General features: G+C 54.4%; 42 protein-coding genes (1 of these 42 cut by a window edge). 20 read left to right on the top strand and 22 right to left on the bottom strand.

Going from position 1 to position 50,212, the window contains the following annotated elements; translation table 11 throughout:
- On the bottom strand, positions 1-727 hold a 727-nt coding region (locus KIH26_RS10100), incomplete at its 3' end, for a hypothetical protein (RefSeq protein WP_213444560.1).
- A 119-nt stretch (positions 728-846) separates the two neighbouring features.
- Here KIH26_RS10100 and KIH26_RS10095 point away from each other — a divergent pair.
- Positions 847-1,854, top strand: coding sequence for a hypothetical protein (locus KIH26_RS10095; RefSeq protein WP_213444559.1), 1,008 nt, complete (start codon positions 847-849; stop codon positions 1,852-1,854).
- A gap of 11 nt (positions 1,855-1,865) precedes the next feature.
- On the opposite strand, the gene KIH26_RS10090 is transcribed toward KIH26_RS10095, so the two are convergent.
- Positions 1,866-3,209 (bottom strand): tyrosine-type recombinase/integrase, encoded by a 1,344-nt coding sequence (locus tag KIH26_RS10090; protein ID WP_213444558.1) that lies wholly within the window; start codon positions 3,207-3,209, stop codon positions 1,866-1,868.
- Between the two features lie 296 nt (positions 3,210-3,505).
- Between KIH26_RS10090 and KIH26_RS10085 the strand changes: the two genes are divergently transcribed.
- Positions 3,506-4,954: a sensor histidine kinase gene (locus KIH26_RS10085; RefSeq protein WP_213444557.1), complete on the top strand. Its 1,449-nt coding sequence runs from the start codon at positions 3,506-3,508 to the stop codon at positions 4,952-4,954.
- A 14-nt stretch (positions 4,955-4,968) separates the two neighbouring features.
- On the opposite strand, the gene KIH26_RS10080 is transcribed toward KIH26_RS10085, so the two are convergent.
- The 7 genes from KIH26_RS10080 to pyrG form a co-directional block, all read right to left on the bottom strand.
- Entirely contained in the window at positions 4,969-5,565 is a 597-nt protein-coding gene (locus tag KIH26_RS10080) for a response regulator (RefSeq protein WP_213444555.1), read from the bottom strand.
- A 44-nt stretch (positions 5,566-5,609) separates the two neighbouring features.
- On the bottom strand, positions 5,610-6,812 hold the full coding sequence (locus tag KIH26_RS10075; RefSeq protein ID WP_213444553.1) for a tryptophan--tRNA ligase: 1,203 nt from the start codon (positions 6,810-6,812) through the stop codon (positions 5,610-5,612).
- A gap of 2 nt (positions 6,813-6,814) precedes the next feature.
- Positions 6,815-7,483, bottom strand: a complete 669-nt coding sequence (locus tag KIH26_RS10070) for a site-2 protease family protein (protein ID WP_213444551.1) — start codon at positions 7,481-7,483, stop codon at positions 6,815-6,817.
- 48 nt (positions 7,484-7,531) lie between these two features.
- On the bottom strand, positions 7,532-8,155 hold the full coding sequence (locus KIH26_RS10065) for an L-threonylcarbamoyladenylate synthase (RefSeq protein WP_213444549.1): 624 nt from the start codon (positions 8,153-8,155) through the stop codon (positions 7,532-7,534).
- 3 nt (positions 8,156-8,158) lie between these two features.
- Positions 8,159-9,067 (bottom strand): DMT family transporter, encoded by a 909-nt coding sequence (locus KIH26_RS10060; RefSeq protein WP_213444540.1) that lies wholly within the window; start codon positions 9,065-9,067, stop codon positions 8,159-8,161.
- Between the two features lie 89 nt (positions 9,068-9,156).
- Positions 9,157-10,023 (bottom strand): 3',5'-nucleoside bisphosphate phosphatase, encoded by an 867-nt coding sequence (locus KIH26_RS10055; protein WP_213444538.1) that lies wholly within the window; start codon positions 10,021-10,023, stop codon positions 9,157-9,159.
- Positions 10,020-11,687, bottom strand: coding sequence for a CTP synthase (gene pyrG / locus KIH26_RS10050; protein ID WP_213444536.1), 1,668 nt, complete (start codon positions 11,685-11,687; stop codon positions 10,020-10,022). Before pyrG ends, KIH26_RS10055 begins: the two co-directional genes overlap by 4 nt.
- Positions 11,688-11,745: 58 nt before the next feature.
- On the opposite strand from pyrG, the gene KIH26_RS10045 reads away from it, so the two are divergent.
- The 4 genes from KIH26_RS10045 to xdhB all read left to right on the top strand — a co-directional run bounded on the left by KIH26_RS10045 (position 11,746) and on the right by xdhB (position 18,262).
- Positions 11,746-11,925 (top strand): DUF2256 domain-containing protein, encoded by a 180-nt coding sequence (locus KIH26_RS10045; protein ID WP_213444534.1) that lies wholly within the window; start codon positions 11,746-11,748, stop codon positions 11,923-11,925.
- Between the two features lie 99 nt (positions 11,926-12,024).
- A complete protein-coding gene (locus KIH26_RS10040; RefSeq protein WP_213444532.1) occupies positions 12,025-14,238 on the top strand; it encodes a beta strand repeat-containing protein in 2,214 nt (737 codons plus the stop codon).
- Between the two features lie 131 nt (positions 14,239-14,369).
- Entirely contained in the window at positions 14,370-15,857 is a 1,488-nt protein-coding gene (gene xdhA / locus KIH26_RS10035; RefSeq protein ID WP_213444530.1) for a xanthine dehydrogenase small subunit, read from the top strand.
- Complete coding sequence (xdhB, locus tag KIH26_RS10030) at positions 15,857-18,262, top strand: xanthine dehydrogenase molybdopterin binding subunit (protein ID WP_213444527.1); 2,406 nt, start codon at positions 15,857-15,859, stop codon at positions 18,260-18,262. Before xdhA ends, xdhB begins: the two co-directional genes overlap by 1 nt.
- A gap of 1 nt (position 18,263) precedes the next feature.
- Here xdhB and KIH26_RS10025 read toward each other — a convergent pair whose 3' ends face one another.
- Positions 18,264-19,352: a hypothetical protein gene (locus KIH26_RS10025; protein ID WP_213444525.1), complete on the bottom strand. Its 1,089-nt coding sequence runs from the start codon at positions 19,350-19,352 to the stop codon at positions 18,264-18,266.
- Positions 19,353-19,462: 110 nt separating this feature from the next.
- On the opposite strand from KIH26_RS10025, the gene KIH26_RS10020 reads away from it, so the two are divergent.
- The 7 genes from KIH26_RS10020 (at position 19,463) to KIH26_RS09990 (ending at position 26,419) form a co-directional block, all read left to right on the top strand.
- Positions 19,463-21,334 carry a sensor histidine kinase gene (locus tag KIH26_RS10020; protein WP_213444523.1) on the top strand — a complete coding sequence of 624 codons (1,872 nt, stop codon included), beginning with the start codon at positions 19,463-19,465 and terminating at the stop codon, positions 21,332-21,334.
- Between the two features lie 4 nt (positions 21,335-21,338).
- On the top strand, positions 21,339-21,989 hold the full coding sequence (locus KIH26_RS10015) for a response regulator (protein ID WP_213444516.1): 651 nt from the start codon (positions 21,339-21,341) through the stop codon (positions 21,987-21,989).
- Positions 21,990-22,031: 42 nt separating this feature from the next.
- Positions 22,032-22,349, top strand: a complete 318-nt coding sequence (locus KIH26_RS10010) for a type II TA system antitoxin, ParD family (protein ID WP_213444514.1) — start codon at positions 22,032-22,034, stop codon at positions 22,347-22,349.
- A complete protein-coding gene (locus KIH26_RS10005; RefSeq protein ID WP_213444512.1) occupies positions 22,346-22,891 on the top strand; it encodes a PIN domain-containing protein in 546 nt (181 codons plus the stop codon). Before KIH26_RS10010 ends, KIH26_RS10005 begins: the two co-directional genes overlap by 4 nt.
- The gene (gene xdhC, locus KIH26_RS10000; protein WP_213444510.1) at positions 22,888-23,715 is read left to right on the top strand and encodes a xanthine dehydrogenase accessory protein XdhC; all 828 of its coding nucleotides are present in this window, start codon (positions 22,888-22,890) and stop codon (positions 23,713-23,715) included. The genes KIH26_RS10005 and xdhC overlap by 4 nt, the downstream gene beginning before the upstream one ends.
- Positions 23,716-23,738: 23 nt before the next feature.
- Positions 23,739-25,025 carry a DEAD/DEAH box helicase gene (locus tag KIH26_RS09995; protein WP_213444508.1) on the top strand — a complete coding sequence of 429 codons (1,287 nt, stop codon included), beginning with the start codon at positions 23,739-23,741 and terminating at the stop codon, positions 25,023-25,025.
- A gap of 140 nt (positions 25,026-25,165) precedes the next feature.
- Positions 25,166-26,419, top strand: a complete 1,254-nt coding sequence (locus KIH26_RS09990; protein WP_213444506.1) for a urate hydroxylase PuuD — start codon at positions 25,166-25,168, stop codon at positions 26,417-26,419.
- Between the two features lie 512 nt (positions 26,420-26,931).
- On the opposite strand, the gene KIH26_RS09985 is transcribed toward KIH26_RS09990, so the two are convergent.
- Both KIH26_RS09985 and KIH26_RS09980 read right to left on the bottom strand, forming a co-directional pair.
- On the bottom strand, positions 26,932-28,323 hold the full coding sequence (locus KIH26_RS09985; protein ID WP_249661030.1) for an FAD-binding oxidoreductase: 1,392 nt from the start codon (positions 28,321-28,323) through the stop codon (positions 26,932-26,934).
- Positions 28,324-28,459: 136 nt separating this feature from the next.
- Positions 28,460-29,260 carry an outer membrane protein assembly factor BamD gene (locus KIH26_RS09980; RefSeq protein ID WP_213444502.1) on the bottom strand — a complete coding sequence of 267 codons (801 nt, stop codon included), beginning with the start codon at positions 29,258-29,260 and terminating at the stop codon, positions 28,460-28,462.
- Positions 29,261-29,283: 23 nt separating this feature from the next.
- On the opposite strand from KIH26_RS09980, the gene KIH26_RS09975 reads away from it, so the two are divergent.
- The 3 genes from KIH26_RS09975 (at position 29,284) to KIH26_RS09965 (ending at position 33,246) form a co-directional block, all read left to right on the top strand.
- On the top strand, positions 29,284-30,417 hold the full coding sequence (locus tag KIH26_RS09975) for an RluA family pseudouridine synthase (RefSeq protein ID WP_213444500.1): 1,134 nt from the start codon (positions 29,284-29,286) through the stop codon (positions 30,415-30,417).
- A 160-nt stretch (positions 30,418-30,577) separates the two neighbouring features.
- Positions 30,578-31,294 carry an SMC-Scp complex subunit ScpB gene (gene scpB / locus KIH26_RS09970; protein WP_213444498.1) on the top strand — a complete coding sequence of 239 codons (717 nt, stop codon included), beginning with the start codon at positions 30,578-30,580 and terminating at the stop codon, positions 31,292-31,294.
- The gene (locus KIH26_RS09965; protein ID WP_213444496.1) at positions 31,291-33,246 is read left to right on the top strand and encodes a pseudouridine synthase; all 1,956 of its coding nucleotides are present in this window, start codon (positions 31,291-31,293) and stop codon (positions 33,244-33,246) included. Before scpB ends, KIH26_RS09965 begins: the two co-directional genes overlap by 4 nt.
- A 154-nt stretch (positions 33,247-33,400) precedes the next feature.
- On the opposite strand, the gene KIH26_RS09960 is transcribed toward KIH26_RS09965, so the two are convergent.
- The gene (locus KIH26_RS09960; RefSeq protein WP_213444494.1) at positions 33,401-34,171 is read right to left on the bottom strand and encodes a class I SAM-dependent methyltransferase; all 771 of its coding nucleotides are present in this window, start codon (positions 34,169-34,171) and stop codon (positions 33,401-33,403) included.
- Between the two features lie 242 nt (positions 34,172-34,413).
- Between KIH26_RS09960 and KIH26_RS09955 the strand changes: the two genes are divergently transcribed.
- From KIH26_RS09955 to KIH26_RS09945, 3 genes are all read left to right on the top strand, one after another.
- Positions 34,414-35,805 (top strand): NAD(P)/FAD-dependent oxidoreductase, encoded by a 1,392-nt coding sequence (locus KIH26_RS09955; protein ID WP_213444492.1) that lies wholly within the window; start codon positions 34,414-34,416, stop codon positions 35,803-35,805.
- A 155-nt stretch (positions 35,806-35,960) separates the two neighbouring features.
- Positions 35,961-37,178, top strand: a complete 1,218-nt coding sequence (locus KIH26_RS09950) for an efflux RND transporter periplasmic adaptor subunit (RefSeq protein WP_213444490.1) — start codon at positions 35,961-35,963, stop codon at positions 37,176-37,178.
- Positions 37,179-37,185: 7 nt separating this feature from the next.
- Positions 37,186-40,419: an efflux RND transporter permease subunit gene (locus KIH26_RS09945; RefSeq protein ID WP_213444488.1), complete on the top strand. Its 3,234-nt coding sequence runs from the start codon at positions 37,186-37,188 to the stop codon at positions 40,417-40,419.
- A gap of 128 nt (positions 40,420-40,547) precedes the next feature.
- Here KIH26_RS09945 and ilvD read toward each other — a convergent pair whose 3' ends face one another.
- Genes ilvD through KIH26_RS09910 form a run of 7 tightly spaced genes read right to left on the bottom strand, consistent with a single transcriptional unit; the run spans position 40,548 to position 47,506 of the window.
- Positions 40,548-42,245 (bottom strand): dihydroxy-acid dehydratase, encoded by a 1,698-nt coding sequence (gene ilvD, locus KIH26_RS09940; protein WP_213444486.1) that lies wholly within the window; start codon positions 42,243-42,245, stop codon positions 40,548-40,550.
- 35 nt (positions 42,246-42,280) lie between these two features.
- Complete coding sequence (locus KIH26_RS09935) at positions 42,281-43,969, bottom strand: phosphoethanolamine transferase (RefSeq protein WP_213444484.1); 1,689 nt, start codon at positions 43,967-43,969, stop codon at positions 42,281-42,283.
- A gap of 9 nt (positions 43,970-43,978) precedes the next feature.
- The gene (mobA, locus tag KIH26_RS09930; protein ID WP_213444482.1) at positions 43,979-44,602 is read right to left on the bottom strand and encodes a molybdenum cofactor guanylyltransferase MobA; all 624 of its coding nucleotides are present in this window, start codon (positions 44,600-44,602) and stop codon (positions 43,979-43,981) included.
- Entirely contained in the window at positions 44,599-45,426 is an 828-nt protein-coding gene (locus KIH26_RS09925) for a hypothetical protein (protein WP_213444480.1), read from the bottom strand. The genes mobA and KIH26_RS09925 overlap by 4 nt, the downstream gene beginning before the upstream one ends.
- Positions 45,426-45,779, bottom strand: a complete 354-nt coding sequence (locus KIH26_RS09920; RefSeq protein ID WP_213444478.1) for a 2OG-Fe(II) oxygenase family protein — start codon at positions 45,777-45,779, stop codon at positions 45,426-45,428. Before KIH26_RS09920 ends, KIH26_RS09925 begins: the two co-directional genes overlap by 1 nt.
- Before the next feature lie 3 nt (positions 45,780-45,782).
- On the bottom strand, positions 45,783-46,919 hold the full coding sequence (moaA, locus tag KIH26_RS09915) for a GTP 3',8-cyclase MoaA (protein ID WP_213444476.1): 1,137 nt from the start codon (positions 46,917-46,919) through the stop codon (positions 45,783-45,785).
- A 35-nt stretch (positions 46,920-46,954) separates the two neighbouring features.
- The gene (locus tag KIH26_RS09910; RefSeq protein ID WP_213444474.1) at positions 46,955-47,506 is read right to left on the bottom strand and encodes a glutathione peroxidase; all 552 of its coding nucleotides are present in this window, start codon (positions 47,504-47,506) and stop codon (positions 46,955-46,957) included.
- Positions 47,507-47,659: 153 nt separating this feature from the next.
- Here KIH26_RS09910 and KIH26_RS09905 point away from each other — a divergent pair, with 153 nt between their 5' ends.
- Complete coding sequence (locus KIH26_RS09905; protein WP_249661027.1) at positions 47,660-48,574, top strand: DUF4394 domain-containing protein; 915 nt, start codon at positions 47,660-47,662, stop codon at positions 48,572-48,574.
- Positions 48,575-48,640: 66 nt separating this feature from the next.
- On the opposite strand, the gene KIH26_RS09900 is transcribed toward KIH26_RS09905, so the two are convergent.
- Together KIH26_RS09900 and KIH26_RS09895 are read right to left on the bottom strand one after the other, a co-directional pair.
- On the bottom strand, positions 48,641-49,831 hold the full coding sequence (locus KIH26_RS09900; protein WP_213444472.1) for an acyl-CoA dehydrogenase: 1,191 nt from the start codon (positions 49,829-49,831) through the stop codon (positions 48,641-48,643).
- 47 nt (positions 49,832-49,878) lie between these two features.
- On the bottom strand, positions 49,879-50,212 hold the 3' portion of the coding sequence (locus KIH26_RS09895) for a gluconokinase (RefSeq protein ID WP_249661025.1). Its footprint extends 167 nt past the window's final position; only the last 334 of its 501 coding nucleotides appear in the window; its start codon lies off the right edge, out of view; the stop codon is at positions 49,879-49,881.

Here is a 50,212-nt window from a genome sequence, read left to right as displayed (position 1 = left end):
TGAAGGGTTCAATTTTGAATTTGAACTTGCCTTGAAAACGCGCCAACGATGCCATAACCGCACCCTTGCCAAATTGATGGCTGTGGTGCAGGCTGGGAATTGCGATCTTGAAAGCGCTATGCGTTTCAGGATCAGCTTCGCATGCTTCGATGGTGATGACCTCATCGCACATTGGGAACAATTTTTCAGCGGCATCTTGGAGCTTGTTGACACCGCCAATGATGACCATGACGTGATTGCCTGCGGTCTTTGCCACTTGGCGCAGTTTGAACAAGGCGTGCATCGTGCCGGGATCGTCAAGCGTCACGCCATTTTGCAGAATGACGTTCCAATCGCCTTGTGCGCTTTGCTTTTCGGTTCCCCTGATGGTTTTGCCAATCACCATGAAGGCGGCATCCGACAACCAATTAAAGCGGTGATCCACTTCAAGGCTACGGACAAAGCGTTTAACACCAACGGGTGGTTCGGGGTAGATGTTGTTAGCAGCTTCGACGTGGGCTTTGTTGCGTTCACCACCTGTGTGCCATGTGCGGATGACTTTGGGCTTGGGAAACTGAATGCCTAAATCTGCACCGCCGTTCATAACCTGCTGTGCCATTACTTGACGTGCTACTTCACTATCGCCTGCGCCATCGACGAGAACCACTGTCAAGCCAGTGGAAAGGCTGATGGGGTTATGCATTACCGCCAAAGTTGGCAGCGATTTTGTTTTCAAGATTTTTTTCATGAAAATCTCCTTGAGAGAAGCTAGATCGCGTAGCGCGAATTGCGCCACTATCCCCTAGCGCAACCTATTTACAGATGCTATAGTGGACTGCATGAAAATAGGTATGAAATTAGGTAATGATGAATAAAATAGTACAATCTGATCTGTGGGAAACCATGTGGTCAGCACGGCAAGCTGTGCAGTATTTGCTGTGTGACGGCAAGCAGATGCGAGAAGATGGTTTTCTCGCAAGACGTATCAATTCAAGGCTTGAGTCTTGGTTTGATGGCGCAAAAGGTGCGTTGCTGCAAGATGAGGTTTTGCGAGAAGCAACACCACATCTCTCGCATATTCTTTCGCGCTTAGACGAGCACATGCGCGAACGTAATTTGTCACCAGACCTTTTGTGGCCTCCACCGCTTTGGATACGCTCTTTCAAAGCTTTGCAGTTCTCTATCCAAGCGCATGCAATGGATGAATTGAATTTGTGGCAGTCCGCAAACGAGGCAGAAGGTAAGTACTTTTTGTACAAGTGCTGGAGTACAAAGAAGCAGGATTACTTCGGCCCGAAGCATGAGCCTACTGGTAAGCTTGGCTGCACAGCACTTGACCTTGCAGTTGGTGATCTTCCTGAGAGGATTGTCCAACGGGCACACGCCTTAGAGTGGATTGTTGAAACTCATTCAATCATCAAAGCTAAGACCAAGGTAAAACCTGTTCCTGATGACAAGGTAGCGCAACGTAAGTCAAAACGCAATTTGGAAGAATCCATAGAGATTCACAAAGTAGCGCCATCAAAGCCAAGCAAGCCCGGTAAGCGCCGCAACATCTATGTTCTACGAACGCGATACGGACCTGGATGCGTTGATGCTGTTCAATCAGCGCTGGAGCATTATGTTGAGAGTCGGCAATCAAATGTCATTAAAGGCAGTAGTGACAATCGCCCTTACTCAACGTCATTGAGCCCGCCTGCTTTGATCGAGTTTCTTCAGGGCAAATACAAAGCTGTCGGAAGGTATGCGGTCAGCACGTTAAAGCCTGTACTCGGCCATTTTGTTCAAACACCGCGCGGACGACCGCCCACACTTACTGAACTCTCTGAGCGTGAATTTCAGGCAATGAAAAAATCTCAACGCAAAAGCAGGTAGCACTTAATTCTTCAGGTTTTTTTAGTCGTCGCTTTCTTCGGGCTTGGAATCAAAGTCAACGGCTCATCTCGCTTGCTGTGAATGTAGTCCGCCCAGTCTTGCATAAGTTGCCTGCGTCGTTCAACCATATCAGATCGTTGATATGCTCGCTCTGTCTTATCGCCTACGATGTGTGCCAATGAGAATTCCAAAAGCTCGTGCTCGTATTTTGTTTCCGCTGCTCCCCAAGTACGGAACGAAGCGCGAAATCCATGTGTCGTATGTGAAAGGTGCATTCGACGGAGAAACTGGGTGAACGTCATGTCGCTAAGGGCGGTCTTCTTGGTGTTGGGGAAAATCAGACCTGTGAGCTTTTTACCGTCCAACAGATTCTGTGGTTGAAGCAACTTGGCTTGCTCAAGCACCGACCATGCCTCGTTCGACAACGGTACGCTGTGTTCTCGGTTGGCCTTCATGCGTTCTGGAGGGATTTTCCAGATTCGTTTAGCCAAGTCGATTTCTTCCCATACTGCGCCGCGCACTTCACCTGAGCGTGAGGCATTCAAGACAATGAACTGGAAAGCCAACTTGACGGTGTCCGATGATGTGCTGTTCATCACTGCTTTCATAACCGCGCCCACTTGTTCATAAGGACACGAGGCGAAGTTGGTGGCCTCTTTCTGTTTGCCAAGTGTCATCTTGATTTGCGCCCATGCTTCGCTGTCTAGCCCAGCGCAGTAGCCCATTGCCGCAGCATAGTTGATGACAGTACGAATCCGCTGTAGGACACGGCTCAAAGTTTCGGATTTCTTTTTCCACTCGGTTTTGAGTGCATCGCGGATGTGGTCGCTGGTGATGTCGCTAACAGGCTTTTGGCCAAAATGGGGGAAGGCATAGGTCGTAAGGGTGTTGATCCATTGGGCACTATGCTTTTTGTTCTTCCAATCATCTTTGTGTAGCGCGTGGTACTCCTCTGCGCATTGCTTGAATGTTCGAGCCAGTTTTTTGGCGTTGGCCTCAGCGATTTCTCGCGCATGCCGCTCTTCGTTGCGCTGGGTTATGGGGTCAATACCGTCGTCTAGCAGTTGACGGCAACGGCGTGCCCGGTCACGAGCCTCTGCCAGTGACCAGTCTGGATATGAGCCTAGCCCCATGAAATGGATTTGTTTGTTGAGCGTATATCGGAACGCCCACGACTTGCTACCGCTTTTACTGACTTGAAGATAAAGTCCAGCGCCATCATGGTGAAAGCCGGGGGTACTCAGATTCCGGACAGCAACTGCCGTAAAACGTTCCCGTGCGCGGCTGTGTGCAGCAGGTTCAGTTTTCTGTTCGACGGATGGACTTGTATTTTTTTCAGAGGCGGTGCTTTTCATATACACTATTCTATATACATTTATTCTCGCATTGCAAAGAGAATCCTTGCCATGAGTTGCGAGAACATGAAAGAAGCAAGAGTTCTGAAAAGCGAGTCGAATCAACTACTTGGCGAGATGTTGATAGGATATGATTGTGCATAGGGGAGGCATTGATGGAGACGCCCTCTCCGCCAGTTAAAAAGCACTCTCATAGGGTGCTTTTTTTATGGCTGAGAGGGAGGCGTTCGCACTCAATTGTTCGGAGAATCCAGCAATCTCTTTGCCGGCATTGATCTTCCTGCTACAGTGATTGAATGCAGCAACCTGACCTCGAATTTGTTGACAGCTATGTTGCCTCCGTGCAAGACGAACAGCCTGCGGATTCTTTGGATCGTTGGGTAAACGAGCGTTTGGCGCAAGATTTCATGCGCAATGCCGCTGCCACACTGCGTGCAGGCACCCTGGTGATGGTACTCACGATTTTTTTGCTCTATGGCCATGTCAATACTGTGGGCCTGGCGGTTTGGGCGCTGGCCTACACACTCACCATGGCCTATCGACGCCATACGATACGCGCCTTCAAAGCCATGATGGATTTACGGCTGATCACCGGAGCAGATGCTGACATCTCTGGGTTTTTTCGTAAGCACGGCTGGAGCTGGCCAGCCAGTGCATGCATCTTTGCCCTGCCAATCGTTCTCTTTCACGAGATGGCGTCTCACGCCAACGAATACTTGTACTTGATGATCCTGGTAGGCATGGGTGCGACGGGTGCTGCATTGATGGCGGCTAATCTGAAGTGTCAGCGTGATTTCTCTCATGCGCTGTCTTTCACATCTGCTGCAGGCTTTGTGGTCAACTGGCTGAAGCAATGGCCGGCTTTTCCCAGCCGTGAGTCGATGATCTTCATACTCCTGATCGTGCTTTTCTGGGTGCTGATTTTGTATTTGGGAAAGCACTTGAATTATTTGCAGCGCAGCAGCTACAGCGCGCAATTCGGTAACGAGCAGCTGATTCGCTCGCTTCGCCAGCAAACTCAAGCTGCCACAGAAGCAGTGCAGACGAAAAACAACTTGCTGGCCAGTGCCGCACATGATCTGCGGCAGCCTGTGCACGCTTTGGCTTTCTACGCCGATTGGTTGCGTAATGAGCCGCAATTGGCAGACAGTGTGATTCCTAAGATTCTTGCTGCCACAGATTCAGTCAATACCTTGTTCAATAGCCTGTTTGATTTCGCGCGAATTGAAGCGGGCGCGATTCCAGTGAATTTGGATGAGGTCGATATTGCGGCGTTGATCGAAGAAATGGCAGTGCAGTTCGCTCCAGCCGCGCATGCCAAAGGCCTGGTACTGCGCACCTACCCCGTCCAAGCGACTGTGTACAGCGATGGTGTTTTGCTTCGACGAATTACCTCTAACCTGTTAGCCAATGCGATCCGCTACACAGAGAAAGGTGGTGTGACGCTTTCTGCCCAAGTCGAAGGCGGCAAGCTCATGCTCGAGATCATCGACAGCGGGTTGGGGATCTCTCCAGAGCATTTACCGCATGTGTTCAAAGAATTCTATCGTGCGCCGACGCATGAGGGTACGGCTGATAGCTTCGGTTTAGGGCTGGCAATCGTGCAACGCCTGTGCCGCGCATTGGGTCACGTTGTGACATTACATTCTGTGTTGGGTCAAGGCACACGCTGCAGGTTGGAAATACAACTTTCACGCCATAGCAAGCAGTCATCAACCAGTGCACCTATGCCACTGCTGGCATAGGCCATAACCTAGAGTCAAATGATGCCGCGTGTACGTGCCCAGTGAACGGCCTGCGAGCGATTTTTAACCGACAAGCGGCGAAATAAACGCCATAAGTGAACTTTGACCGTGTGCTCACTGATCTCCATCAACTCGGCCAATTCGCGGTTGCTTAAACCTCGATCCAAGTGCTTGAGCAGCTCGCGCTGGCGGCGAGATAACTTTTCTGGAGAGGCAAGGCGGTTAGAGGTATCTGTGCTCTCGCTATCGGTACTTACCAAGACTCGAAGAGCTTGCGTCAAATGCATCGCGCCAGAGGATTTCTCGAGATACAGATCTGCACCTGCGTCAATGCTCAGGTCTTCAAAATCACTGGCTGGTGAGGCAGAAAGCACAACGATAGGCACGTGTGGGAATTTCGCACGCATCTCGCGAACGCCCGACACGCCATGAGTGTCGGGAAGCTTCAAATCTAAGCAGAGCAAATCCGGCATGCCCATTTCTGCCGCCTTGCTGATCACCGGCGTCAAGCGGTCGAGTTCTACGATTGTTGCGTCTGGTGCAATCCGTCGAAACAACATCACCACAGCTTCACGCATCAAGGGGTGATCATCAACAACAAAAATCCTCATAACTACTTTCCGCTGCCAGATGAACTGAGCAGCTGTACGGCAACCTAATAATTTAAACCCATAGCCTTACGAACATCTGTCATGGTGCTTTTCGCCACAGCTTGTGCTCTGCTACAGCCATTGTCCACAATTTCGCGCACCCGTGCTGGGTTTGCAATGTAGGGTTTGGCACGATCCAACATCGGCTGTTGCTCCAGAAGGATCGCGTCACTGACTGTTTTTTTACATTCTATACAACCAATGCCCGCCGTCGTGCAGCCTTCGGTCACCCATTTTTTGCGATTTTCATCAGAGTAGACGAGATGGAACTGCCAAACCGGGCATTTCTCGGGGTTGCCAGCATCGGTGCGTTTGACGCGTGCCGGATCGGTGGGCATTTCGCGCACTTTTTTCTCGATGCTGGCTGCTTCCTCGCGAATTCCGATTGCATTGCCATAGCTCTTGCTCATTTTTCTGCCGTCTAAGCCCGGCAGCTTGGATGCGTTTGTGAGCAAGACGTCGGGCTCAACGAGCACCACCTTGCCTTTGCCAGAAACAAAGGAGGTCAGCAGGGCTTTGTCGTCTGAGCCCATTGTTTCAAATTTGCTCAGGAAGCCGGGCAGCTTGGCGAGCACGGTGTCATCGCCTTGTTCGGTGCGTTTCTTGGCCATACTCTTGATATAGCGTGCATCTTCTTTGGGCAAGCTCTCCAGTAAAGCGGCGGTTTTTGCGTCATCCGTCTTGCGACGGCCGTAAAGATCGTTGAAACGGCGCGCAGCTTCTCGTGTCAGCTCAACGTGGCTGGCTTGGTCTTCACCCACAGGAACGTAATGCGCCTTGTAGATCAGGATGTCAGCAGCTTGCAGAAGCGGATAGCCCAAAAAGCCGTAGGTGGAAAGATCTTTGTCTTTGAGTTGTTGTTGCTGGTCTTTGTAGGTGGGGACGCGCTCTAGCCATGACAGAGGTGTACCCATGGCCAGCAAAGTAAACAGCTCGGCATGCTCAGGCAAGCGGCTTTGCAAGAAAAGCGTGCATTGCTCGGGATCAATGCCCGTGGCTAACCAGTCAATCACCATTTCATAGACAGATGCCTCAATCACATCTGGATTTTCATAATGCGTGGTGAGTGCATGCCAATCGGCCACGAAATAAAAGCATTCCATTTCGCTTTGCAAGCGAACCCAGTTTTTCAGAGCGCCATGGTAGTGGCCAAGATGCAATGCACCGGTGGGGCGCATACCGGAGAGGACGCGTTTTTTGTCTGTCATATTCAAGAAGCCAGCAAGCGAATCGGGGTCAAAACGATGTCTAAGAGGCCATAAGTCAGGTTCATCAACGGGCGCATCCAAATGGTGCTGGCAATCCCGCTAATCACCAAGGCCATCACAATGAAAAAGCCGTAGGGCTCTACACGAGACAGAGGTTGGGAGAAGCGATAAGGCAGCAGCGCGACAGCAATGCGCCCACCATCCAGCGGCGGCACCGGGAACAGGTTGAACACAAACATCACCACATTCACCAGCATGCCGGCCTTGCACATCGAGAGGAAAAATTTCTCATCAATTCCCACGATTTGAAGCGCGTAAAACAGAATACCCCAGAGCAAAGCTTGAATCAAATTCGAACCCGGGCCTGCGAAAACGACCCAAACCGTGTCGCGGCGCGGGTTACGCAGTGCGCTGAAGTGCACAGGTACGGGTTTGGCGTAGCCAAAGAGGAAGCTGCCGTTGGTGGCGAAATAAAGCAGCAGTGGCATCGCAATCGTACCAATCGGATCAATATGCTTGATGGGATTGAGCGTGACGCGGCCTAGGCTGTAGGCAGTTTTGTCGCCAAAGTACAGCGCTGCGTAAGCGTGTGCAGCCTCATGAATCGTGATCGCAAAGATCACGGGCAGAGCGTAGACCAAGGCGGTCTGGATGATGTTGTTGATGTCCACGATAGATTGTCTCAGACTTCTCTGAGGAAACGCTTCATATACCAGCAGTTAAATCCCTAAATTCGCGGGATCACCTCGTCCTAAACGCACTATTTCAGGTGCATCGCTAGTCAAATCCACCACGGTCGTCGGCTCGCTGGGGCATGCGCCTGCGTCGATCACGCAGGCAATCAGCTTTTCATAATTGGAGCGAATTTCTTGCGGGTCGTTCAAGGGCTCGCTTTCACCTGGCGGGATGAGCGTGGTGGCCAGCAATGGCTCGCCATGAATTTCGAGCAAAGCCTGCAAAGCAGGATGCTCAGGCACGCGCAGGCCAATGGTCAGGCGCTTGGGATGCGAGAGCCTGCGTGGCACTTCTTTGGTGGCTTCCAAAATGAAAGTGAAAGGCCCTGGTGTGCCGGCTTTGATGAGGCGAAATTGCGCGTTATCTACCCGCGCGTAGGTGGCGAGCTCTTTGAGATCGCGGCAGAGCAGGGTGAGGTGATGCTTATCGTCCACACCACGAATGCGGCGCAATTGATCAGCAGCGGTTTTATCGTCAAGGTGACAGACCAAGGCATAGCTGGAATCTGTGGGTACGGCGGCGATACCGCCCGCCTTGAGCAGGCTGGCCGCTTGCCGCAAAAGTCGCTCTTGCGGATTCTCCGGATGAATTTCAAAAAATTGCGCCATGGCTTAAAGGGATTGAAGAGCCCGATTTTCGCGCATCAGCGCCCAGGCATTGGCAATGCCGCATGCGGCCACCAGCGCCATGCCCAGCCAGCTCAAGGCATCGGGCACGCGGCCAAAGAGCAGCCAACCACCGATCACAGCAAAGCCCAGCTGTGAATAGAGATAAGGCGTGGCCACTGAGGCGTTCACGCGTTTGAGCGCCATATTGAAGAGTAAATGCCCTGTTGATGCGGCTAGGCCCACCACAACGATCAAAGCCCAAATGCGCAAAGGCAAGGCTTGCCAGAAGAAGGGCAGAGCACAGCTCATCACGATCAGGCCTGTGATTCCGCTGGAGAGATGTGTGTGGCTAGCGCTTTCGGTGCGCATCATGTAGGCCGTGAGGATTTGAAAAGCTGCGCCCATCAACACCAGCACCAGCACCAAAAAAACTGCCGGCTCAAATGCATGCGAAAAAGGCCGGATGATGATCAGCACCCCCACAAAGCCACCCAGAGCCAACAGCCAGCGCAGGGGCGGCACATGCTCGCCCAATAAGCGAGAGGAGGCAATGGTAACGACCAGCGGTGTGAGCATGACAATCGCTGTGAAATCAGCCACGGGCACATAACGCAGGCTTGTGAAGCCCAGCATGGTGGTGCAGACCATCATCAGGCCACGTGTGATGTGCAGCGCGGGCTTGGTGATGCGCAGGCCAGTGAATTCACCTGCTTGGCTGATCACGACAGCACTGGATAAGGTTTGAATCAGATAGCGCACCCATTGCACCATCACAATCGGTGCGGCCAGACCTATGAGTTGGCTGGTGGTGTCCAGCGTTGCAAAGCACAAACTTGCAGAGATGGCGAATGCAATGCCCCAGAGGGTGGTGGAGGAATGCGCAGGCGCTTGTGAACTGGGGACGACTGACAATCTATTTGCTACTTATTTAATAGCACTTCGCGCAGTTTGCATGCCGGCTAGATGCTGTTTTTGCTTGAAATTCGGTATGAAAATAATGGTCAAGGCGTTTGGATGCGTTCAGTCAGAAGCTCCCACACTGGGGTGAGTTTGCCGGGCAGATAGGGCAAGGATCCCAAATCGGTGTGGCTCTCCTGCGGGCAATGAAAATCCGAGCCGCGCGAAGCCGCCAGATCAAACTCTTGCGCCATATCGGCGTATTTCACATATTCGGCCACGGTATGGCTGCCGGTGACAACCTCGACTGCGCGGCCGCCATGTGTTTTGAATTCAGAAAATAGTGCGTATTCCTCGTTGGCCGTGAATTTGTAGCGCCCTGGATGCGCAATCACTGCAATACCTTTTGCTGAAGTGATCCAGCGCACCGCATCGCCCAAATTCGCCCAAAGGTGCGGCACAAAGCCTGGCTTGCCTTCCACCAAATAATTGCGAAACACCTCGTGTGTGCTGCTGCATACGCCAGACTCAACAAGAAAGCGGGCAAAGTGGGTGCGAGAAATCAGATCAGGATTACTGACGTATTTCAGAGCGCCTTCGTAGGCGTTCTTGATACCGACTTGAGCCAGGCCGTCACTGATTTGTTGGGCACGCTCGCCTCGACCACCTCGTGTTGCAGCCAAGCCAGCCACCATGGCGGGATCTTCAGCATCAAACCCAAGGCCAACAATGTGCACAGTCTCTTTGGCAAAAGTCACCGAGATTTCAGTCCCGGTAAGGTAGGCCATGCCGTTCGCATGCGCGGCATGCGCGGCTCTGGCTTGGCCACCAATTTCATCATGATCGGTGAGTGCCCAAAGCTCAACGCCGTTTTTGGCGGCGCGTTCAGCCAAATCTTCAGGCTGCATCGTGCCATCGGAGACGACGCTGTGGCAATGAAGATCGGCGTTGAGGTAAGTTTTGGTGTTCACTGTGCAGCTGCGCTAGGAACAGGCCTTAATGCTTTCCCCGAACCTTGGTGATCAAGCGCAGCTTTGATGTAGGCGTTAAACAGCGGATGCCCGTCCCATGGCGTGGATTTGAACTCTGGGTGGAACTGCACGCCCATGAACCAAGGGTGCACGGTCTGGGGCAACTCCACAATCTCCGTGAGTTGCTCGCGTTGAGTCAATGCAGAAATCACAAGACCCGCCTTGCGCAAAGTATCCAGGTAATTCACATTCGCCTCATAGCGATGGCGGTGGCGCTCTGTGACCACATCGCCATAGATGCTGTGAGCAAGAGACCCTTTGGAGACATCGGAGCTTTGTGCGCCTAGGCGCATCGTGCCGCCGAGATCGGATTTTTCGCTGCGCTTTTGAATGCTGCCGTCTTTGTCTTTCCACTCGGTGATGAGTGCGATCACAGGATGCGGTGTGTCGGCCACGAATTCTGTGCTGTTGGCGTCTTTCAGGCCAGCCATGTGGCGAGCGTACTCAATCGTTGCCACTTGCATGCCCAGGCAAATGCCGAGATAAGGAATCTTGTTCTCCCGCGCAAATTTTGCCGCTTGGATTTTGCCTTCCACACCACGCGCGCCAAAGCCACCGGGCACCAGCACAGCGTCGAATTTGGCGAGCTGGGCTACGTTGTCAGCAGAGATGGTTTCGGAATCGATATATTCGATGTTCACGCGGGCAGAGTTTTTCAAGCCAGCATGCTTCAAAGCTTCGTTGAGCGATTTGTAGCTGTCGGAGAGATCCACATACTTGCCGACCATCGCAATGCTCACATCGGCTTGCGGATGTGCGACTGCATGCACGAGGCCATCCCAGCGGGTGAGCTTGGCAGGCGGCGTGTTCAGTCTCAGCTTGTCGCAGATCAGACCATCCAGCCCTTGCTCATGCAGCATGCGGGGCACTTTATAGATCGTGTCCACATCCCACATGCTGATCACGCCCCAAGGCTGCACATTGGTGAAAAGCGAAATTTTCTCAGCTTCGTCTTTAGGAATTTCACGATCTGCGCGGCAGAGCAGGGCATCGGGCTGAATACCGATTTCGCGCAGCTTTTGCACGGTGTGTTGCGTGGGCTTGGTTTTGAGTTCGCCTGCGGCCTTGATGTAAGGTACATAGGTCAAATGCACGAAAGCTGTGTTGCCCGCGCCTGCGCGCAGCGAGAGTTGGCGCACGGCTTCCAAGAAAGGCAGTGATTCAATATCACCCACCGTACCGCCGATTTCCACAATCGCCACATCCACATCTTGCGCGCCGCGCTTGATGAATTCTTGGATTTCATTGGTCACATGCGGGATCACCTGCACCGTCTTGCCCAAATAATCGCCGCGCCGCTCTTTCTCCAGCACGGATTGATAAATCTTTCCGGTGGTGAAGTTGTTGGTTTTCTTCATCCGCGTGTCGATGAAGCGCTCGTAGTGGCCGAGATCGAGATCGGTCTCAGCGCCATCATCGGTGACGAAGACTTCGCCATGCTGGAAGGGCGACATCGTGCCCGGATCGACGTTGATGTACGGATCGAGTTTGATGAGGGTGACTTTGAGGCCGCGCGATTCAAGGATCGCAGCAAGAGATGCGGAAGCGATGCCTTTACCTAGGGAAGACACCACACCGCCGGTGACGAAGACGAATTTGGTCATGAGTCGCTCGGTGGAAATTCCGATTTTAACTGACAGCTTTGAACGTATGCTTTCAACCATGCCAGACAAAAAACAATCCAACGCCAATTTCAAAGGCAACAAATCCTACTTGCCCAGCAAGCCTTGCGTGGCTTGCGGCAAAGAAATGGCTTGGCGCAAGGCTTGGGAGAAGAATTGGGAGAGCGTGAAATACTGCTCCGAGGCTTGCCGGAGACAGGCGAAATCTCATCAGTTTTGAGGATTTTTTAACCGGATGGGCTCGATATCCCCTAAACGCGGGATACACAAATCATCAGCGCTTCAATACATTTGGCTACCTTTTTCGATAGGAACCCAAATGCTTTTTCAATTCACAAACACACGCCGCTTGATCCTGCGTCGCGGCTGTGCGGTTGCAGCTAGCGCCCTGCTGGCCATTGGTTTGGTCGCTTGTGGCGGCGGCGGTGGCGGCAGCAATCCACCCAACACGCAGATCAACGCTACTGGCCTGAGCGTCACGCCTTCTCTGGGCTTGGTGCGCAATGCAGATACCAGTGCGACTTGTTTGGCTAACAGCGCCGTGCTCGGCACAGGCACGACGGGCACGAGTGGCCGCGTTTCTTTATCGCTGAATGCAGGCTGCTCCGGGCCGGTGATGGTTTCGGTGGTGGCTAATGCAGGAACGACTTATTTCGATGAAGGCGTGAACGCCTTTGTGGCCATGGCACCTGTAGGAACAAGCATGCGCGCTTTGCTGCCTAGCTTGGCCGGTGCAAGCACGCTGAGCCTAGGCGTCACGCCGCTGACCGAAATCGCCACGCGCCAAGCGATTGCTAATGCGGGTGGCAACGCTGCCAACGTCGGCGTGAACCAAGTGCTTGCCGCCAACACCAATGTGGTCACGCAAGTGCTCGGCTCCACCGTCACACTGGACATCCTCGCCGAGCCCACGCTTATCAGTAGCCAACCTACCAGCGGCAACTTAGGCACAGGCATGGCAGATCGTTATGCCTTCTATCTTGCAGCCCTCGCTCGCGCAGCTGGGCACACGGGTACAACGCCTGCATTGGATGCCATGAATGCACTCGCTGCAGATTTGGCGGACGGTACGCTCAACGGTGGCTCCAGTGGGGGCTTCACCTACACGCAAAGCGGCTTGTCTAACCAAATCAATGGTGGCATCGCTTCGGCTGCCAACGTGTACGCCAGCGCTGCGCTGCAAACCAACCTAGGCTTAGGCGGCGGCAGCGGCACGCCCACCGTGGCTGCACTCAGCATCAGCAGCTTCACACCCGGCTCGGGCTCCGTCGGTGCGAATGTGACAGTAACAGGCACGGGTTTTGACTCCAACATCTCACATTTCCAAGTCAAATTCAACGGCGTGAACGCCACGATCAGCAATGCCACCAGCACGACCCTGCGCGTGCAAGTGCCCAATGGCGCAACGACGGGCTTGATCACTGTTGTGCGCGTTGTTCCTGACAACGCATCCATCACCAGCGCCACCAACTTCACTGTAACGGGTGGCGGTGGTAATTCAAGCACTTGGACGCAAAACGCTTCGCCCAGCGGCTTCGGGCTAGGTGCTTTGGCCGCTAATGGCTCGAGTACCTTTGTTGCACTGGGCGGCGGGTTGCCGAGCAACGGTGGCTGTAGCGCTTATTACTCCACCAATGGGGGTGTCAACTGGACTCAGATCTTCATCACCCCTACACGTCCATCGCCCTGTCTCAGCCTGTCGTCAATTGCTTGGACAGGTAGCCAGTTCGTTGCCGTTGGCTCCAGCGGAAGTAATACAGCAACTTACAGCCTGATCACCACCTCACCAGACGGCATCACTTGGACAGAGCGCAACTATCCGTCCTCAGAGGTGGCGGGCTTTGGCACAAACATCTTGCGCGCAGTGGCTGCATCCGGCAGCAAGATCATCGCTGCTGACTTCGATCTCGTACTCACGTCTACTGACAACGGTGCGACCTGGACGCGCGAAAGTGGTTCGATTGGATTTTTGACAGTGAATACGAATCGAATTGCAGGCATGGCTACCGATGGCATCACCACCGTAGTCGCGGGTTGCTGCAGACAGAATCAGGTTGGCAACCTGATCGTGACAGAAGCTGGATTTGCAACCCGCACGGGCAATGGCGCTTGGCAAACTGTGACCACCAGTGGTTTCTATCCCTATGCTGTTACCTACAACGGAAGTCACTTTGTTGCTGTGGGTAATGCCGGACCGAGCATCACTGATATTGCCAAGGCTGCCTATTCCACTGACGGCATCAACTGGACCGTGGTCAATATGGGCACCAACCCAGCTGCCTTGTACGTGTACACAGTCGCATCTGCGGGTAGCACTCTCTATGCAGTGGCCAATGGTCAAACTGGGAATTTCCCTAGCTTCACCAACTACTCCTACATCATGAAGTCCACTGACAATGGCGCGACATGGACGGTGGACTACACAGGCAATCCGCCACCCAATACGATCTTTACTCAATCAGCAATCGCCGCAACGCCCAACCGCATCGTGTCGGTTGGCAGCGGCATCAGCTATCGCCGTAATTTACCTTGATCGGTTTTTTTCAACTTAAAGCCCGGTTCGCCGGGCTTTTTTACGCCCATCGCCAATTCATATTGAAATTCGTATAAATACTATACGATTTAAAAAATAAAATACAAGCTTGCAAAACAGGTAATCAAACCATGAGCCAAGTCACCAATACCGTTCGCTTTGTCCTCGATGGGCAGATCGTTGAAGCCCAAGGCAAGCGCCGCACGACGACCGTGCTGGATTATTTGCGCGAGGGGCTGATGCGCACGGGCACGAAAGAGGGCTGTGCGGAAGGCGATTGCGGGGCTTGTGTGGTGCTCGTTGGACAGCTCAATGCCAAGGGCACGGGTGTGGATTACGTGCCTGTGAACTCTTGCATGCAGCTTTTGCCTTCGCTGGATGGCAAATCGCTTAAGACGGTGGAGAGCTTGAAAAAGGCCGATGGCACTTTGCATCCGATTCAAAAAGAAATGGTCGATTGCTTTGGCTCGCAATGCGGCTTTTGTACGCCAGGCATTGTGATGAGTTTGGCGGGCATGGTGCAGACCAATGCATGCCCGAGCCGCACGCAAGTGAACGATGCGCTTTCTGGCAACTTGTGCCGCTGCACGGGCTACAAACCAATTATTTATGCCACTCTGAAAGCTTGCCAACGGCCAGCGGCTGAATTGAAGATTGAAGATGCGCAGGATGTGGCGCTGCTCAAGGAAATTGAGCGCGATAAACAACCGACTCTTGGCCTCGAAGGCCAGATCGTGATTCAGCCTGTGGTGCGCACGAAAAAAGGCCATGAATTTGTTTCGCCCAGCACGGTAGATGAAGTGGCCAAGTATTTGACGGACTATCCGCAAGCCACGCTGCTCGCTGGCAGCACTGAGATCGGCTTGCAGGTGAACAAGCAGTTTGCGCGGCCTGAGAATATTTGCTATCTGGGCAATGTGGCAGAGCTGTTGGCTGTGAAAGAAACGCCGGCAGCTTGGATGATTGGCGCTGCTGTGCCGCTTGAGCAGGTGATGAATTTGGTGAGCAGTGCTTATCCAGATTTTGCCGAAGTACTGCGCCGCTTCGGCTCCCCGCCGATTCGCTCGACGGCTACGCTTGCAGGCAACATTGCCAACGGCTCGCCGATTGGCGACACCATGCCTTGCTTGATGGCGTTGGGTGCTACTTTGCATTTGCGCAAAGGTGATAAAAAGCGCGTGGTGGCCCTCGATGCTTTCTACACAGGCATGAAAGCCAGCGTGTTGCAAGCTGGTGAGTTCATCACCGCGATTGAGCTGGCTAAGCCCAAAGCTGGCAGCCAATTCAAAGCCCACAAAATCAGCAAACGCTTCGATCAAGACATCTCGGCCACTTGCGCTGCGATGAGTTTCGAGCTCGTTAGCGGCAAACTCAAAAACGTCAAACTCGCCTACAACGGCATGGCGCCTGCGCCTTGCCGCGCACCGAAGATTGAGGCTGTGCTTGAAGGTAAATCACCCTTCGATGTGAAAGCCAGCGAGATTGATGCTGCTATCACCGCGAGTTTCCCCGCGCGTGATGGCTTGCGCGCAACATGGGGTTATCGCTCGCTCGTGGCGCGCAATCTCGTACTCGAATTTGTGGAATCTGCATCACCATCTTTGAAGGAAGCAGCGTAATGAATGCACCGACGACTCTCAAAGAACTCTTGCCTGCTAACTTAGCGGAGCAGGGTGCCAACCTCGTTCACGAATCCGCGCATCTGCACGTCACAGGCGCTGCGGTTTACACCGACGATATCCCCGAGCTGCGCGGCACGCTTTATGCGGCAATCATCATGTCGCCTGTTGCTCATGGCGAATTGATTGGCGATGGCATTGATCGCGAAGCCATTCTTGCGCAGCATGGCGTGGTGGCTGTTTACACCGCCAAAGACATTCCCGGTGAAAACAATTGCGGCCCGATCATTCATGACGATCCGTTTCTCGCTGCTGGCAAAGTCGAGTTTCTAGGCCAAGCCGTTGCCGTGGTCGTCGCCAAAGACATGCTCTATGCCCGCGAAGCTGCGAAGAATGCAAAGGTCTTGGTGAAAGAGTTGCCAGCAATCTTGACGATTGAAGAAGCACTCGCTGCCAACTCCTACATCATGCCCGCCAAAGCAATAACGCGCGGCAAGCCGCAAGAGGCGATTGCCGCCGCGCCACACAAGCTCAGCGGCTCCACCTATTGCGGCCAACAAGAGCAGTTTTACCTCGAAGGCCAGATCACTTATGTCGTGCCGCGCGAAGACGGCCAGCTTACGCTTTATGTGAGCACGCAGCACCCAGATGGCAACCAGCGCGAAGCCGCTGCAGCGCTGAATTTGACGACCAAAGACGTTGAAGTGATCTGCCGCCGTATGGGCGGTGGCTTCGGCGGCAAAGAGGGCAATGCTTCGATCTTCTCGCAATCTGCCGCGCTCGCTGCACACAAATTGCAAAAGCCCATCAAGCTGCGCGTCAACCGCGATGACGACATGATGATCACCGGCAAACGCCATGATTTCCGTCATGATTACACCGTGGGCTTTGATGATGAAGGCCGCATCCTCGGCGTGGATTTCATGATCGCCTCGCGTTGCGGCTACAGCATGGATTACTCTGGCCCGGTGAACAACCGCGCTGTGCTCCACATCGACAATTGCTACTACCTGCCCAATCTGCACATCATTAGTCACCGCTGCAAAACCAACACTCAAAGTGCGACGGCCTTCCGTGGTTTCGGTGGCCCGCAGGGCATGTTTGGCATTGAAACGGTGATTGAAGAAATTGCGCAAAGCCTAGGTAAAGATGCCTTGGATGTTCGCAAGATCAATCTGTATCAAGAGCCATCAGTCTCTGGCAATGTGCAAACAATGACGACGCAATACGGCCAAGAGATCAAAGACTGGGTGGGTGATCGAGTCATCAACCAAGCCGAAGCTGAGAGCAAATACCGTGAGCGGCGTGCAGAGGTCACAGCCTTCAACGCAAAGAGTAAAACCCGCAAGCGTGGCGTAGCCCTCGTGCCTTTGAAATTCGGCATCAGCTTCACCGCCACCATGCTCAACCAAGGCGGAGCTCTGCTCAACATCTACATGGATGGCTCCGTGAGCGTGAACCACGGCGGCACGGAGATGGGGCAGGGCCTGAATACCAAGATGCAGCAGGTTTGCGCAGATGGTTTGGGCATTCCAGCCAGCTTGGTGCGCGTCACAGCCACTGACACCCAGAAAGTGCCCAACGCATCAGCCACTTCAGCATCGAGTGGCGCCGATATCAATGGCGCGGCGATCATGAATGCCTGCGAGCAAATGCGCGCACGCCTTGCACCCGTGGCTGCACGCATACTCGGCTGCGATGCATCTACTATCAAATTCATAGCTGGCCGCGCAGTATCCATCCCGGCTACTGGCCAAAAAAGCTCTGAAAATTCAGTGGAATGGCCTGCACTGATCAAAAAAGCTTGGCTGGATCGCGTCGGCCTCTCAGTGGCAGGCTTTTACATGACCCCCGAGATTGGCTACGACATCGACACCTTGATGGGCCACGCTTTCTATTACTTCTGCTATGGCGCAGCCGTCACAGAAGTGGAGATCGACACGCGCACCGGCGAATGGTGGCTCAAGGCGGTCGATATCGTTCACGACGCAGGCCAGAGCATCAACCCCGCTATTGACATCGGCCAAATTGAAGGTGCGTATATCCAAGGCATGGGCTGGCTCACGATGGAAGAATGCGTTTGGGATTTGAAAGGCAAGCCAACCAAAGACGGTTTCTCAGGCAAAGGTAAGTTGCTCACCCACGGCCCCAGCACCTACAAAATCCCGGTGGCCAGCGATGTGCCCGAGCATTTCAAAGTCAGCCTATTCGACAACCAAAACTTAAAGCCCACACCTTTCCGCAGCAAAGCCGTGGGCGAGCCACCGCTCATGCTCGCGCTCTCCAGCTACTTCGCCATTCGCGATGCCGTGAGCGCCAGCGCAGACCACAAAAAACGCGTCGCCTTCAAAGCGCCAGCTACACCCGAGCGGATTTTGATGACTTGTGAGGCACTGAAGGCGTAATTTATTTCGCCTTCGCCAGCTCCTGCGCAAACGCGGTGGCCAGCGCCTTGTGTTGTTTAGCGATGCCGTTGGCATACTGTGCAGCATCCACTGCATAGCTGCCGCCTACGCTGGCTGCGGAGCCGCCTCGGATATTCGCGCCGCCAAGAGCTGCCAAGCCGCGCATCAGCTCAAAGCCAGCATTGCCTTCGCTTTTTTTGGCGTCCACCAGCGTCATGGGCACTTCGATGCCGCTGGCTTCATTGATGTAGATGCGCTGGTGATTACCAAAGGCGCTGGGTGCTGAGTTGCGCAGAGACCAACGGGTGAAATAAGGTGCAAAGCGCAAGCCCACATCGGCGCGCGCATCTGCGGATGACAAAATGCCCGCGCTGGCCTGCACCTTGGCCAGTGAGACCGTTAAACGCACACGCAGCACATGACTGGCTTCGCCAGCTGCGATCATTGCGCCCTCGGCTTGATAAAGCCCCACTGTTTGCAGCCCCATCATGGATAGGGGCGTGACGAAGCGCTCGTGTTTTGGGGTGTCGTTGCCAATCGTGGTGAAGCTGTCTTCGCCTGTATGCATCTCTACGCGATAGCCGTGAGGAGCCACCACCAAGCCACCGCTTTTTTGCGTGAAGCCGCGCGTGGCTGCCCAAGGCGAGGGCTGACCAGCTTCGGAGATGGATTTCCAGATCGCGCTGCGTTTGAGATCAGCCAATTCCACCACGCCGATGCCTGCATTTTTAATCTCAGCCAAGGTATCGTCATACAAGGTCTGAGCAATCGCAGTTAAGGCTTCAGGGCTGGGGCGGTTCGCCAGCTTGATTTCCACGCTGGCGCTTTTGGAGCCTCCAAAACCACCCGAGCCCGCGCTGGCAGATTCGTCGTCTGCAAAATACACAATGAACTGCGTGATGGCTACTTTTTTGACATCTTTGAGGCCTTTGTCGGCCTCGATGATGATCGGGCCTGCTTTGGCCGCGTTGTCGCGTACAGCGGCATTGGAGTCCGCGTAGGAGAATTGAGTGGCGGCAGCTGATGCAAAAATAGTCCAAGCAAATGCCTTGCGTGATGCGCGGCAGAGTAATTTTCTTGTGATCTTCATGGCGATGAAATTCAAGGTGATGAAAACTCGTATTTGTACAGGCTGCATGGCGCTGTGCCAATCCCCTGAACAGGGGATGCTAGAAAACCAAATTCGCGCAAAATCACGGTATGAATTTCGCCAAGATCATGGTTGCGCTGGTATCGTGCATGCTGCTGGGATTTCCCTGCGCGCAGGCGCAATCCACGCATACCGAGTTACTCACTCAGGCGCAAATCTCTTGGGCTCAGCAAGATGATGCGCCTACAGTTTTTGAGGCAGGCAGTGTGAGCTTGCCGCATGAATGGGCAGGCACGCGGCCTGCGCATGCAGGTGTTGTGTGGTATCGCCTGAGTTTTGAGCGCCCAGAAACCGATTTGCCAGCGGTGTATCTCGAACGCGTTTGTACCAATGCGCAGGTGTGGGTCAATGGCACGCTGCTGGGCACGGGTGGGCGCATGCAAACGCCTTTGACGCGCAATTGCTACTTCCCTATGCTTTTCAATATTCCGGCCAGCTTGCTCAAGCCGGGTACGAATGTGCTGGTGATCAAAGTGGCGGGCTACGCCGCGCTGGAGACTGCCGCGCGCCAGCGGCAAGCCGGTCTGTCTGTGGTGCGAATTGGCTCTGAGGCTCAGTTGCGCACACTCTATGAGCAGCGCTATTTCCGCAACATCACGGTGGCGCAAATCATCAGCGGCTCCGTGGTGCTGTTTGGCTTGATCTCTTTGGCGATATTTGCAGTGCGTCGCCAAGATTTGCAGTATCTGTTTTTCGGGCTGGGGCAGATCAGCTGGGCGCTGATCACATCGCGTATTTTTATCCGCGATATTCCTCTTTCCGGCTTTCACAGCGAGGTGTTGATCACCAGCTTGTTCCCGCCAGCGGTATCATTTTTTGTGATGTTTATCTTGCACAATGTTGGCCGCCCCGTGCGATGGATGGGCTTTGCATCACTGGTTTTTTGCGTCGTTTGGCCTGTGTGCATGCTGCTGGCTGGTCCGGCGCATCTGTTCCGATTGGCTTCTATCTGCTTTGCATTAATCGCAGCATATTTTGTGGCGGTCTTTTTGTTCAGCACATGGTTTGCTTGGCGCAGTAAACGCGCTGAGTTTTACATGATGATCGGTGTGCTGCTATTGGTCAGCTTGATGGTGAGCGTTGAGATCAGCATCCAATTTGGGCTCTTGCCGCAGCCGCGTGTGCATCTTATTCACTTTACCTTGCCCTTGGTATTTTTTGCGATCTTTGTGCGCTTGGCGCTGCAATTCGCGCAGGCGCTCACGCGCAGCGAGCGCATGACGCACGAGCTAGAGCAGCGTGTGGTTGAGAAGACGCGCGAGATTGAGAGCAGCTATGAAAAGCTCAGCAGTTTGCGCACAGTGCAGGTGATTGAGCAGGAGCGCCAAAGGATTGCTGCTGATTTGCATGACGATCTGGGTGCTAAATTGCTCAGCATCACCAAAACACCGCAAGGCACGCACGCTGCACACACTGCGCATCTGGCGCGTGAAGCGCTGGATGATATGCGCCTGTCTGTGCGCGGGCTCACGGCGCAGCCCAGCCCGGCGCAAGACGTGTTGGCCGATTGGCGGCTTGAGACGATGCAGCGCTTGGAGCAGGCGGGTTTGCAGGGGCATTGGCAATGCAATGAGCCACCCGTCGATTTGGTGTTGCGCGCGCGGATGCAAGTGCAGCTCACCCGCGTACTGCGCGAGAGCGTCTCCAATGTGATCCGCCATGCGCAGGCTAAGCAATGTTGGATTCATATTGACATCAGCTCTTCAACGCTCAGCATGAGCATTGAAGACGATGGAAAAGGCATCGCCAAAGAAGAGCTGGGCACGCGCGGGCATGGCTTGATCAATATTGAGCGCCGTGCGCATCACCTGCATGGCGAATACGACATTGGCCGCAGCGAATGGGGCGGTGCGCGCATTTGGGTCAAGGTGCCTATTGAAGAGTCCTCCAGCACACCAGCGCCTTTAACTGAAAGTCTGTAACTCCATGCAAACCGCTCTCATTCTTGAGGATTTACCCGAAATTCGCGCTTGGCTGGCGCAACTGCTGCAAAGCGCGTTTCCGAGCATTCAAATTACTGCGACATCTCATGTGAAAGAAGCTTTAGCTGCTGTCAGCCAAGCGCGCTTTGATCTGGCGCTGATTGATCTGGGTTTGCCAGATGGCAGCGGTGTGGAGGTGGTCAAGCAGTTGCGCGATCAGCAGCCGCAAGCCGTCTCGGTGGTGGTGACGATTCATGACGATGATCAGCATCTCTTTCCTGCTCTGCAAGCGGGCGCTTTTGGCTATTTGCTCAAGGAGCAAGAGCACGATGTGTTGGTGAGCCAGCTTCTGCGCATCATGCAAGGCGAGCCGCCGCTATCGCCTTCCATTGCGCGGCGCGTGCTGGCACATTTTTCGCAGCAACGCGCTCAAAATGCTCCCATTCATTCTGAGCCTGAGATTAGCCTGACTGAGCGCGAGACCGATGTGTTGATGCGCTTGAGTAAGGGCTACACCTTGCAAGAAATCGCTGCGCAGATCGGTATCTCGCGCCATACTGTGGCCGATCATGTGAAAGCGGTTTATCGCAAACTGGGTATTTCTTCTCGTGCTGAGGCGACGCTAGTGGCTATTCGCCGTGGGTTAGTGGTTTAGCTTGGTTTTGACAGATCTGCATATTTGCATTAATATGCAAATATGCGTACCAGTATTGATTTTCCCGATCCTCTCTTTCGCACCCTGAAGGCCAGCGCGGCTATGCAGGGAAAGAGCTTGCGTGATCATGTGCTCCAACTCATTGAGCGGGGGATGCAGCAGCCTGCTCAAGCTGATGGCAAGCGTGTCGTGCGGGCTGTGTCTGCTCCTCCTATGCTGGGGCCTGAGTATGAGATGAGTATTGACCCAGAGCGCTTGCGCGGCGGTGGGGCGCAAGATTTGCTGGATGAGCTGGATCTGGAAAATTACATGAATGTGATGAAGTACGGCAGCTCGTCTGGTGAGCCTAAGAAATCATGAATGAGTTGAGAGAGGGCTCGGTTGGCTTGACACCCGCATGGAGCAGAGTGCGCGGGGATTTGCCAGATGTGAATATATGGCTGGCCTTGGTGCAGCCGTTTCATCTGCACCATGAATTAGCCAAGGCTTATTGGCAAACGACTTCCGCGCAGTTTGCTCAAGAGGCGAGCGAACTCACCAGAGATCAAATCGAACCGAAAATCCATTTTTGCCGCACCACGATGCTCGGCATGGTGCGCTTGCTGAGCCAAACGAGCAAACTTTATGGGCAAGCCGTGAGTTTGAAAGACAGTTTTGCAATCTACGAGCGCTATTTGCATTTGCCCGAAGTCGGCTTCATGGCTGAGACTGCCAGCACCGTGGATGCCATGCTGAGTTCAATGCACAACGCTTTGCCGCAACTACATCATCTACTGTCCACGGATGTTTATCTGGCTGCGCTGGCGAAAATATATCGCCTGAGATTGGTCACGTTTGATCGTGATTTCAAGCGCTTTGAATTACCGGATTGCTTGATCATTGAAACGGAAAAACCGCAATGACAGCATCGCCTGCCATCTGGGTCAGCATCGAGCGCTTTGAAGGAAGTAGCCCGCGCGAGGTGGGGGCTTGGATGCTTGTGACTTCTGATCGTGTGGAGGGCACAGTGGGCGGTGGGCATTTGGAGTTTGATGCCATCGCGCATGCGCGATCCTTGTTGGCTTCGCATGCTCGCTCGCTCTTATCTGATTCGCCATTTGTGGTTACGGAAGAAACACGCCGCTATGCGCTGGGGCCCTCGTTGGGGCAATGCTGCGGCGGTGTGGTGTGGCTGAAGTTCGTTGGTGTTGCTGCTGGCGATACTACTAAATCAGTAGCACTCCGCGCAGATTCCATCAAGGCTACTGGCTTAAAAAGCTTAAAAATTGCACTGTTTGGCGGCGGGCATGTGGGCAAGGCAATTGTGAATGCTCTCGCTCCATTGCCATGCTCTGTGCATTGGATTGACAGCCGCGATGAGATATTTCCTTCGGTTTTGCCAGCAAATGTGCAGGCTGAACACAGTGCACCCGTGCAAGCAGCAGTCAACGATCTCGCGCCACAAAGCCATGTGCTGATCATGAGCTTTTCGCATGCGGAGGATTTGGATGTGGTGGCTGAATGCTTGAAGCGCAAGAGAGAGCAAAACGATTTGCCTTTCATTGGCTTGATTGGCAGCAAAACCAAGTGGGCGACGTTTCGCCATCGGCTGGAAGAGCGCGGTTTCTCCGAAGATGAGTTGCGCCAGGTGACTTGCCCGATTGGCCTGACGAGCATTGCAGGCAAAGAGCCAGAAGTGATTGCGGCGAGTGTTGCAGCGCAGTTGATGCAGTTTCGCAAAGTCTGAGACTCAGGGCGTAAACTCGCCTCATGCCTTTCTCAAATCTCGGTTTCGCGCCCCCCGTCTTAGCTGCTTTCAATCGCGCCTTGCAAGCTGAAGACTTCACGCAAGCTACAGAGGTGCAGCGCGCGGTGATTCCGGCTATTTTGCAGGGTCGAGATGTCATTGCTTCTGCACAAACAGGCTCAGGAAAAACGGCCGCTTATGCCTTGCCAATCTTGCAGCAGATATCAGATGCTGAGCCCGCGCAAGCTGGCAAGCCGCGCTGCCTCGTGATCGTGCCCACGCGTGAGCTGGCGGTGCAAGTAGAGGAGATGGCCAGAAAGTTCGCCAAGTTTTTGCCGCGTAAAACCAAGCTGCTGGCCACCTATGGCGGCGTAGCGATTGAGCCGCAAATGCTGGCGATGCGAGAAGGTGTGGATATCTTGATCGCCACACCGGGGCGATTGCTCGATTTGGCGGATCAGCGGGCTTTGAGCTTTAAGAGCATCAAATATTTCGTGCTCGATGAGGCGGATCGCCTTCTTGATTTGGGCTTTAACGATGAGCTCAAACGTATTCTCACGCTGATGCCTGAGAAGCGGCAAAACTTGTTTTTCTCAGCGACTTTCAGTGCAGAGATCGAAATTCTTGCGGCGGCTTTACTGCGCGACCCACTTCGTATTCAAATCGTTTCAGAAGAACAAGAAAAGCCAAAAATCGAAGAGCGCGCCGTCGCGGTTGATGCTGCGCAGCGCACCCAGCTTTTCAAAAAACTTTTCACAGAAAACGATTGGGAGCGCGCGCTGATCTTCGTTGCGCGCCAATACGATGCTGAAAAAGTGGCCATGAAGCTGCGCAATGCTGGCCTCAAAGCTGAGCCACTGCATGGCCAACTCACGCAAGGCAAGCGCATGCAGGTGGTGCAAGATATCAAAGCAGGGCGGATTGAAATAGTCGTTGCTACAGATCTTGCTTCGCGCGGGCTCGATATCAAAGAGTTACCTGTCGTCGTCAATTACGATCTACCGCGCTCCGCCACTGACTACACCCACCGCATCGGCCGCACAGGCCGCGCTGGCATGCCCGGCTTGGCTGTGAGTTTTGTCACCGTCGACATGCAAGCCCACTGGGAGCTCATTTGTAAGCGCCAAAATTTGCAAACTGAGTTAGAAGAAATCGAAGGCTTCGAACCCACGGACCAACCGCCGCTACCTGATGCACCGCTGGTGCCCACTGGCTTGGATATCAACGGCGGCATCAAAGGCAAGCGCCCCAGCAAGAAGGACAAGCTGCGAGCCGCCGCGGCTTTGGCTGCCGCGAAAGATCTGGGCTAGCGGCCTGTCTGGCACGAGAAATGCTGCTTAAAGGCATGTTTCTGATCTGTATACAATCAAACCTTGTCGCAGCGGAGCTACCCCTAGTTCGCGGCTTATTCTGTTTACAGCGCCCGCAGTGGTAAACAGTAGGAGAACCCATGGAAGCATATTTGCTGGATTGGGCCAACCTGCTGTTGCGTTGGCTGCATGTCATCACCGCGATTGCCTGGATTGGCTCATCGTTTTATTTTGTTTTTCTGGATAACAACCTAGAAAAGCCTAAGTCGCCAGACTTGCTTGAGAAAGGCGTCGATGGCGCGATGTGGGCCGTGCACGGCGGGGGTTTTTACAACCCACAAAAATATCTCGTCGCGCCGAAAAAAATCCATACACGTTTGCATTGGTTTTATTGGGAAAGTTACTCCACGTGGCTTTCCGGCTTTGCGCTGTTCACTGTCCTCTATCTCTACAACGCGAGTACCTATCTGATCGATAAATCGCTGATGGATTGGCAGCCGGGAGCGGCCATCGGCGTTGCTCTGGCTTTTCTCGTTGTCTTTTGGATGGTGTACGACGGCGTTTGTCAGCTCTTTGGTTTCCGTAAAAACGGTGAAGCGATTGTCGGCGCGCTGATGTTGATCGTGATTGCCTTCATGAGTTGGCTGGCCTGCCAGTGGTTCGCGGGCAGGGCGGCTTTTCTGCTCGTAGGTGCAGCGATTGCCACGGCCATGAGCGCCAATGTGTTTTTCTGGATCATTCCGGGGCAGAAGAAAGTCGTCGCTGCCATGACGAGTGGCGAGAAGTACGATGCTTCCAAGCTGGCCATCCATGGCAAGCGTGGCAAGCAGCGAAGTGTGCACAACACCTATTTCACGCTGCCCGTGATCTTTGCGATGCTTTCCAACCATTACAGCTTCATGTACACGCATGCCTACAACTGGCTGATTCTCTTTGCCATGATGGTGGGCGGCGCGTTGATTCGGCAATACTTTGTGCAGCGCCATGCTTACCACTATGGCCGTGCCAGCCACCCTTGGCCATGGGCTGTCGTGGGATCATTGATCTTGGTGGCGGTGATTGTTGCGCTCAGGCCTGCTCCACACAATACTACGAAATCGATAGCACCCCGCGCAGATTCTACGCCGGCCAGTGGCCAAAAAGGCTCTGAAAATACGTCTTTCACCCAACTGCAAACGGTTTTACAAGCACGCTGCGTCCAATGTCATGGTGCGCAGGTGCAAATGAAAAATGTGCGGCTCGATTCTGCGGCGCAGATCAAATTGCATGCGCAAGCGATTTATCAGCAGACGGTGGTGACCAAGCAAATGCCGATGAACAACTCAACGCAGATCACGGATGCTGAACGAGCGTTGGTGGCTGAGTGGTTCAAGGCTGGTGCGAAGGTGGAGTGATCTTTTATTAGCCTCGCTTTGCAGAGTGCTTGATACCGAGATTTTTGCTGAGCCCGCCATTGCCGTGGCGTACCCACCTCCGCAAATGTCCCCCGTCGGCTTCGCCGTCTCCTCCTTTATTTTGCTGCGGTGGATACGCCACGCCAATGGCTATGAATGAACGGTTTGAATGTCATCCATTTGAGCGCCACTATGTTCGCAAGATCGCGCTGCCTGTGCGTTTTGCTGGGAATATCTGAATGAGTCGTCGGGATGAAGCAGGCTTGATTTCGGGATGGGATGCTAGGCGAAAAACGTAGCTTTAGCGGTGCTAAAGCGAGGCTTTTCAACGACGCAGACCGCCCGAAAGCGAGCCTGATTCGCCCGATTCGACTTGTTCAGATATTCCCCGCGGTAAAGGAGGAGGCGGAGAAACTTACCTGCCGGAGTGAAACTAAAAATTAACGCCGCCGGGGGACACGGAGCAAAACGCGCAGGTAGTGTGATCCCACCAATCACACCAAACGCTGAAGCTAAATAACACGCCCAGGATTCAGCAAACCTTGCGGATCAAGAGCCTGCTTGATACTCTTCATCATCGACAGCGCCACCGCAGATTTGTAATGCGGTAATTCATCACGCTTCAAACTACCCACGCCATGCTCAGCGCTGATGCTGCCGCCAAAGCTGAGCACGCTGTCGTAGACGATTTTGTTGATCTGCGACTCGTGATCGCGTAGGAACTCCTTCGCATTCGCGCCCTCAGGGCATTGCACGTTGTAATGCAAATTGCCATCGCCCAAATGCCCGAAATTTAAAAGTCGCACGCCAGGATGAGCTTCGCGCAACATGGCATCCGTCTTCTCGCAAAACGCTGCAATACGAGAAACAGGCAGAGAAATATCGTGTTTGATATTCAGCCCCTCCTGCGCCTGCGCGAGCGGAATGCTCTCGCGGATGTGCCACAGTGCCTTCGCTTGCGCAATATTTTCTGAAATCACAGCATCGCTGATGATCTCGCTTTCTAGCGCCTGCTCCATCAATGCTTCCAGCATCGCGCGAGCATGCTGTTCATTTTCTGCATCAGACACCTCCAGCACCACAGAATAGGGCGCATCTTGGCTGCTGCCCGGCCACAAAGGCATTTTCTGCTGGGGGAAATGTTTGACCACGAGAGACAAAGCAAATTGCCCCATCACCTCAAAGCCCGTCAAGCTACTGGCCAGCTTCTTCTGCGCCAAGCCTAAAAATTCTGAAGCTGCTTCAAGAGAAGGCAGCGCCGCCCAAGCCGTGAGGCTGGCAGCGGGCACAGGAACGAGCTTCATCGTCGCTGCTGTGATGATGCCCAAAGTGCCTTCACTGCCGATCATCAGGTGACGTAAGTCGTAGCCGGTATTGTCTTTGCGCAGGCCCGTCAGTCCCTCAAGAATCTCACCCTGGGCCGTCACCACTTCCAATCCCAAACACAGATCACGCGTGTTGCCAAAGCGCAGCACCTGCGTGCCGCCTGCATTCGTGCCCAAATTGCCGCCAATCGTGCAGCTGCCTTCAGCCGCCAGCGACAGCGGAAACCAAAAGCCCGCATCTCGCGCCGCCTGCTGCACGTTCTGCAAAATACAGCCTGCCTCCACGGTGATTGTCATATTCGCTGCATCCAAGCCACGCACGCGATTCATTCTTTGCAAGCTCAGCACCACTTGCAAGCCAGAATCATCCGGTGTTGAGCCCATCACCAGCCCGGTGTTGCCACCCTGCGGCACGATGCTGATATTGAGGCCTTGTGCGCGCGCCTGCGCACATGCGCGCACGACCGCCGCGACTTCTGCCGTAGAGCCAGGCCGCGCCACGCAAAGAGCCCGCCCACGAAAGCGGCCGCGCCAATCGTTTTCAAACGCAGCGAGTGCATCAGGGGTTTCCGCGGTCAATACATTCGCCAAGCCAAGATGTTGGCGTAGGCTGTGAAGCAAATCTTCGGTTTGCACAGTATGCGAGTTCACTATTAAAAAATGAGCACTCTACGCAGATTCTATGCCGGCTGCAGGCATAAAAGACTGATCAATATCACCAAAGCTTCCACCAAGGGGAATCTTTGGACTTGAAACCGCGAGCAAGAAACTCGCTCTTGGGAAAGTTTTTCTCCAGCACACGTTTGGTGTCGTCGCGCAGCTGAGGCATGTTGAGCGCATCGTAGCTGAGCATGATGATGTAGAGCGCTTCTTCTGAAGCGGGGACGTTTTGATAATCCGTCACCGCGGTTTGAGCGCGGTTGATCGCAGCAACATAAGCATTGCGTGTGTAGTAGTAGCGTGCGACGTGAACTTCGTATTGCGCCAGTGAATTGACGATATAGGTCATGCGTGCGCGAGAATCTGGCGCATATTTGGAATCTGGGAAGCGCGTGACGAGCTCCTTGAAGGCTTCGAAGGATTCTTTGGCGGCGTTTTGGTCACGCTCGGAGAGATCTTGTTTGGCCAAGAAGCCAAAGATGCCGAGGTTGTCGTTGAAATTGATCAGGCCTTGCAGATACAAGGCGTAGTCCATGCCCGCGCTGGCGGGGTGGAGTTTTTTGAATCGATCGATGGTGGCCAAGGCTTGGGCGGGCTCATTGGCTTTGTAATGTGCAAAGGCTTTTTCCAGCTGAGCCTGTTGAGCCAGCGGTGTGCCAGCAGCGCGGCCTTCGAGTTTTTCGAAGAGGGGAATGGCTTTGTCCCAAGCACCAGCTTTGGCTTCGTCTTTGCCCTCAGCGTAGATTTTATTGGGGCTCCAAGTGTCGGTGCGGTCCGCTGCAGGCTTGCTGGCACAGGCTGCGAGCACAAGAAGGCTGGCGCAGCTGATGACGCGTAGGGTTGATAATCCAAACATTGCGAAGATCCAAAAGTATTGAAATGATTATATCGAGCGGCACTGCCGCACCTATAGCGGCGCACGAGAGCGGCCACCTGTCTGCGGAAGACGAGTTGGATGACGGCCTTGAGCTTGCATCGCCCAGCCCAGATGCGGCACACCAAACCCAAGAACATCGCTTCACCACCGGCCATGCGCACCATGGCGAGCGATTAGACCGCGTGCTGGCGCAGCTCTTGCCAGATTCATCGCGCAGTTTTTTGCAGCAGCTGATCGACAGCGGCGATGTGCTGATTGGCGGGGTGAGTGCCAGCAAGGCTTCAGCCAAGCTCAAAGCGGGGCAAGAGCTGATCGTGCGCCAGCGCCCGCTGCCGCAGGACACGGCTTTTCATCCTGATGCAGCCGTGGCGAAAGCCTTGAACGTGGTGTTTGAAGACCCACATTTGATGATCATCAACAAAGCGCCTGGTCTCGTCGTCCACCCCGCTGCGGGCAATTGGAGCGGCACGCTGCTCAACGGCCTACTGGCGCATCACGAATGCCATACTTTGCTGCCGCGCGCAGGCATCGTGCATCGGCTGGATAAAGACACCTCTGGCCTGATGGTGGTGGCGCGCACACGCGAGGCGATGGATGCGCTGATTCGCATGATTGCTGCCCGAGAAGTGAAGCGCCAGTATCTGGCGATGGCGCATTACCCCTGGCAGGGCATGAGCCCCAGGCAGGTGGACGCGCCAATTGGGCGCGATCCGCGCAATCGCCAGCGCATGGCGGTGGTGGATTTGGCGCAATACCCTGGCAAAGAAGCCACCACAGACTTTGAATTGCTATCAAATTCTGAGCATTCTGCGCAGTATCTACGCCGGGAAGATGCTCATAAAGCATCTAAAACCAGCACCGACGAGATTTCTGCCGATGCGTTCTGCCTGCTGCGCTGCAATCTGCACACCGGGCGCACGCACCAGATTCGGGTGCATGCGGCTTATGTGCATCACCCGCTGATTGCGGATGCGATCTATGGCGGCCGCCCGGCGGGTGGCTTGGAGCGCCAAGGCCTGCATGCGGAGCGCCTGGCTTTTGAGCACCCGATCACTGGGGAAGAGATGGCTTTTGAGGCAGGTTTGCCGCCGGATATGCGCTCTGCCTGTGAGGTGCTGGGTTTGGGCTACAATTAGCTTTATTGATGGCGCTGCGGGAAGCAGTGCCAAAATCAACGAATGATTAGGCCGGAATGGCTAGCGAGTTGCTATTGTTGCCTCGCCCCCTTGTTTTGAAATTAAAACCTTGCGGCACAAAGCCGCACTATGACCACATCATTTTGGGAACATCCAAGCGATGAATACAACTGACGCAAAGCGTGTCTTGGAGACCGCTTTGATTTGCGCGAACCAGCCGCTCAAAGTGGCTGAGTTGCGCACCCTGTTTGCTGACGAACTCGGCGCAGACACCATCAAAACCCTGCTGGAAGACTTGCAGCTGGATTGGGCGCAGCGTGGCGTACAGCTCGTGAGCGTGGCCAGTGGCTGGCGCTTTCAAAGCCGGCCTGAGATGCGCTCGTATTTGGATCGTCTCAACCCTGAGAAACCGCCCAAATACACCCGCGCCACGCTGGAGACTTTGGCCATCATCGCCTACCGTCAGCCCTGCACGCGCGGCGACATGGAAGACATTCGCGGCGTGACGATCAACTCGCTGATCATCAAGCAGCTGGAAGATCGTGGCTGGGTCGAGACCATTGGCCATCGTGAAACCGTGGGTCGCCCCGCGCTTTTCGCGACGACGCGCCAGTTTCTCGATGACCTCGGTTTGGAATCTCTGGATCAGCTGCCTGCGCTGGATGATCCGCAGCTTCAAGCCAAGGCGCTGGAGAGCTTGGATATGCCCTTGCCTGGCATGGAAACGGGAGCGGAGCCGCAAGAGCCATCCAGCGAAGCCGATGCGCAAACCGAAGCTTTGCCTTTGGACGAGGCCATCGCCGCCACAGAAACTGAAACCACCACCCCTGACACTGAAACCTCTGCACCCGATGCAGACACTGAAAAAGCATCATGAACGAACAACACGACACGCCTGAAAATTTAGAAGAAAATCAGGCATCAGCCGGCACAGAATCTTCGCAAGCTGCTCCTAAAAAAAGAGCAACCCGTAAACCCAAAGAGACTTTAGAGGCCGCGCCTGCTGCTCCTGAGGAAACCAACGGCGATGTGCCTGAAGTGAAAAAACGCGTGCGCCGCACCAAAGCGCAAATGGAAGAAGCGCGTGCTGCTGAAGCGGCGGCCAAAGTGCAAGCTGCTGGTGGCGACACACCACTGCAAGCCGCACCACAAGCTGATGTCGATGGCGATGATCAAGACAGCCAGAACAGCGGCGATGAGCAACAAGCGACTCACAGCGACGACACACCTGAAGCCACGGCTGAAGCCTTCGTGCCCCGCGATTTTTCGGAAATCGTCTCGGGCCAGTTTGATGCTGAGCAAGAAGGCGAGCGTCGCCTTCCCCCTAAACGCGTGCTGCCACCGCTGCCTGATTCGCCGAAGCTGCACAAGGTCTTAGCGCAAGCCGGTCTGGGCTCACGCTTAGAGATGGAAGACATGATTGCCGATGGCCACATCACGGTGAATGGCCAAAACGCCCACGTGGGCCAGCGCGTGCAATGGGGCGATGAAGTGCGCATTCAGGGCAAGCTTTTGCAGTTGCGCATTCAGCAGCCACGCGCTCGCGTGATCGCGTATCACAAGCCTGCGGGCGAGATCGTCACGTATGACGATCCGCAAAATCGCCCGACAGTTTTCCGCCGTTTGCCACGTTTGCCTTTTGGCAAGTGGCTCAGCGTCGGTCGCCTCGATTTGAACACCGAAGGTTTGCTGCTGTTCACCAATTCTGGTGAGCTGGCGAACCGACTCATGCACCCCCGCTTTGGCCTGAAGCGTGAATACGCAGTGCGCATTTTGGGCGAACTCACCCCTGAGAATCGTCAGAAACTGCTCGATGGCGTGCAGCTCGAAGACGGCATGGCGCAATTCCTTTCCATTGAAGATGGTGGCGGCGATGGCGCGAACCGCTGGGTGCGCGTGACGATTGGCGAAGGCCGCAACCGCGAGGTGCGCCGTTTGTTTGAAGCCATGGGCCATGCGGTCAGTCGCTTGATCCGTATTCGCTATGGTTCCTATGGCTTGCCCAAAGGCTTGCGCCGCAGTGTGTACATGGAATTGAATGATTCTGAGATTCGTGATCTCACGCAAAGCTTGGTGGATGCCGAGGGCGCGGAAGAGCTGAAAGTAGGCGCGGAAGCGTTTGCTGTGGAGCCAGGTGAGCGACGCGAGCCGCGTGAACAACGTGAGCCGCGTGGTGGTCAACGAGAAGGCCAGCGCGATGAAGGCGGCCAGCGTGAGCGCCGTGGCAAATTTGTGCGCCGTGGAGGCCGCAACGACCGCGGTAATGGCTTTGAGCCACGTCAAGACGGTCAAGCACCCGCTGAGGGCGATGCCGTGCGAGGCGAGCAGCGTTCCGAGGGCAACAACAACCCTTATAACGGTCAGCAGCGCCAAAATGGCCGCAATAACCGCTTTGCTGATCGCTACAACCGCGGTCCGCAGGGTGAGGGCCAGCGTCAAGAAGCGCAAGGCCAAAGTCAACAAGGCCGTGGCGATGGCTACCCACGAGACGATGACGAAGACGATTTCAACCAAGCCGGTATCAGCCACGAAAGCGGCTACATGCAAGCCAAAAAACGTGGCCGTGGCGGTAACAGCTTTGGCGGCGGTGGCGGCGGTCGCAGTGGTGGCTACGGTGAAGACGGTCCACCACCGGGCGTCGATCCCACCAAAACATCCTTTGGCTACATCACACAAGACGGCTTCCGTAAACAAGGCAGTGGCGGTGGCGGTGGCTTTGGAGGCGGCGGCGGAGGAGGCAATCGCCGTGGCGGCGGAGGCAGCTTCGGCGGTGGTGGAGGCGGAGGCAACCGTGGTGGCCGTGGCCGCAGCGGTGGGCGCGGGCGCTGAGCTAAAAATCCCAATGAGACCTGCGATGGTGAGGAAGCACCCATCGCAAAAACCATCGCACTTGCAGGCTACGGCAGTTCATTTATCGTAGCAGTAAATGCAGCCAATACGGCCCAGCAAGTATGTATGTCTGAGCCACCTGATGCTGAGCCGCCTAGATCTGTGCAGCTTGCGGCTTTTTGAAGTAGATCACGATGCCGAATTCGCCTCCGTGATCTGTGAATTCGGTATAAAAATCAATAACCCGTGCTTTTTGAATCATTGAGAATAAGCGATTAACATCATAGGAGTTCATTTGCATTTGCGGGGCGAAAAACTTTTTGCCTCTCGTTAAATTGAGAAAGTTACTTCCATAAGGGAGGTACTTCCGTATCAGTGAAGCTATCGTAGTGTTGGGTACACGCTGCTTGGCATATGTGAAGTGAACCACGCCAACACCATTCTCGTCCAGGCGCTGCAACAGAGCTTGAAAAATTTGCTCCCCTCTTTCTGTCGGAATATGTTGAAAGACGATATGGGAGAGAATAAAGTTGTATTGCCCCGTGATGGATGAAAGATGATCGTCAGACTTGATGAAGTTTGCATTGACGATCGATTGCGATTCACAATTCTTTCTCGCTTCGCTCAGCATTGAATCAGAAACATCTGCTCCTGTAACCTCTTGTGCAAGCTTCGCGAGCGGAACTGTTAGCCTTCCCACGCCGCATCCAAAATCAAGAGCTTGGTGAACAGTAAACGCCGGATCGATATGCTTCCTGATATTTGCGAAAACGTGATCAATATAACCCGTACCAGCCTGAAAAAATTCCTCTTTATTTTCTGATGTTAAATTCTCAGTCAGGTATTTTTTATGATTCAACACGCCGTAGTACGGATCATCTCTACCGAATTTTTCCCATTCTTTATCTGTATTGCTATTGAACATAAATTTGTAATGTCTCAACTGTGTGAGGCTTAGAGTTTTGAGCTTACGTAAGCGGGATCAGCCGCTTGATTGTTGAGTACCAAATTCGGTGTGCTCATATTAATGTATAGGAATCGATAGTGATGTAGGTTTTCATTCATTTTTGATTCGTTGCGAAGTGAAAGCATAAGCTTGAAACGCATCTCGGCAAGCGTCGATGGTGTTTATCCTAGCTGTACTTTGCCGATGAATTATCATGCGATATGCCTGAACAAACACCTCACCAAACTCCACATATCGTCATCATTGGTTGTGGTTTCGGTGGATTAGAAGCCGCTAAAGCGTTCAAGGGCAAGGCGGTGCGTGTGAGCTTGATTGATCGCACCAATCACCATCTTTTTCAGCCACTGCTCTACCAAGTGGCTACGGCGGGCTTGGCGGCGCCCTTGATTTCCGCGCCGATTCGGCATCTGTTTCGATCACAAGACAATGTGACCACCTTGCTGGGCGAGGTGAGAAGCATCGATGCCATGAATAAACGCTTGGAGTTTGTGCAGCCAAGCAGTGGTGTACCGCATGCTTTGGCTTTTGATCATCTCATCGTTGCGGCGGGTGCAAGCCACAGCTACTTTGGTAACGATGCTTGGGAGGCACATGCGCCGGGGCTCAAAACATTGCAAGATGCCTTCGATATACGCCGCAAAATTTTGATGGCTTTTGAAGCAGCTGAAGCACAAGACGATACTGCACAGCGCGAGGCCTTGCTCACCTTTGTTGTGATTGGCGCTGGACCCACAGGTGTGGAGATGGCGGGCACCTTGGCTGAGATTGCGCGGCATACCTTGCCGGGCGAGTTTCGCCGCATCAATCCTGCGAGTGCCAAAGTGATCCTGGTCGAAGGGGGTGCGCGCGTGTTGCAGGCGATGCCGCTTGATCTGAGCGAGAAAGCACTGAAGCAGTTGGTCAAACTCGGTGTGGATGTACGCTTGAATGCCAAAGTCACGCAGATCGATGCGCAAGGTATTCAGGTGGATACGTTACCCACCCCCACAGATTTAGAAGCCAAAACCGCATCTAGCCCGCAAACAGTCAGCGCGAGAAGCTATCAAATTCATAGTAAAACCATCATCTGGGCTGCAGGTGTCGCAGCCTCTGCCTTGGGCAAGCAACTCGCCAGTAGCACGGGCTGTGAGCTGGATCGCGCGGGGCGCGTGAAGGTGTTGCCCGATTTGAGCCTGCCGCAAGTGCCGTCTATCAGCGTGATCGGTGATATGGCTAGCCTGATGCGTGATGTAGATGGCAAGTCAGTGCCTGTGCCTGGCGTGTCACCCGCTGCCAAGCAAATGGGGCGTTGCGCCGCCGCTAATATCTTGCGCCGAATCCAAGGTCAAAGTACGCTGGCCTTCCACTATGCCGACTACGGCAATCTCGCCACGATTGGTCGCAATGCAGCAGTTGTTGATCTGGCCACACCCCTGGGCGCACTGCGCTTTTCCGGCAAACTCGCTTGGCTCTTTTGGCTCTTCGCCCACATCTATTTCCTGATCGGCTTTCGCAACCGTTTCGTTGTCCTCGCCGATTGGACGAACGCTTACTTAAGCTTCTCGCGCAATGCGAGGGTGGTCGCCGAAGCTGTGTCTCCTGAGTCTTCATAACATTCTGCGTCGCTTTCTCCTGACGAACTCGCAGGTTATTGACAACTGATTCGGAATCAGATAGATTACTAACCAGTCAGTCATTAACTTTATTTGACCTGTGAATGCCAAAAGCATCTGAGGGTCGTTTTGGTTCCGCATCCATGGAGAAAAACATGCCAAATAGCCATATCGCCGGCAAGGAATCTGCGCAGAGTGCTATCAAAGAAATAGCGTTGAAAAAGATGGCGTTGTGGAGCGCTTTGATCGCTGTGGCGCTGTTGGCCGCGTGCTCCAAGCCTGCGCCAGCGCCTGAGCCCGTGCGCGCTGTGAAGATTCATACGGTGGGCTCGAGTGGCTTGGTATCTGGCTATGAATACTCGGGCGAGGTGAGGGCGCGAGTCGAATCTCGTTTGGGCTTTCGTGTTGCGGGCAAGATCGTGAAACGCCAAGCAGAAGTTGGCCAGCGGGTGAAGGCTGGGCAAGTGCTCGCGCAGCTGGATCCACAGGATTACAAGTTGGCAGCTGATGGCGCGCGCGCTGCCCTGGCTGTAGCCACGACGAATCGCGATTTGGCTGCTGCAGATTTCAAGCGTTTCCAAAGCCTCAAGGAGCAAAACTTTATCAGTGGCGCCGAGCTAGAAAGACGTGAAACAACATTCAAAGCTGCCCAAGCACAGGTGCAGCAGGCTCAAGCGCAGCTCGCCAACGTGGGTAACCAAGTGGGCTATGCGAATTTGGTGGCGGATGTGTCGGGTGTTGTGACAGCGGTGGATGCCGAAGTGGGGCAGGTGGTCTCAGCGGGCAGCCCGGTGGTGCGCATTGCGCAAGACGGCGCGCGCGATGTGGTGTTCAGCGTGCCGGAAGACAAGATGGCGTCTGTGGCTGTGGGCTCAGCCGTGAAAGCCAGACGCTGGGCTGATGGTGATGGCGGCGAGTTGAGCGGAAAAATCCGCGAATTGGCGGCAAGTGCTGATCCGCTCACGCGTACTTTCCAAGCGAAGATGAGCTTGGATGCGTCTGCCAATTTGCCGCTGGGTGCCACGGTGTATGTGTTTCCCAGCACGAGCTTGAATGCTGTATCGGCGATCAAGCTACCCACCAGCAGCCTGATGCAAAACGCGCAAGGTGCTTCTACCGTATGGCTGCTCGATACAGCGGCGATGACGGTCAACCCAGTGATTGTCCAGGTGGCTACAGCCGATGGCAATGAAGCGGTGATTGCTGCTGGTGTGAAACCTGGCGACAAAATCGTGAGCGCGGGTATTCATGTGCTCTCACCGGGTTTGAAGGTGACGATTTTTAATGAAAAAGGGGCTCCCGCTGGCATACAACCTGCGCAGGGTGCTACTAAATCAGTAGTGTCATCTGGCTCGGCGACGACAGGCAAGTGAGAGCATCATGAGCGATTCTCACAGCGCAGCAGCCCCATCATCAGTTCAGCTTTCATCACGATTTAATCTCTCCAAATGGGCGATTGATCACCCAGCACTCACCCGTTATTTGATGGTGGTGCTGATGCTGCTTGGCGCGGCGAGTTACTTCCAGCTCGGCCAAGATGAAGATCCGCCATTCACTTTCCGCATCATGGCGATTCGCATGTTTTATCCGGGTGCGACGGCTCAGCAGGTGAGCGAGCAGGTGCTGGATAAAGTGGAGAAGACGCTGCAAGAAGTGCCGCTGGCTGACAAGATTCGCTCTTATGCCAAGCCCGGCGAAGCGTTGATCATTTTTCAAATCAAAGACAACGGGCCACCCAAAGATGTGCCGCAGATTTGGTACAGCGTGCGCAAGAAGGTGGGCGATATGCGCGGTACGCTGCCGCCGGGTGTGATCGGGCCGTTTTTCAATGATGAGTTTGGCGATGTGTTTGGCGTGATGTATGCGCTCAAAACAGATGGCTTCAGCCCTGCGCAAAGCAAAGCGTTTGCAGATGATGTGCGTCAGCAGCTCTTGAGAGTGAAAGATGTCTCGAAGGTGGAGCTGTTTGGGCAACAAGATGAAAAGCTTTATGTGGAGATTTCTCAGAAACGCTTGGCGCAGCTTGGCTTGGATTTAAGCGCTGTGATTGCGCAGCTCAATGCGCAGAATGCTGTGGAGAACGCCGGCGTGATCACCACACCGCTGGATGTGTTGCAAGTGCGTGTGGGTGGGCAGTTCAACGATTTAGAGCAACTCAAAGCCATGCCGATTCGTGCTGCGGGCGCGCAAGGCGCGGGCGCTGCGCAGATCCGGCTGGGTGATATTGCAGATATTCGGCGGGGCTATGTTGATCCTGCGCAGGTCAAAGTGCGCACAACCAGTCGCGATGCACAAGGCAAACTCAGCAGTCAAGAAGTGATTGTTCTTGGGGTCAGCATGGCCAAAGGCGGCGACATCATCGCATTAGGCAAAGCGCTCAGAGTGGCCACTGAAAAAATCGAAAAGACCTTACCGATTGGTGCGCAGCTGGAGCAAATCCAGGATCAACCTCGCGCAGTAGCCAAATCTGTCAATGAATTTGTCGCCGTGTTGATCGAGGCTGTATTCATCGTGCTAGCTGTCAGCTTCATTGCTCTGGGCTTTCACAGTCGTGGCAAAGATGTGCCGCTTCTGAAACGCTATTACCTTGATATGCGCCCTGGCTTGGTGGTGGGCATCACGATTCCGCTCGTGCTCGCTGTCACGTTTTTAGCGATGTGGTATTTCAATCTGGGGCTTCACAAGATTTCCTTGGGATCGCTGATCATTGCGCTGGGTTTGTTGGTGGACGATGCGATCATCGCCGTAGAGATGATGGTGCGAAAAATGGAAGAGGGCTACGACAAAGTGCGCGCAGCCACCTTCGCCTACGAGCTCACCGCCATGCCCATGCTCACGGGCACGCTGATCACCGCTGTGGGCTTCTTGCCGATTGGTATTGCCAAATCAGTGACGGGTGAATACACCTTTGCGATTTTCGGCGTCACTGTGATTGCGCTGCTGATCAGTTGGGTCGTGTCAGTGTATTTCGTGCCCTATCTTGGCGTACTGCTTTTAAAGCACAAGCAAGATCAAGCCATGCGCAATGCCGATGGGCATCACGAGGCAGGCGGCGCTGATCATCAAGAGCATTTCGACACGCCCTTCTACAACACCTTCCGCCGCATGGTCAACTGGTGCGTCAAGCACCGCTGGCTCACGATTGGCGCAACGGTTCTCACGTTCGCATTAGGCATTGTGGGCATGGGCAAAGTACAGCAGCAGTTCTTCCCTGATTCATCGCGGCCTGAGATTTTGGTGGACTTGTGGTTTGTGGAAGGCACCTCGCTTGCCGCGAACGAAGCTGTGACCAAGCGCCTCGAGCAACGCCTCATGCAAGAGCCTGGCATGGAGAGTGTGAACACTTGGGTCGGCTCGGGCGTGCCGCGCTTTTATCTGCCCATGGATCAATACTTTCCGCAAACCAATGTGAGCCAGATGATTGCGCTGCCTGTGGACTTGAAAGCGCGCGAGGCGCTGCGCTTGAAGCTGCCTACGATTTTGGCCACAGAGTTCCCCGAGATTCGCGGCCGTGCCAAGCTCTTGCCCAATGGCCCACCCGTGCCATATCCTGTGCAGTTCCGTGTGATCGGCCCTGAGCCCGGCAAATTGCGTGGCTTGGCCGATACCGTGAAAGCCGAGATGCGCAAATCACCCAACACGCGCGGTGTGAACGACAACTGGAATGAATCTGTCAAAGCGATTCGAATGGAGGTTGATCAAGCTAAGGCGCGCGCATTGGGTGTGACGAGCCAGAGCATTGCGCAAGCCTCGCGCGCGATCGTGAGTGGCAGCACGATTGGCACGTTCCGTGATGGCGACAAGCTCATTGATATCGTGCTGCGCCAGCCGCTCGCAGAGCGCGATCTGATCACCGATATTGGCAACGCCTATTTGCCCACCGCCACAGGCCGCAGCATTCCCATCACACAAATCGCCAAGCCCATCTTCGTTTGGGAGCCGGGTGTGATGTGGCGAGAAAACCGTGATTACGCGATCACGGTGAACGCCGATATCACGGAAGGATTGCAGGGCGCGACAGTAACGAATGAGCTACTTCCTGCTCTGAAAGCTCTCGAAGCGACATGGGCAGCGCAGGGTCTCTCTGGCTACCGTATCGAAGTCGCTGGCGCCGTTGAAGAAAGCTCCAAAGGCTCAGCGTCGATTGCCGCTGGCATGCCCATCATGCTCTTCATCACCTTCACGCTCTTGATGCTTCAATTGCAAAGCTTCAGCCGCGCCATGCTCGTCTTCATCACCGGGCCGCTCGGTATCGCAGGTGTGGCAGGCGCATTGTTGCTTTTGAACCGGCCGTTTGGCTTCGTCGCTTTGCTCGGTGTGATCGCCCTCATGGGCATGATCCAGCGAAACTCGGTGATCTTGATCGACCAAATCGAGCAGGACATCCGAGCCGGTGTGCCCAAGTGGGATGCCATCGTCGAATCGGCTGTGCGCCGACTGCGTCCCATCGTGCTCACAGCCGCCGCAGCCGTGCTCGCCATGATCCCGCTGTCCCGCAGTGTGTTCTGGGGGCCGATGGCCGTGGCGATCATGGGGGGCTTGATTGTGGCAACGGTGTTAACGTTGCTGGCATTACCTGCAATGTATGCCGCGTGGTTCAGGGTGAAACGCTAAGTTTCAAGCGTTTTTGGCACTTCGCCGGCGTACTGACTGCGCGGATTGCTATCAATATAATAGTATTTGATTTCAGAAATAAAAATGGGGCTCAGAGCCCCACTTGAGTTGATTGGATCAAGTCCCGATCAATACGCATCCAACACAGCGCCGTTCGACGCGCTAGACGCATTGAACGCAAACTTCGCCTGCACGCCGCGTGTGTAGCGAGGTGCAGGTTTTTTCCACGCTGCTTTGCGTTTGGTGAGTTCTGCTTCGGGTACGTTGAGCTGCAAGAGCAGTTGCTTAGCGTCAATCGTCACGCTGTCGCCGTCTTGCACCAAGGCAATCGTGCCGCCTTCTGCTGCCTCTGGTGCGCAGTGGCCCACCACCATGCCCCATGTGCCGCCGGAGAAGCGGCCATCGGTGATGAGGCCGACGGTTTCGCCCAAGCCTGCGCCGATGAGCGCGCCTGTGGGGGCGAGCATTTCTGGCATGCCGGGGCCGCCTTTGGGGCCGAGGTAGCGCAGGATCATCACGTCGCCGTGGGTGATCTTGCCTGCCAGGATGGCGGCCAAAGCAGATTGCTCATCATCAAAGCATTTGGCAGGGCCAGTCATCACAGGGTTTTTCAGGCCCGTGATTTTTGCGACAGCGCCTTCGGGGCTCAGGTTGCCTTTGAGGATGGCCAGATGGCCTTCTTTGTAGAGCGCTTTATCGATGGGGCGAATGCAATCTTGATCGGCTCTTGGCTGATCAGGCACGTCTTTGAGCACTTCTTCGATGGTTTGGCCGGAGATGGTGAGGCAATCGCCATGCAGCAGGCCAGCTTTGAGCAAAACCTTCATGACTTGCGGAATGCCGCCGGCTTTGTGCAAGTCCACAGCGAGGTATTTGCCGGAAGGTTTCAAATCGCAAATCACGGGCACTTTCTTGCGCATGCGCTCGAAATCGTCAATCGTCCACTCTACACCTGCGGCATGCGCGATGGCGAGGAAGTGCAGCACGGCGTTCGTTGAGCCGCCTGTGGCCATGATCACGGCCACCGCATTCTCAATCGCCTTTTTCGTCACGATGTCACGCGGCTTGATGTCTTTTTTGATCGCTTCGATCAATACTTTGGCAGACTCTTTCGCCGAGTTTTGCTTCTCATCGTGAGGGTTGGCCATGGTGGAAGAGTAGGGCAGGGAGATGCCTAAAGCCTCGAAGCTGGAAGACATGGTGTTGGCTGTGTACATGCCACCGCAAGAACCCGTGCCAGGGATGGCGCGCTGCTCGATTTGCTTCAAGTCTTCATCGCTCATGTTGCCCGCAGCGTTTTGGCCGACGGCTTCAAACACGCTCACGATGTTGAGGTCTTGGTCTTTGTAGCGGCCGGGGAGGATCGTGCCACCGTAGACGTAAATAGCGGGCACGTTGGCGCGCAGCATGCCCATCAGGCCGCCGGGCATGTTTTTATCGCAACCGCCCACGACGACCACGCCATCCATCCACTGGCCTTGCACGCAGGTTTCGATGCAATCGCTGATCACCTCGCGCGAGACGAGGCTGTACTTCATGCCTTCCGTGCCCATCGCCATACCATCGGAAATTGTGGGTGTACCAAACACTTGTGCATTGCCGCCTGCTTCTTCAATGCCAGCGATCGCTGCGTCAGCCAGCTTTTGCAAGCCACTGTTGCAAGGCGTGATGGTGCTGTGGCCATTGGCCACGCCGACCATCGGCTTGCCGAAATCGGTTTCTTTGTAACCCATGCCGTAATACATGGAGCGATTCGGTGCGCGGCTCTTGCCTTCGGTGATGTTGGCAGAGCGCAGGGGCTGGATGGGGATAGTTTTGTTGGTCATGGTGAGATTTTAAAACGGGATGAGTCTGTTGCAAATCAAGGTTTCATACAAGGCGCATAGACATCGAGCTTAGGGCTATGTAGCGATGTCTTCACATCGAGCAGGCCCAGCACGGAGTGAAAGAGGTTGTCGTGCGTGATGCGCTGTGTCGCGCGTTGCTGAAGGCAGGCAATATCCAGTTTTTTGGCAGCTGTGAATTCCGCAGAGAACCAATTGAGCCAGGGAATATGTTTTTGCTCGTCGGGCGCGATGGAATAGGGCAGGCCATGCAGATAGATGCCTTTTTCGCCCAAAGATTCGCCGTGATCTGATACATAAATCATAGCACTCTGCGCAGTATCCGCCTTTGTTTTGAGCCAATTGATACTTGAAAACAGCAATTGGTCGGTGTAAGCCAAGGTGTTGTCGTAGCTGTTGGTGATTTGCTCTCTTGTGCATTCGGAAAGATTGTTCGTTAAACACTCTGGCTGAAATGTTTTGAAAGCCGGCGGCACGCGTTTGAAATACGCAGGGCCGTGGCTGCCCATTTGATGGAGTACAACGACAACGCCCTTGGCGCGCTTGTCTGCGGGAAGTGCGGCAATGCGCGCATCCAAATCATGCAACATCACGAGATCATGGCATTCGCCTGAGCTGCAATGCTCGGGCACGTTCGCCTTCACTGTATTGGCATTCGCAACGCGATCGCACACGCCTTTGCAACCCGATTGGTTGTCGATCCACAGGATGGCAAGGCCAGCGCGTTGCAAGATGTCGAGCAAGCCTTCATAGCGTGCCTTGCTGTCTTCAAAGGCTTCTTTACCCAGATGACTGAACATGCATGGCAAGCTGGAAGCTGTGTTTGTGCCGCAGCTCCAAGCATCTTTCCAGTAGACAAAGCTTTCCGTTTGAGCGATTTTTGCCATCTGCGGCGTGGTTTGCCGTGCGTAGCCGTTGAAGGAGAAGTTGGCGGCACGCGCTGTTTCCCCCACCACGATCATCAGCAAGGGTGGTTTCTGGCCTGCTGCATAGCTTGCGCCAAGCATTGCATCTTGGCCAATGGCCTGCAAAGGCTGCGGGCCATGGCGCAATGGTTGGGTGACGATTTGACCAATGGCATAAAGCGAATTCAGTGGATTGAGCAGGTAGCGCACATGCTTGTGATTGCGCATCAACGACGAAAAACCTTGAAAGGAAAGTGCAATAGCGCCCACCAATACTGCGCTACCAGCTATCAAAATAAGAGCGTTTCGTAAGATCTGCCGACCCCAACGCGATGTTTTCACGGAGGTAAACCAAAGCCAAACGCAAGGCAAACCCGCTACAAGGCCAAGGGTGATGAACAAACGCGCATTGAGCAGATCGCGGGTTTCGCGCGGGTCGGTTTGAAACACGTTGATCATCATCGTGTCGTCAATCACCACACCGTAGCTCATCATGAAATGCATGCCTGCTGCTGCAGCGATGAGAAAAAACACGAGCAAGGGCTTGATGCTATGCCGCCAAGCGAGGAGTGAGCCCAAGGCCACCAGTGCGCCCCAGATCATGAGCACCATACACGTGGCGACCCAAACATCTTTTGCGGTTTGTAATCGCCCCAACTGGACGAGTTCCTGCCAGAGCGCACCATTGCCTACCAAGGCAATCCACAGGCTGATGATGATCAGCAGTGTGGCAGGATGGTAGCTTCTGTTTTGGCGAGATGAATGAGGGCTGTCCTCAAACTGGCTGCGACGGTAAGGCATGCTGCCCTTTCACTCTAAAGCATGAAGCTCTTGCAAGGTGTTCACGTTGGCAAAAGCTTGTCGGTCGTCTTGATCCCCATCAAACGCCACATGAGCGACGCGGTGTTGTGCTGTCCATGCATCAATTTTGCGACCACCGCTTTGCATGAAAGCAACCAAACTTTCCATGAGCTGGGCTTTCAGTAAACAAAACACAGGTTGAGGGCGCGTGCGCGTTTGGCCTGCGTCATCGGTTTCAGGGGCGCTTGCAACGGCGATATCGGCTTGCTCTGCCACCAACGCGTTCATCAATCGCTGCGCCAGATCCAGCGGAAAAAGAGGGGTATCGCAGGGGACGGTGAGCAAGTAGGGTGATTCGCAGCGCTCTAGCCCCGTGAGAAAGCCAGCCAGAGGCCCGGCAAACTCATCGGGCGAAGCGTCCGGCCAGACCGAGACGCCCATCGACTCATAAGCCGATAAATTCCGATTCGCATTGACCATACTTTGGCCAATGAGCGCGCCCTCTTGCATCTGCAAACGCATCAGCGCATGCATCACGAGAGGCATGCCGCGAAAATTCTGCAAACCCTTATCAACCCCGCCCATACGCGAGCCTCGGCCGCCGGCTAAGACGATGGCGGTGATCGTGGTCATTGTCTAACTCCTTGTGTTTTCAAAAACTCTTCCCACAGCACTTCAACGGTTTGCGCAAAAGAGCGCTGAAACGCTTCATGAAAACCCATGCCTGCATGCAAGCGGCGCATCATGTCATCGAAGCTACTGGGATGTGTTGTCTTGAGATGTTGCACGAAAAGTGCGCTTTGACGGTAAAACAGACGTGGTGGCAAATTGTAGTGATAGGCCGTTTTCTGCGACAGCCAGTTTTTGCTCATATCTGGTGTGAAGCGCTGGCCAGATTGGATGGCTTGCGCCGCTTCTTGCGGACCAACGCCTTCACTGCCGCCACCATCGGAGACCATCACAGCCAGACCTTCTAAAAACCAAGGTGGGATGCGAGAGATTTTCCATGTGCCCATACGCTGCTGCAAGAGCACATGCGAGAGCTCATGTGTGAGGATAGACAAAACGGTATCGGGCTCGCTCATCAGCTTAGGCGCCAGAGACAACTGACTGCCAAATACACATGCTCTGGAGCCTTGAGGGCAGCCACCCATTCGCATGTAGTCAATCTCGCTGTTAAAAACGTAGATTTTCAAAGGCTTGTCGAGGGTGTAACCTTGTATTTTCTCCACATGATCTTTTGCGGTAGGCAAATGTTTGTTGACCAGTTGACTCAATGCAAGCGCGACTTGTCCATCTTGCGTTAAAACACGCGCATCTGCGCCCGTGGTGAACCCAGTCTTGGGAAGGGCGTAGGCCAGCGCGGCATTGCGCCACATGGGCACTGCTGCAACAGCGATCAGCAAAATCACACCGACACGAATCAGCATCTTGACCGGTGAATCCCAAAGCTTCATCAGCGAGTCACTTGACTGGGCAGCACCCAGCCCAAAGAAAACACATAGCGTGAGCCCTTTTTGACTTCACTCACGGCATGCTCGCAAGCGTCGGGGCGGAAAAGTTTGATACGCGCTGTTGCGAAGATGGGTGTGGCGCAGAGAAAATCGCCGCCTTCAACTGCGCGCTTGACGACGATATTGAGCCGATAGTGTCGTTTGTCTGTGACGGGATCAGTGTGTGGCGGAATCGCTGACCCTTGCGGGTAGCGCAGCAAATAGCAATCAAAGGGCAACGGCCAGCGAGCGGTAGCCAAGAGCATTTTGTCGTAGCCCGTGCCTTGGCGGCCGCGCAGCCATTTCAACCACGCCATTTTCTAGCCCCCGATGTAGCTCATTTCCACCTTGCGCGCGCCTGTGGAGGTATCAAAGGGCATTTCGCTGCGGAGTTGGGAATAGCGATCGTCTCGCTTTTGCCAGATGTGGCCGATGGCCGAGATGATGTCTTCATCGCTGGCGCCGCTGCGAATGAGGCTGCGCAGATCGTGGCCTTGAGTGGCGAAGAGGCAGAGGTAGAGTTTGCCGTCAGTAGACAGGCGTGCGCGATTGCAATCACCGCAGAAGGCTTGTGTGACGGAGCTGATCAGGCCGATTTCGCCTTGCGCCTTGTCGTATTTGCCGTCTGTATCAGAGTAGCCCCAGCGCTCAGCGGTCTCGCCAGGCGCGCTTGGCTCCAATTGCACAAGTGGAAGCTCGGAATGAATACGTTGCATTACTTCGCGCGATGGCAGCACCTGATCCATGCGCCAGCCATTGGTCGCGCCCACGTCCATGTACTCGATGAAGCGCAGCGTGACGCCCGTGCCTTTGAAGTGACGCGCCATGGGCAGAATCTGTGCATCGTTTGTACCGCGTTGCACGACCATATTGACCTTGATGCTTTGGAAGCCCACTGCACGCGCAGCTTCAATGCCATCCAACACATCGGCGACAGGGTAATCGACATCGTTCATCTTGCGAAAGGTCGCGTCGTCCAGGCCATCCAAACTCACGGTAAGGCGCTTGAGACCTGCATCTTTCAAGAGCTGAGCCTTTTTGCGCAGCAGGCTACCGTTGGTGGTCAGCGTGATATCAAGTGGCTCGCCATCTGGCGTTTCAATCGCTGCGAGCATATTGATCAGCACTTCAATGTTCTTGCGCAGCAGCGGTTCGCCGCCCGTTAAGCGCAATTTACGCACGCCATGTGCTACAAAAAGGCGAGCAGTCCGCGCAATCTCCTCAAAGGAAAGGAGGGCATTTTGCGGCAAATAGGCGTAGTCTTTGTCAAACACTTCCTTAGGCATGCAATAAGCGCAACGGAAGTTACAGCGATCTGTGACGCTGATGCGTAAATCTCGCAACGGGCGACCTAGGGCATCGCCCAGCAGCCCGCTTGCACTGATCTTGTGCGCAGGAAGCTCCGCCTTGAAAGCAGCTAGGCGTTGATCGAAAAGGGGTATGACACGCTCGGACATGGCTTGATTATCGGGCCTGAAGGAAGCTTCAAGACTTAGGGTTTGAGCGCAGACTGCACGGCGGATATGAGGACGGGAGATAAAGGTTCGATCGCTGAATCAAAGCTTTGCACTTGGCCTTTGGCGTTGACCAGGTATTTATGAAAATTCCAGCCTGGCGCTTTGCCAGAAGCCGCAGTCAGTCGTGCAAACAAGGGGTCTTTGCCAATCGGCGTTTGCAGTTTTTCGGCAACGGTGAAGCTCACACCGTAGTTAATCTGGCAAAACTGGGCGATGTCTTTGTTGCTGCTTTTTTCTTGAGCACCGAAATCGTTGGCTGGAATACCCACCAGCAGCAAGCCCTGGGCTTTGAAGCGCTGGTGTAGCTTTTCCAAGCCCTCGTACTGCGGTGTGAAACCGCATTGGCTTGCGGTGTTCACCACAAGCACGGCTTTGGCAGCCTTGGTTTCGATTTTGCACAAATCGAAGGCCTTGCCGCCGATCAGGGGTTGCACAGGATAACTGGCCAGACCGGCGCAGAGGTTGGCGGCTTGTGTGGCACTTGCAGCCAGCAAAGCAGAAAGAAGAAAAGCAAATCTTTTAATCATTTGCGAACTATGTCACGAATAGCATCAATGCATGCGCCAGCTGCGTAAATCCCTGTGCAGAAAAGTGAATCCAGGTGGCTGTTAGCCACGTATCAAGATCTGCAGTTAAGTGAGACTGCGTTTTCAATACAACCTGCATCAGAAGGAAACACCATGACCCAACCCGCTATGAATACCCGATTGACTGCTGGCCTGGGGCGCCATGCCCTCGCGCTGGCCGCCGCAGCCGTGCTGGCTGGCTGCGCCAGCATGCCGTCTGAGACCATGGGGCCAACTCGCGCTGAGAAGGCTGTCGCTGTAACAGCTTCACATCAGCTCATCAAATTCAACGCCGGTCAGCCGCAGAAGATTTTGGAGAGTATGGCCATCAAGGGCTTGGCTGCTGGCGAAACGATTTTAGGAATTGATTACCGCGTTTCCAAAGACACCCTCTATGCCTTGGGCAGCAGCGGGCGTCTCTACACTTTGAATGAAGACACCGCACAGCTCACGCCTGTTGGGGCGAATCCATTTGCCGTGAAGCTGGAAGGCGCGATGTTTGGTTTCGATTTCAATCCCACGGTGGACCGCATCCGCGTGATCAACAACACAACGCAAAACCTGCGTCTGCATCCAGACACCGGCACTGTCGTGGATAGCAATCCCAACGTCGAAGGTGTACAGATTGACGCACCCCTAGCTTACGCTGCAACTGACATGAACGCTGGCAAAAAGCCTCTGGTGATCGGCGCAGCTTACAGCTACAACAAAGCCAATCCACAAATCACGACGAACTATGTGCTTGATGCTGCGACGGGCGCACTCGCGATTCAAGGCTCGCGCGAAGGCACAACGCCAGCCATATCGCCCAACACGGGACAGCTTTTCACCGTGGGCAAGTTAGGCGTGAATTTCGAAGATGCAGCCTTTGATATTCAAGCGCTTAGCGATGTGGCTTTTGCAGCATTGAGCGGCAAAGAGTTGAAGGGCACACGCTTGTACACCTTGGATCTCAAGTCAGGCGCAGCCCAATTCTTGGGCACAATTGGCACGAAGGAAGCAATTCGTGCGATGGCGATGGAACCCTAAAAATTGAGTCAAAGCACTCTGTAGGCGGCATAAATACTGCTCAGAGTGCTCCTCAATTCATAGCGTTTAGTTGCTAAAGGCGGCGATGCCCGTGATCGCACGCCCGAGGATCAGCGCATGAATATCATGCGTGCCTTCGTAGGTGTTCACGACTTCGAGGTTCACCAAATGGCGAGCGACACCGAATTCATCGGAGATGCCATTGCCGCCCATCATGTCGCGCGCCATACGGGCGATGTCGAGCGCTTTGCCGCAGGAGTTGCGCTTCAAGATGGAGGTGAGCTCGACGTTGGCAATGCCTTCGTCTTTCATTCTTCCCAGGCGCAGGCAGCCTTGCAGGCCGAGGCTGATCTCAGTCAGCATGTCGGCGAGTTTCTTTTGGATGAGCTGGTTGGCAGCGAGTGGGCGGCCGAATTGTTGGCGGTCTAGGGTGTATTGGCGGGCTCGGGCGTAGCAATCTTCCGCTGCACCGAGTGCGCCCCAGGCTATGCCATAGCGGGCTGAGTTGAGGCAGGTGAACGGGCCCTTCAAGCCGCGCACTTCGGGGAAGGCGTTTTCTTCGGGGCAGAAGACGTTGTCCATCACGATTTCGCCGGTGAGCGAGGCTTTGAGGCCGACTTTGCCGTGAACTGCTGGCGCTGAAAGACCCTTCCAGCCTTTTTCGAGCACGAATCCGCGAATTGCGCCTTCATCATCTTTCGCCCAGACGACGAACACATCGGCAAATGGGCTGTTGGAGATCCACATCTTGTTGCCGGTGAGCGAGTAACCACCAGCCACTTTGCGGGCGCGGGTGATCATGCTCGCTGGGTCGGAGCCGTGATTCGGTTCTGTTAAGCCGAAGCAGCCGATGTATTCACCAGTAGCGAGCTTGGGCAGGTATTTTTGCTTTTGCGCTTCGGTGCCGAATTCGTTGATGGGCACCATCACGAGAGAGCTTTGCACGCTCATCATGGAGCGGTAGCCGGAATCAACGCGCTCGACTTCGCGGGCAACGAGGCCGTAGCACACATAGTTCAAGCCAGCTCCGCCATATTGCTCAGGGATGGTTGCACCCAAGAGGCCTAGTTCGCCCATTTCGCGGAAGATAGCAGGGTCAGTCTTTTCATGGCGGAAGGCTTCGACCACGCGGCTGGCCAGCTTGTCTTGGCAATAGGCGCGGGCAGCATCTTGCACCTGGCGCTCATCTTCTGTGAGCTGTGCGCTCAGGTTGAAGGGATCTTCCCAACTGAAAGGGGACTTTTGTGGTTTGGCCATGAACAGCTCCGAAGAAATCGAAAGAAAATACTTTAAGCTTAAAGTAATTATGCCTGATTCGCAGAGCCACGCAGTTGTGTGAGGGTATGTTGAATGAGCAGAGTTGTCACCTGCGCGGCATCCAGCGTGATGACATCGCTTTCTGATTGTGGCTCTTCCAAGGTGGCAAACTGGCTCTCTACCAAAGTGTCTGAGAAGAAATGCCCTTCGCGGCTACTGACGCGTCTCTGCGATTCCTCGCGCGTCAGGCGCAGGTAGGCAAAGCGTAAGTCACCTGCCTGGCGCAGGGTGTCTCTGTAGCTCCTCTTGAGCGCAGAGCAACCGATAACGCAACCTTGTGGATGATGATGGATTTGTTGCACCAGAGTTTGTAGCCAGCCA

Origin of the sequence: Variovorax sp. PCZ-1 (genome assembly GCF_018413605.1) — a bacterium.
Taxonomy (GTDB): domain Bacteria; phylum Pseudomonadota; class Gammaproteobacteria; order Burkholderiales; family Burkholderiaceae_C; genus JANMDU01.
This window is presented reverse-complemented; position numbering and strand designations above follow the sequence as displayed.

Bases quoted from the DNA above. Each gene is read 5' to 3' on its own strand.
- ilvD (WP_213444486.1), bottom strand. From the start codon at position 42,245: ATGACCAACAAAACTATCCCCATCCAGCCCCTGCGCTCTGCCAACATC.
- KIH26_RS10020 (WP_213444523.1), top strand. From the start codon at position 19,463: ATGAATTTCGCCAAGATCATGGTTGCGCTGGTATCGTGCATGCTGCTG.
- KIH26_RS09920 (WP_213444478.1), bottom strand. From the start codon at position 45,779: ATGGCGTGGTTGAAATGGCTGCGCGGCCGCCAAGGCACGGGCTACGAC.
- KIH26_RS09950 (WP_213444490.1), top strand. From the start codon at position 35,961: ATGCCAAATAGCCATATCGCCGGCAAGGAATCTGCGCAGAGTGCTATC.
- KIH26_RS10005 (WP_213444512.1), top strand. From the start codon at position 22,346: ATGAATGAGTTGAGAGAGGGCTCGGTTGGCTTGACACCCGCATGGAGC.
- KIH26_RS10045 (WP_213444534.1), top strand. From the start codon at position 11,746: ATGCCAGACAAAAAACAATCCAACGCCAATTTCAAAGGCAACAAATCC.
- KIH26_RS09925 (WP_213444480.1), bottom strand. From the start codon at position 45,426: ATGAAGCTTTGGGATTCACCGGTCAAGATGCTGATTCGTGTCGGTGTG.
- KIH26_RS09965 (WP_213444496.1), top strand. From the start codon at position 31,291: ATGAACGAACAACACGACACGCCTGAAAATTTAGAAGAAAATCAGGCA.
- KIH26_RS09955 (WP_213444492.1), top strand. From the start codon at position 34,414: ATGCCTGAACAAACACCTCACCAAACTCCACATATCGTCATCATTGGT.
- KIH26_RS10080 (WP_213444555.1), bottom strand. From the start codon at position 5,565: ATGAGGATTTTTGTTGTTGATGATCACCCCTTGATGCGTGAAGCTGTG.
- pyrG (WP_213444536.1), bottom strand. From the start codon at position 11,687: ATGACCAAATTCGTCTTCGTCACCGGCGGTGTGGTGTCTTCCCTAGGT.
- mobA (WP_213444482.1), bottom strand. From the start codon at position 44,602: ATGACCACGATCACCGCCATCGTCTTAGCCGGCGGCCGAGGCTCGCGT.
- KIH26_RS10015 (WP_213444516.1), top strand. From the start codon at position 21,339: ATGCAAACCGCTCTCATTCTTGAGGATTTACCCGAAATTCGCGCTTGG.
- KIH26_RS09975 (WP_213444500.1), top strand. From the start codon at position 29,284: ATGATTATATCGAGCGGCACTGCCGCACCTATAGCGGCGCACGAGAGC.
- xdhA (WP_213444530.1), top strand. From the start codon at position 14,370: ATGAGCCAAGTCACCAATACCGTTCGCTTTGTCCTCGATGGGCAGATC.
- KIH26_RS10040 (WP_213444532.1), top strand. From the start codon at position 12,025: ATGCTTTTTCAATTCACAAACACACGCCGCTTGATCCTGCGTCGCGGC.
- KIH26_RS09980 (WP_213444502.1), bottom strand. From the start codon at position 29,260: ATGTTTGGATTATCAACCCTACGCGTCATCAGCTGCGCCAGCCTTCTT.
- KIH26_RS10095 (WP_213444559.1), top strand. From the start codon at position 847: ATGAATAAAATAGTACAATCTGATCTGTGGGAAACCATGTGGTCAGCA.
- moaA (WP_213444476.1), bottom strand. From the start codon at position 46,919: ATGTCCGAGCGTGTCATACCCCTTTTCGATCAACGCCTAGCTGCTTTC.
- KIH26_RS10010 (WP_213444514.1), top strand. From the start codon at position 22,032: ATGCGTACCAGTATTGATTTTCCCGATCCTCTCTTTCGCACCCTGAAG.
- KIH26_RS09900 (WP_213444472.1), bottom strand. From the start codon at position 49,831: ATGGCCAAACCACAAAAGTCCCCTTTCAGTTGGGAAGATCCCTTCAAC.
- KIH26_RS09945 (WP_213444488.1), top strand. From the start codon at position 37,186: ATGAGCGATTCTCACAGCGCAGCAGCCCCATCATCAGTTCAGCTTTCA.
- scpB (WP_213444498.1), top strand. From the start codon at position 30,578: ATGAATACAACTGACGCAAAGCGTGTCTTGGAGACCGCTTTGATTTGC.
- KIH26_RS10065 (WP_213444549.1), bottom strand. From the start codon at position 8,155: ATGGCGCAATTTTTTGAAATTCATCCGGAGAATCCGCAAGAGCGACTT.
- KIH26_RS10075 (WP_213444553.1), bottom strand. From the start codon at position 6,812: ATGACAGACAAAAAACGCGTCCTCTCCGGTATGCGCCCCACCGGTGCA.
- KIH26_RS10025 (WP_213444525.1), bottom strand. From the start codon at position 19,352: ATGAAGATCACAAGAAAATTACTCTGCCGCGCATCACGCAAGGCATTT.
- KIH26_RS10090 (WP_213444558.1), bottom strand. From the start codon at position 3,209: ATGAAAAGCACCGCCTCTGAAAAAAATACAAGTCCATCCGTCGAACAG.
- KIH26_RS09910 (WP_213444474.1), bottom strand. From the start codon at position 47,506: ATGATTAAAAGATTTGCTTTTCTTCTTTCTGCTTTGCTGGCTGCAAGT.
- KIH26_RS10085 (WP_213444557.1), top strand. From the start codon at position 3,506: ATGCAGCAACCTGACCTCGAATTTGTTGACAGCTATGTTGCCTCCGTG.
- KIH26_RS09990 (WP_213444506.1), top strand. From the start codon at position 25,166: ATGGAAGCATATTTGCTGGATTGGGCCAACCTGCTGTTGCGTTGGCTG.
- KIH26_RS09935 (WP_213444484.1), bottom strand. From the start codon at position 43,969: ATGCCTTACCGTCGCAGCCAGTTTGAGGACAGCCCTCATTCATCTCGC.
- xdhB (WP_213444527.1), top strand. From the start codon at position 15,857: ATGAATGCACCGACGACTCTCAAAGAACTCTTGCCTGCTAACTTAGCG.
- KIH26_RS09960 (WP_213444494.1), bottom strand. From the start codon at position 34,171: ATGTTCAATAGCAATACAGATAAAGAATGGGAAAAATTCGGTAGAGAT.
- xdhC (WP_213444510.1), top strand. From the start codon at position 22,888: ATGACAGCATCGCCTGCCATCTGGGTCAGCATCGAGCGCTTTGAAGGA.
- KIH26_RS09905 (WP_249661027.1), top strand. From the start codon at position 47,660: ATGACCCAACCCGCTATGAATACCCGATTGACTGCTGGCCTGGGGCGC.
- KIH26_RS09995 (WP_213444508.1), top strand. From the start codon at position 23,739: ATGCCTTTCTCAAATCTCGGTTTCGCGCCCCCCGTCTTAGCTGCTTTC.